This is a genomic window from uncultured Draconibacterium sp. (assembly GCF_913060805.1).
Taxonomy (GTDB): domain Bacteria; phylum Bacteroidota; class Bacteroidia; order Bacteroidales; family Prolixibacteraceae; genus Draconibacterium.
Genome location: NZ_CAJXTC010000036.1, coordinates 1 through 52,852, shown reverse-complemented (window position 1 = coordinate 52,852; position 52,852 = coordinate 1). Strand labels below are relative to the sequence as shown.

At 41.9% G+C, this 52,852-nt stretch carries 53 protein-coding genes; 25 read left to right on the top strand and 28 right to left on the bottom strand.

The window, feature by feature from the left end; all coding sequences use genetic code 11:
* The first annotated feature begins 27 nt into the window (after positions 1-27).
* The 10 genes from panD to QZ576_RS18295 all read left to right on the top strand — a co-directional run bounded on the left by panD (position 28) and on the right by QZ576_RS18295 (position 7,981).
* Positions 28-378, top strand: a complete 351-nt coding sequence (gene panD, locus QZ576_RS18340) for an aspartate 1-decarboxylase (protein ID WP_038556664.1) — start codon at positions 28-30, stop codon at positions 376-378.
* A gap of 134 nt (positions 379-512) precedes the next feature.
* On the top strand, positions 513-992 hold the full coding sequence (gene rfaE2 / locus QZ576_RS18335; protein WP_297099730.1) for a D-glycero-beta-D-manno-heptose 1-phosphate adenylyltransferase: 480 nt from the start codon (positions 513-515) through the stop codon (positions 990-992).
* 63 nt (positions 993-1,055) lie between these two features.
* Complete coding sequence (locus QZ576_RS18330) at positions 1,056-1,430, top strand: endonuclease domain-containing protein (protein WP_297099728.1); 375 nt, start codon at positions 1,056-1,058, stop codon at positions 1,428-1,430.
* 159 nt (positions 1,431-1,589) lie between these two features.
* Positions 1,590-2,948, top strand: a complete 1,359-nt coding sequence (gene radA / locus QZ576_RS18325) for a DNA repair protein RadA (protein ID WP_297099726.1) — start codon at positions 1,590-1,592, stop codon at positions 2,946-2,948.
* A gap of 250 nt (positions 2,949-3,198) precedes the next feature.
* A complete protein-coding gene (locus tag QZ576_RS18320) occupies positions 3,199-3,582 on the top strand; it encodes a DUF4296 domain-containing protein (protein ID WP_297099724.1) in 384 nt (127 codons plus the stop codon).
* A gap of 11 nt (positions 3,583-3,593) precedes the next feature.
* Complete coding sequence (locus QZ576_RS18315; protein WP_297099722.1) at positions 3,594-4,784, top strand: TatD family hydrolase; 1,191 nt, start codon at positions 3,594-3,596, stop codon at positions 4,782-4,784.
* Between the two features lie 53 nt (positions 4,785-4,837).
* Positions 4,838-5,854, top strand: coding sequence for a tRNA dihydrouridine synthase DusB (dusB, locus tag QZ576_RS18310; protein ID WP_297099720.1), 1,017 nt, complete (start codon positions 4,838-4,840; stop codon positions 5,852-5,854).
* 5 nt (positions 5,855-5,859) lie between these two features.
* Positions 5,860-6,240, top strand: a complete 381-nt coding sequence (locus QZ576_RS18305) for a DUF1232 domain-containing protein (RefSeq protein WP_297099718.1) — start codon at positions 5,860-5,862, stop codon at positions 6,238-6,240.
* Positions 6,241-6,527: 287 nt separating this feature from the next.
* Complete coding sequence (locus QZ576_RS18300; protein WP_297099716.1) at positions 6,528-7,274, top strand: sulfite exporter TauE/SafE family protein; 747 nt, start codon at positions 6,528-6,530, stop codon at positions 7,272-7,274.
* The gene (locus QZ576_RS18295; RefSeq protein ID WP_297099715.1) at positions 7,274-7,981 is read left to right on the top strand and encodes a class I SAM-dependent methyltransferase; all 708 of its coding nucleotides are present in this window, start codon (positions 7,274-7,276) and stop codon (positions 7,979-7,981) included. The genes QZ576_RS18300 and QZ576_RS18295 overlap by 1 nt, the downstream gene beginning before the upstream one ends.
* Before the next feature lie 83 nt (positions 7,982-8,064).
* Here QZ576_RS18295 and QZ576_RS18290 read toward each other — a convergent pair whose 3' ends face one another.
* Positions 8,065-9,354 (bottom strand): hypothetical protein, encoded by a 1,290-nt coding sequence (locus tag QZ576_RS18290; RefSeq protein ID WP_297099714.1) that lies wholly within the window; start codon positions 9,352-9,354, stop codon positions 8,065-8,067.
* A 146-nt stretch (positions 9,355-9,500) separates the two neighbouring features.
* On the opposite strand from QZ576_RS18290, the gene QZ576_RS18285 reads away from it, so the two are divergent.
* Positions 9,501-9,932, top strand: a complete 432-nt coding sequence (locus QZ576_RS18285; protein WP_297099711.1) for an FKBP-type peptidyl-prolyl cis-trans isomerase — start codon at positions 9,501-9,503, stop codon at positions 9,930-9,932.
* Positions 9,933-9,934: 2 nt separating this feature from the next.
* On the opposite strand, the gene QZ576_RS18280 is transcribed toward QZ576_RS18285, so the two are convergent.
* The 4 genes from QZ576_RS18280 to QZ576_RS18265 all read right to left on the bottom strand — a co-directional run bounded on the left by QZ576_RS18280 (position 9,935) and on the right by QZ576_RS18265 (position 12,804).
* Positions 9,935-10,552 (bottom strand): MarC family protein, encoded by a 618-nt coding sequence (locus QZ576_RS18280; RefSeq protein ID WP_297099709.1) that lies wholly within the window; start codon positions 10,550-10,552, stop codon positions 9,935-9,937.
* Positions 10,553-10,777: 225 nt separating this feature from the next.
* A complete protein-coding gene (locus QZ576_RS18275; RefSeq protein WP_297099707.1) occupies positions 10,778-11,248 on the bottom strand; it encodes a hypothetical protein in 471 nt (156 codons plus the stop codon).
* Between the two features lie 163 nt (positions 11,249-11,411).
* Positions 11,412-12,041: a DUF4145 domain-containing protein gene (locus QZ576_RS18270; RefSeq protein ID WP_297099705.1), complete on the bottom strand. Its 630-nt coding sequence runs from the start codon at positions 12,039-12,041 to the stop codon at positions 11,412-11,414.
* A 10-nt stretch (positions 12,042-12,051) separates the two neighbouring features.
* Positions 12,052-12,804 carry a DUF6602 domain-containing protein gene (locus QZ576_RS18265; RefSeq protein WP_297099704.1) on the bottom strand — a complete coding sequence of 251 codons (753 nt, stop codon included), beginning with the start codon at positions 12,802-12,804 and terminating at the stop codon, positions 12,052-12,054.
* Between the two features lie 666 nt (positions 12,805-13,470).
* Here QZ576_RS18265 and QZ576_RS18260 point away from each other — a divergent pair.
* Positions 13,471-14,211, top strand: a complete 741-nt coding sequence (locus tag QZ576_RS18260; protein ID WP_297099702.1) for a DUF6261 family protein — start codon at positions 13,471-13,473, stop codon at positions 14,209-14,211.
* Positions 14,212-14,441: 230 nt separating this feature from the next.
* On the opposite strand, the gene QZ576_RS18255 is transcribed toward QZ576_RS18260, so the two are convergent.
* The 10 genes from QZ576_RS18255 to QZ576_RS18210 all read right to left on the bottom strand — a co-directional run bounded on the left by QZ576_RS18255 (position 14,442) and on the right by QZ576_RS18210 (position 27,195).
* On the bottom strand, positions 14,442-15,722 hold the full coding sequence (locus QZ576_RS18255; RefSeq protein ID WP_297099701.1) for a cytidylate kinase family protein: 1,281 nt from the start codon (positions 15,720-15,722) through the stop codon (positions 14,442-14,444).
* A 647-nt stretch (positions 15,723-16,369) separates the two neighbouring features.
* The gene (locus tag QZ576_RS18250; protein ID WP_297099700.1) at positions 16,370-18,493 is read right to left on the bottom strand and encodes a peptidylprolyl isomerase; all 2,124 of its coding nucleotides are present in this window, start codon (positions 18,491-18,493) and stop codon (positions 16,370-16,372) included.
* Positions 18,494-18,657: 164 nt separating this feature from the next.
* On the bottom strand, positions 18,658-19,923 hold the full coding sequence (locus QZ576_RS18245; protein WP_297099699.1) for a hemolysin family protein: 1,266 nt from the start codon (positions 19,921-19,923) through the stop codon (positions 18,658-18,660).
* Positions 19,924-19,929: 6 nt separating this feature from the next.
* On the bottom strand, positions 19,930-20,598 hold the full coding sequence (lptC, locus tag QZ576_RS18240; RefSeq protein WP_297099697.1) for an LPS export ABC transporter periplasmic protein LptC: 669 nt from the start codon (positions 20,596-20,598) through the stop codon (positions 19,930-19,932).
* 4 nt (positions 20,599-20,602) lie between these two features.
* Positions 20,603-22,249, bottom strand: coding sequence for a hypothetical protein (locus tag QZ576_RS18235; RefSeq protein ID WP_297099696.1), 1,647 nt, complete (start codon positions 22,247-22,249; stop codon positions 20,603-20,605).
* A gap of 33 nt (positions 22,250-22,282) precedes the next feature.
* Positions 22,283-23,563, bottom strand: a complete 1,281-nt coding sequence (locus tag QZ576_RS18230) for a hypothetical protein (protein ID WP_297099693.1) — start codon at positions 23,561-23,563, stop codon at positions 22,283-22,285.
* The gene (locus tag QZ576_RS18225; protein WP_297099691.1) at positions 23,547-24,281 is read right to left on the bottom strand and encodes a type III pantothenate kinase; all 735 of its coding nucleotides are present in this window, start codon (positions 24,279-24,281) and stop codon (positions 23,547-23,549) included. Before QZ576_RS18225 ends, QZ576_RS18230 begins: the two co-directional genes overlap by 17 nt.
* Positions 24,281-25,126 carry a carboxylating nicotinate-nucleotide diphosphorylase gene (gene nadC, locus QZ576_RS18220; protein WP_297099689.1) on the bottom strand — a complete coding sequence of 282 codons (846 nt, stop codon included), beginning with the start codon at positions 25,124-25,126 and terminating at the stop codon, positions 24,281-24,283. Before nadC ends, QZ576_RS18225 begins: the two co-directional genes overlap by 1 nt.
* Before the next feature lie 4 nt (positions 25,127-25,130).
* The gene (gene nadB / locus QZ576_RS18215) at positions 25,131-26,702 is read right to left on the bottom strand and encodes an L-aspartate oxidase (protein WP_297099686.1); all 1,572 of its coding nucleotides are present in this window, start codon (positions 26,700-26,702) and stop codon (positions 25,131-25,133) included.
* A gap of 154 nt (positions 26,703-26,856) precedes the next feature.
* On the bottom strand, positions 26,857-27,195 hold the full coding sequence (locus QZ576_RS18210) for a cupin domain-containing protein (RefSeq protein ID WP_297099684.1): 339 nt from the start codon (positions 27,193-27,195) through the stop codon (positions 26,857-26,859).
* A gap of 226 nt (positions 27,196-27,421) precedes the next feature.
* On the opposite strand from QZ576_RS18210, the gene QZ576_RS18205 reads away from it, so the two are divergent.
* From QZ576_RS18205 to QZ576_RS18190, 4 genes are all read left to right on the top strand, one after another.
* On the top strand, positions 27,422-28,600 hold the full coding sequence (locus QZ576_RS18205) for an efflux RND transporter periplasmic adaptor subunit (RefSeq protein ID WP_297099682.1): 1,179 nt from the start codon (positions 27,422-27,424) through the stop codon (positions 28,598-28,600).
* Positions 28,601-28,617: 17 nt separating this feature from the next.
* A complete protein-coding gene (locus QZ576_RS18200; RefSeq protein WP_297099680.1) occupies positions 28,618-31,827 on the top strand; it encodes an efflux RND transporter permease subunit in 3,210 nt (1,069 codons plus the stop codon).
* Positions 31,820-33,109, top strand: coding sequence for a TolC family protein (locus QZ576_RS18195; protein WP_297099678.1), 1,290 nt, complete (start codon positions 31,820-31,822; stop codon positions 33,107-33,109). Before QZ576_RS18200 ends, QZ576_RS18195 begins: the two co-directional genes overlap by 8 nt.
* A gap of 271 nt (positions 33,110-33,380) precedes the next feature.
* Positions 33,381-34,703, top strand: coding sequence for an ATP-dependent 6-phosphofructokinase (locus tag QZ576_RS18190; protein ID WP_297099675.1), 1,323 nt, complete (start codon positions 33,381-33,383; stop codon positions 34,701-34,703).
* Positions 34,704-34,718: 15 nt separating this feature from the next.
* Here QZ576_RS18190 and QZ576_RS18185 read toward each other — a convergent pair whose 3' ends face one another.
* The 4 genes from QZ576_RS18185 to QZ576_RS18170 all read right to left on the bottom strand — a co-directional run bounded on the left by QZ576_RS18185 (position 34,719) and on the right by QZ576_RS18170 (position 38,429).
* Positions 34,719-35,042 (bottom strand): MazG nucleotide pyrophosphohydrolase domain-containing protein, encoded by a 324-nt coding sequence (locus tag QZ576_RS18185; RefSeq protein WP_297099673.1) that lies wholly within the window; start codon positions 35,040-35,042, stop codon positions 34,719-34,721.
* Positions 35,043-35,047: 5 nt separating this feature from the next.
* Positions 35,048-35,749 (bottom strand): SDR family oxidoreductase, encoded by a 702-nt coding sequence (locus QZ576_RS18180; RefSeq protein ID WP_297099671.1) that lies wholly within the window; start codon positions 35,747-35,749, stop codon positions 35,048-35,050.
* A 115-nt stretch (positions 35,750-35,864) separates the two neighbouring features.
* The gene (locus tag QZ576_RS18175) at positions 35,865-36,557 is read right to left on the bottom strand and encodes a response regulator transcription factor (protein ID WP_297099669.1); all 693 of its coding nucleotides are present in this window, start codon (positions 36,555-36,557) and stop codon (positions 35,865-35,867) included.
* 120 nt (positions 36,558-36,677) lie between these two features.
* Positions 36,678-38,429 carry a sensor histidine kinase KdpD gene (locus QZ576_RS18170; protein WP_297099667.1) on the bottom strand — a complete coding sequence of 584 codons (1,752 nt, stop codon included), beginning with the start codon at positions 38,427-38,429 and terminating at the stop codon, positions 36,678-36,680.
* A 181-nt stretch (positions 38,430-38,610) separates the two neighbouring features.
* Between QZ576_RS18170 and QZ576_RS18165 the strand changes: the two genes are divergently transcribed.
* Complete coding sequence (locus tag QZ576_RS18165; protein ID WP_297099665.1) at positions 38,611-39,519, top strand: hypothetical protein; 909 nt, start codon at positions 38,611-38,613, stop codon at positions 39,517-39,519.
* Positions 39,520-39,933: 414 nt separating this feature from the next.
* Here the strand turns inward: QZ576_RS18165 and QZ576_RS18160 are convergent, their stop codons facing one another.
* The 3 genes from QZ576_RS18160 to mtnA all read right to left on the bottom strand — a co-directional run bounded on the left by QZ576_RS18160 (position 39,934) and on the right by mtnA (position 42,258).
* Positions 39,934-40,221, bottom strand: coding sequence for a hypothetical protein (locus QZ576_RS18160; RefSeq protein ID WP_297099663.1), 288 nt, complete (start codon positions 40,219-40,221; stop codon positions 39,934-39,936).
* Positions 40,222-40,291: 70 nt separating this feature from the next.
* Complete coding sequence (mtnP, locus tag QZ576_RS18155; protein ID WP_297099661.1) at positions 40,292-41,044, bottom strand: S-methyl-5'-thioadenosine phosphorylase; 753 nt, start codon at positions 41,042-41,044, stop codon at positions 40,292-40,294.
* Between the two features lie 107 nt (positions 41,045-41,151).
* Positions 41,152-42,258 (bottom strand): S-methyl-5-thioribose-1-phosphate isomerase, encoded by a 1,107-nt coding sequence (gene mtnA, locus QZ576_RS18150; protein WP_297099659.1) that lies wholly within the window; start codon positions 42,256-42,258, stop codon positions 41,152-41,154.
* A gap of 92 nt (positions 42,259-42,350) precedes the next feature.
* On the opposite strand from mtnA, the gene QZ576_RS18145 reads away from it, so the two are divergent.
* Complete coding sequence (locus tag QZ576_RS18145) at positions 42,351-42,974, top strand: HAD family phosphatase (protein WP_297099657.1); 624 nt, start codon at positions 42,351-42,353, stop codon at positions 42,972-42,974.
* On the opposite strand, the gene QZ576_RS18140 is transcribed toward QZ576_RS18145, so the two are convergent.
* From QZ576_RS18140 to QZ576_RS18130, 3 genes are read right to left on the bottom strand one after another with little or no spacing between them, the layout of a single operon-like run.
* Positions 42,966-44,303, bottom strand: coding sequence for a peptidylprolyl isomerase (locus tag QZ576_RS18140; protein ID WP_297099656.1), 1,338 nt, complete (start codon positions 44,301-44,303; stop codon positions 42,966-42,968). The two genes, QZ576_RS18145 and QZ576_RS18140, sit on opposite strands and share 9 nt — an antisense overlap.
* 4 nt (positions 44,304-44,307) lie before the next feature.
* Positions 44,308-45,117, bottom strand: coding sequence for a peptidylprolyl isomerase (locus QZ576_RS18135; protein WP_297099654.1), 810 nt, complete (start codon positions 45,115-45,117; stop codon positions 44,308-44,310).
* Positions 45,118-45,120: 3 nt separating this feature from the next.
* Positions 45,121-45,939 carry a peptidylprolyl isomerase gene (locus QZ576_RS18130; RefSeq protein ID WP_297099652.1) on the bottom strand — a complete coding sequence of 273 codons (819 nt, stop codon included), beginning with the start codon at positions 45,937-45,939 and terminating at the stop codon, positions 45,121-45,123.
* Positions 45,940-46,085: 146 nt separating this feature from the next.
* Here QZ576_RS18130 and QZ576_RS18125 point away from each other — a divergent pair, with 146 nt between their 5' ends.
* From QZ576_RS18125 to QZ576_RS18100, 6 genes are all read left to right on the top strand, one after another.
* Positions 46,086-46,988 carry a hypothetical protein gene (locus QZ576_RS18125; RefSeq protein WP_297099650.1) on the top strand — a complete coding sequence of 301 codons (903 nt, stop codon included), beginning with the start codon at positions 46,086-46,088 and terminating at the stop codon, positions 46,986-46,988.
* Entirely contained in the window at positions 46,975-47,514 is a 540-nt protein-coding gene (locus tag QZ576_RS18120; RefSeq protein ID WP_297099648.1) for a GNAT family N-acetyltransferase, read from the top strand. The genes QZ576_RS18125 and QZ576_RS18120 overlap by 14 nt, the downstream gene beginning before the upstream one ends.
* Positions 47,515-47,659: 145 nt before the next feature.
* Complete coding sequence (locus QZ576_RS18115) at positions 47,660-47,926, top strand: acyl carrier protein (RefSeq protein ID WP_297099646.1); 267 nt, start codon at positions 47,660-47,662, stop codon at positions 47,924-47,926.
* 113 nt (positions 47,927-48,039) lie between these two features.
* Positions 48,040-48,855 carry a mechanosensitive ion channel domain-containing protein gene (locus QZ576_RS18110; protein WP_297099644.1) on the top strand — a complete coding sequence of 272 codons (816 nt, stop codon included), beginning with the start codon at positions 48,040-48,042 and terminating at the stop codon, positions 48,853-48,855.
* Between the two features lie 83 nt (positions 48,856-48,938).
* Positions 48,939-50,048 carry a glycosyltransferase family 1 protein gene (locus QZ576_RS18105; protein WP_297099642.1) on the top strand — a complete coding sequence of 370 codons (1,110 nt, stop codon included), beginning with the start codon at positions 48,939-48,941 and terminating at the stop codon, positions 50,046-50,048.
* Between the two features lie 5 nt (positions 50,049-50,053).
* Entirely contained in the window at positions 50,054-50,617 is a 564-nt protein-coding gene (locus QZ576_RS18100; RefSeq protein WP_297099640.1) for an L-threonylcarbamoyladenylate synthase, read from the top strand.
* A 50-nt stretch (positions 50,618-50,667) separates the two neighbouring features.
* Here the strand turns inward: QZ576_RS18100 and QZ576_RS18095 are convergent, their stop codons facing one another.
* Positions 50,668-51,372 (bottom strand): head GIN domain-containing protein, encoded by a 705-nt coding sequence (locus QZ576_RS18095; RefSeq protein ID WP_297099638.1) that lies wholly within the window; start codon positions 51,370-51,372, stop codon positions 50,668-50,670.
* A 187-nt stretch (positions 51,373-51,559) separates the two neighbouring features.
* On the opposite strand from QZ576_RS18095, the gene QZ576_RS18090 reads away from it, so the two are divergent.
* The gene (locus tag QZ576_RS18090; RefSeq protein ID WP_297099636.1) at positions 51,560-51,994 is read left to right on the top strand and encodes a thioesterase family protein; all 435 of its coding nucleotides are present in this window, start codon (positions 51,560-51,562) and stop codon (positions 51,992-51,994) included.
* Here the strand turns inward: QZ576_RS18090 and QZ576_RS18085 are convergent.
* Both QZ576_RS18085 and QZ576_RS18080 read right to left on the bottom strand, forming a co-directional pair.
* Positions 51,968-52,495 (bottom strand): hypothetical protein, encoded by a 528-nt coding sequence (locus QZ576_RS18085; protein ID WP_297099634.1) that lies wholly within the window; start codon positions 52,493-52,495, stop codon positions 51,968-51,970. The two genes, QZ576_RS18090 and QZ576_RS18085, sit on opposite strands and share 27 nt — an antisense overlap.
* 165 nt (positions 52,496-52,660) lie before the next feature.
* A partial coding sequence (locus tag QZ576_RS18080; protein WP_297099632.1) for a hypothetical protein occupies positions 52,661-52,852 on the bottom strand: 192 nt, incomplete at its 5' end.

Sequence of the window (52,852 nt, the reverse complement as noted above, 5' to 3'; positions counted from 1 at the left end):
TTTTTTAAGACCGAAATAAGCATAGTTATGCAAATTGAAGTTTGTAAATCGAAAATACACAAGGTTACCGTTACCGAGGCGAACCTACAATATGTTGGAAGTATTACCATCGACGAAGATTTGATGGATGCGGCAAACCTTATCGAGAACGAAAAAGTTCAGGTTGTTAATATTAACAACGGCGAGCGCCTGGAGACTTATGTAATCAGGGGCGAGCGCGGAACGGGTACAATCTGTTTGAACGGCCCGGCTGCACGTAAAGTAGCTGTTGGCGATGTGGTAATTATCATTTCGTACGCTTTAATGGATTTCGAGGAAGCCAAAACATTTAAGCCAAGTTTGATCTTCCCTGATATCGAAACGAATACTGTAGTATAAAATACATTTCTATAGATATGTAAACCTCGTAGTTTTAACTGCGAGGTTTTTTTTATGCGCTACCGTTTCAAAGCCATCGCGATTTCGTACCGATAAACAGGAATTATTCACTATTTTTAGCCTTTATGAATCTCATGTTTAAATCAAAGATTTTTAAGGATTTTGAATCGCTTCGTCCCTTGCTTGAAATCTGGAAAGGAAGCAACAACACTATCGTTTTTACCAACGGTTGTTTCGATCTTATTCATAACGGGCACGTTGATTCGCTGCACAAATCGGCAGCATTTGGCACCAAACTGATCGTTGGACTTAACTCCGATACGTCGGTGAAATTATTAAAAGGCGATAAACGCCCCATTATAAACGAGCAGGCTCGCGCCGAAGTGTTGGCTGCTTTCGGCTGTGTTGACGCAGTAATTCTTTTTGATGAAGAAACGCCGGCCGAAATCATTGCAAAAATCATCCCCGATGTTTTGGTAAAAGGTGCGCAATACGAAATTCATGAAATTGCGGGCCACGATACCGTCCTGAACAACGGCGGAAAGGTGGAAACACTGGAGTTAATTGAAGGAATTTCTACCAGCGAAATTATTGAACGAATTAAAAAGCTTTGAGAAATTATAGGCGCTCCTTAAACTTTAGATTAAAGTAACCACGGCGAAATATAAAAGCTAACGATGTCTGACAAACCCAATGCAAGAGAACGGGCAAGAATTTTACGACGTAACATGACCAGGGAAGAAACCAAACTTTGGCAGAAATTACGTGGAAGAAAGTTTTTTGGACTTAAGTTTCTACGACAGCATCCCATAACATACGATGTTGTAAACAACGAACGCAAATATTTCATTCCTGATTTTTATTGTGCAGAAAAAGCCGTAATAATTGAAATTGATGGAATAATTCATCAGTTTCAAAAAGAAAAGGATAGGCGTAGAGACGAAATATTAGAGGAAATGGGATTTAGGATTCTAAGGATTCGTAATGAAGAATTTATTGATATTTTTAACGTTTTAGAAAAGATTGAGAATTTTATATTTTACTCACCCTGATTGTAACAAGTTACAATCTATCCCTCTCTGCAAGCAAAGAGGGAATGAGCCGGTGGTTTGATGACAATTCGTACTGATTAAGAGCAGACTATCGTCCCTCTTTTTGTTAAGAGAGGGACAAGAGGGTGAGTCCCAAAATTAATTCAAAAATAATTCCGAATGGCAAAAACAAAAACCATATACACCTGTCAGAATTGCGGTGCACAATCGCCCAAATGGCTGGGTAAATGTTCCGCCTGCAACGAGTGGAACACTTATGTTGAGGAGATTGTAGAAAAGAAACAATCTACCGGAAAACTTTCGGTGCAGATTTCGGGGAACCAACCCATTACGCTCGAAAATATCGAAATGGCCAGAACCCAGCGTATTTCTGTGGGGATTGAAGAATTTAACCGTGTCTTGGGCGGCGGAATCGTTCCCGGTTCGCTGATACTTTTAGGTGGCGATCCCGGAATTGGAAAATCAACACTGGCGCTTCAACTGGCATTGGGGTTAAATGGGAAAAAGATCCTGTACATTTCGGGCGAAGAAAGTTTGCAGCAGATAAAACTGCGCGCCGAGCGTTTAAGCAATGCACAAAGCAACTGTCTGTTTTTAAGTGAAACATCGCTGGAACATATTATCGCCCAAGGCGAACAGGCAAAACCGGAGTTGCTGATCATCGATTCTATTCAAACCATTTCAACCGAACTCATTGAGTCATCACCAGGTTCAGTTGGGCAGGTTCGCGAGTGTACATCCGCTATTTTGAAATTTGCGAAGAAAAATCATATTGCCGTTGTGCTGATCGGGCACATTACAAAAGAAGGTAGCCTTGCCGGACCAAAAGTTCTGGAACACATGGTCGACACCGTTTTGCAGTTTGAAGGCGACACCAATTACATGTACCGCATTTTGCGCTCCAACAAAAACCGTTTTGGCTCTACCAACGAGCTTGGCATTTTTGAAATGCGCAGCGATGGTTTACGCGAGATCACCAATCCATCGGAGCAATTGATATCAAAAGTAAGCGACGATGTGAGCGGTACTGCCATTGCTGCAACCATCGAAGGTGTGCGGCCTTTCCTGATCGAGATTCAGGCACTGGTAAGTTCGGCAGCTTATGGAACTCCACAGCGTTCGTCAACCGGTTTTGACTTACGACGTTTGAACATGCTTTTGGCCGTTCTGGAAAAACGCGCCGGTTTTAAACTCATTGCAAAAGACGTTTTCCTGAATATTGCCGGCGGACTAAAAATCAATGATCCGGCAACCGATTTGGCGGTTATTTGCTCCATTCTTTCGTCGAATATCGACATTGCCATAAACCACAAAATATGTTTTGCCGGCGAGGTTGGATTAACCGGAGAAATACGTGCCGTAAGCCGCATCGAGCAACGTATTGCCGAAGCTGCCAAACTGGGATTCTCGCGCATTTATGTACCAACACTGAACAAAGGTTTCGATGCCTCGAAATTTAAAATCGATATTGTAAAAGTAAGCCGGGTAGAAGAAGTATTTAAAACTATTTTCGCATAAAAGTAATTTCTCGCAGATGGCGCAGAATTACGCAGAAAAATATTTCAGCTCGCTATTAAATCAGCGAAATTGTTGAGGAACGATCGTCACCCTGAACTTGATTCAGGGTCTATATTGTTAGATGCTGAATCCGTCAGCTGACGGACAGCATGACATTCTAAAGGCAATAAAATTAAAACGTCACACAAATAAGCTTTTTTAACGACCTTTTTTTGATAATCGATTTAACTATTTATAATTTGGCAGCCAAATGAAAAATGCCTTTCTGATACTAATTATTGCTGTATTCGCATTCAGTGCGTGCGAAAACGAGATTATGCCCAAACCCGAGCATTTGATCAAGGAAAAGAAAATGATCAACATGCTGGTTGACGTGCACCTGGCCGATGCAACTTTTAACCATTTAAGGTACGATTCGGCGATGCAGCATAGCCGCACAGAAAATTTTTACTATTCGGTTTTGGACAAATACGAAGTTCCTGATTCGGTATTTGAGCAATCACTGGTTTACTACGAAAGTTTCCCTAAAGATTTCGAGAAAATGTACCGCAAAGTGATGAGCCGCCTGAGTGAATTGGAGCAGGAACGTTCAGGTCGGAAAGAGGAATTGCTGAAATTTGAAGAAGAGGAATAATTAACTGCAAGGTGAGAAAAATCGCCGCCACATACGTCTTCCCCGGAACAACTTCGCCAATAAAAAACGGAATTTTAGTTTGCGACGATGAAGGAACAGTTATCGACATTTTGGATCGTGGTGATTCATTTCGCGAAGAAGCCGGAGTGGAATTTTACAGCGGCATTTTAACGCCCGGATTTGTAAACGCCCATTGCCATTTAGAATTTTCGCACCTCCACAACAAAATAGAAAAACACGCTGGTTTTAGCGGATTTCTGGAAAAAATCAATCGCTTAAGAGATGAGCCTGCAAACAAGGAAAAGGCCATGCAAATTGCCGACCGAAAAATGTGGGCAGCAGGAATTGCGGCTGTTGGCGATGTTTCCAACTCCGATCTTTCGCTTTCGGTAAAACAAAAAAGCAGAAACTACTACCATACTTTTGTTGAGGCTTTTGGATTTCATCCGTCGCGCGCGGAGCGGGCTTTTAACAAAGCTGCAGAAGTGCTTGAATCGTTTCAAAAAGCTGATCTTTCTGCCTCCATCGTTCCGCATTCGCCGTATTCGGTATCTCAGGATTTGTTTGAAAAGGTGCTAAATGAAGCTCGGAAAAACGGAGGGCCATTCTCCATTCACAACCAGGAAAGCAGAGCGGAAACAGAACTATTTTTATCGGGAGAAGGAGATATTGCCAGGCATTTCACCAATAATTTAAAGCTGGATGCGACACACTTTAAACCCACCGGAAAATCGTCGCTGCAGTCCATTCTTCCATTTCTGCCAAAAGAAAATCAACTTTTGCTGATACATAACACACAAACAAAAAAGCAGGATATCGAAGTATTAAAACAGTATCGCGATCTTGCAAAAACCTATTTTGTATTGTGTCCAAACTCCAACCTTTACATTGAAAACGAACTGCCTCCTATCGATCTTTTCAGGGATGAAAAGCTGCAGATCTGTTTGGGAACCGACAGCCTGGCATCGAATACCGAACTTTCTATTCTGCAGGAGATGCTTACCGTTCAGCAAAATTTCCCGGAAACTTCTCTCGAAGAATTACTTTCGTGGGCCTGCCTAAACGGAGCAAAAGCATTAAATATCGATGACACTTTTGGAACATTTGAAAAAGGCAAAAAACCCGGTGTAAACCTGATTACCGGCATCGATTTCAAAACAATGAAATTGACCTCGAATGCAAAAGTTAAACGACTGATTTAAACCAAATTCGATCCCAAATATTTTTGGTTATTTTTGCAGCAATTTTCAGAGGAATGATGAGGATTGGAAATATAGAATTGGAGGGCACTCCCCTTTTTCTGGCACCGATGGAAGATGTCACCTACAAGTCGTTTAGGATGATGTGCAAAAAATTTGGTGCCGATGTAATGTACACCGAATTTGTATCGTCGGAGGCACTGGTGCGCGATATAGAGAAGACCAAACAAAAAATGCACTTGTTTGAATTCGATCGCCCGGTAGCCATTCAGATCTATGGACACAATATCGATTCGATGGTGCGTGCAGCACAGGTTGCCGAAGAATTTGAGCCTGATTTTATCGACATCAATTATGGTTGCCCCATGAAAAAGATCGTGCGACACGGTGCGGGGTCGGCAATGTTGAAAGACGTGGACAAAATGCAGAAAATGACTGCCGAAATTGTGAAAGCAGTCAAAACTCCGGTTACTGCAAAAACACGACTGGGCTGGTCGGCCGGGAATCTCCCCATTGTTGAAGTGGCCGAACGATTGCAGGATGCCGGGATTCAGGCGCTGGCCATCCACGGACGTACACGCGAACAGCTGTACACCGGTGAAGCCGACTGGACCTTGATTGGCGAAGTAAAAAACAATCCTAAAATACAGATTCCCATCATTGGAAACGGCGACATCAACAGCGGTAAAAAAGCCAAACAATTGCTTGATGAAACGGGTGTTGATGCCTTGATGATCGGTCGTGGAGCCATTGGCCGGCCGTGGTTATTCCGCGAGGTAAAACATTACCTGCAAACCGGGGAAGAACTTCCACAACCAACCGTAAACGAAGTGGTAGAAGTTTTAAAGGAACAATTGCGGCTAAACCTCGAGTGGCGCGACAATGAACGCTCGGGTATTTTGATGATGCGCCGTCATTTTGCCAAATATTTCCCGGGATTACCGAATTTCAGGGAACTTAAAATTCAATTACTTCGTGCCGAAACAAACGACGATGTGCACGCCATCCTTGAAAAAATTACCGAACAATACGGTGCATTTCAGCTCGATTTTTCAACTGCCAGCTTAAAATAGAAACTATGTACGACAAGTATTCAAAATATTTCTCCGAACAATCGCTGTGGGACAAGCTCAAAAAGTTTGGCAAAACTGCCGGAGCCAAGGTTGTTTATGCCGTTTTGCTATTGTACTACACTTTCGAAGACAAAGGCGTTGGCTTAAAAACCAAACTCAGCATCGCAGCCGCATTGGGTTATTTTATTCTACCCACCGACGCCATAGTTGACCTGACCCCCATCATTGGTTTCAGCGACGACCTGGGCGTTTTGCTTTTTACACTATCGGCAGTTGCAGGCAGTATCACCCCCGAAATTAAAGCCAAAGCACGCGAAAAACTCAACGAATGGTTTGGCGAAATCGACCCCAAAGAACTTCAGGACATCGATAAAAAGACTTTTTAAGACTTTTTTACAAGCACGTTAACAGAGGTTAAACTACTGCTTTTATGAAAGTTATGGCATGCGCTTTGCATATATCTAAAAAGCTACATATTTAATAAGTAGCATGTTTTTAAATTGAGTGATTGAAAGTGAGGCTTAGGCCTTGAACATGGTTTTTGTTTTTTGTTTTTTGAGGAGGTACGATCTACCTTCGAATTGTTAGCTAGACTGGTCCCGCTCCCGCGGGACCTTTTCTTTTCTGCCCTGTTCCATATTTATTATTACATTAGCAACTTATCTTTTTTGCTATGCTCGAACTTGACTTCTCTACGCTTCAGTGGATTTTATTAGCGGTGTGTGGCATGCTGATTGGCATGTCGAAAGTTGGCGTTCCCGGCGTTTCAATGCTGGTTGTTCCTGCGCTGGCACTCATTTTTGGAGGAAAAGCCTCCACCGGAATTTTACTACCAATGTTAATGATGGCCGATCTTTTTGGCGTTGGTTATTACCACCGTCATGCCGAATGGAAATACCTGTGGAAACTACTTCCGTGGGCTTTTGTAGGAATTGGCATTGCGCTGTGGGTTGGCGAAGTGGTAAACGATACCTGGTTTAAAAATATAATCGCCATTTTGGTATTTCTGTGTATTGGCCTTATGCTTTGGCGCGACCGCAAAAAAGGACAAAACCTGTTCCCCGACACCTGGTGGTTCTCTGCAATGATGGGTATTTTAGGAGGTTTCGCTACAATGATCGGTAATGTGGCCGGTCCTATTTTTGCCATTTACCTGCTGGCCATGCATTTGCCAAAAAACAGTTTCATTGGTACCGGAGCCTGGTTCTTCCTGATCGTTAATTTTTCGAAATTTCCCTTGCATATTTTCGTGTGGAAAACCATTAACTGGAATACACTCACGCTCGACCTGATGCTTTTACCGGCCATCGCGATCGGTGCTTTTGCCGGAATAAAACTGGTACAAAAAATATCAGATAAACTCTACCGAACCGCTGTAATAATCGTAACCGCCCTGTCGGCATTTTTACTCTTGATCTGATGGAACAACTACACCAATTTTTTCAGGACAAAACAGTCAGCACCCTTTTGGATGTTGGCACCGGAACCGGGAGTTTTATTTCGGTTTTAAAGGAGACGTTCAGTGATACGAAATTCACCGGAATCGATCCGGACAAAACATCGCTTGAAGAGGCTACAAAAATGCATCCCGATGTGCAATGTATGAAAATGACCGGCGAAAAACTGGATTTTCCGGATTCCACTTTCGATGCTGCAAGTATTTCGATGGCGATGCACCACTTGCCGGATGTTCAGCAAACTTTCAACGAAATGAAACGTGTGGTAAAACCGGGTGGTTGGATTATTGTAAACGAGCTTTTTAGCGATAACCTGAATCCGGCACAGGAAGTGCACAAAAGCATGCATCATTTTCGTAGTACAGTTGATCGCCTGAAAGGAGTTTGCCACAAAGAAACATTCACCCGCGCCGAAATTCTGGAGCAGGTTGAAAAAGCAGGATTGGAAATTTGCGTAGCCTTTAACAATGAAAAAGATCGCGTAGAACCAACGCCTGAAGAAATTGCTGAGCGAAAAGAAAAGCTAACCGAAATGCTCGGCCAAATTGAAGACAAGCCGGAATACCACGATATGAAAAAGCAAATTCCTGAAATAGAAAAAGCCTTGAAACAACATGGATTTCAAATGGCAACACGCGTGGTTGTAATTGCGACAGTGAAGAAAGATTGATGCAGATTGAATGAGATTGATGTAGATTTTCGACTTCAAAAACAATCAGCCCGCAACTCGAATCTCGAATCTCGTAGCTAACTCTACAGCCTGTTATTCACAATATTATTATAGATTGAACCAAACTGCACACGGATTCCCACGTTAGCTCCTACTTCGAAAGCTGAAGGCAGCTGCACCTTATTCAGCAACAAATCTTCCAACGAAATTTCACCTTTAGGCAGATAAATCTGGTCGTGTACATTCTCAACCGTAAAACCCATTCGCACCGAAAGCCCGCGAATAATACGAACCGACAAATCGGTATCGAAAGTAATCCGGTTTTTGGTCCAGTCGTGCATATAATTTGTAGCATTTAATCCGGCTTTTACTTCGCCCCAGGTTTGCACAATCTGCAAATCCAATCGCAACGACTGCTCCCAAAGGCTTTCTTCCATTTTGTCGTATATCGATTCCTCGTAATATTTCATCCACTCGGGACCAATATAATAGGCAATGGTAAACACTTTTCGGTCCGATACGTCCCATGGAAAAATATTATACTCCACTGCAGGTTTTACCGACATCGAGTATTTGGTATTGCGGTAATTGCTGTTGGAAAAACTTCCGAACAAACCTGTCGACCAACGCGATGTTAAACTTTTTACCGCACTCGACGAGGCATACGTTGAAGTGTTATCCGAACGGTACTCTTCTCCGTCGGAAGTGTATTTCTGTGTATTTACCGAGCGACGTGCGTTATTCCTTATCCTGATTTCTTCGGTAACCTTATCAGCACGCGCATTAAACGAATAGTTATAATTCTTTTTGCTTTCTTCGAGATTCACACGGCCGCTAACATCACCTCTAAAAGTCCAGTTGTGCCACGGATCTTCCACAAGCTCTACTTGTCCGGGTTCTGCGTCGCCACGGTAACGGAAACTCAGCTGATCCGATGCTTTTGTCTGGCTTACAAAAGGCATTAATCCTAACGAAAGTGCATCTTTCAGTTTCTGACGTTCCTCTTCGTTTGTATCGTCGGCAAGTGTAGTGCAGGTTATGGTAAAATCGCTAAAATTCTCGAACGTAAGGTTGTTGTACATCAGCGAATAAACCATACCACCCGAACCGCTCACCCGGTTATTTATAATGATGTGTACATCGGCAACGGCCGGATCGTTCACAAAATCGGCAAAACGCATATTGCGGCGCATGTAGTCCATGTCGAGCCGAACGCCTTCGATGTAAACCTTAATTTTGGAATCGCGTTTGTTGTACGACAACGATCCACGACTTTTTATCCGAACGTCTTTCTCCGGATTATCGGCAGCCGAAACGCTACTAAATGCAAAACAAATTAAAAGTGAAAAAATGGTGAGACAGCGCAGTATCATTTTAGTCCTCCTTATCGGGTTCAAGTTGGTTTAAAAGTAAATATGTATTAAAAGCAGCCCAAATATAGAACTTCAGCCGCAAAATTTAAAACTTACTTTCTGATTTTCATTTACTTTGTATTAGTTCTTAATAATGAAAGAGTAACATGGCACGCAGAGAGAAAAAAGCACGTAGTAAAGGATCGGCCGGAAACAACCGGAAATCGGGTGAAGATTTTTTGCAAAACAACAAACAAAAAACCGGTGTTTTAGAAACCGCCAGTGGTTTGCAATATTCAATTGTTGATGAACAGCAAGGACCAAAACCCGGGCTTTTTGATACGGTTAAAATACATCAGCGCGCCTTACTGCTCGACGGCAAAATACTGGAAGATACCTACCGCCAAAACCAGCCCGACGAAGTTAAAATAGAAGAACTTATCGAGGGACTACAGGAAGGATTACCCATGATGAGCGTGGGGAGCCGTTATAAATTCTGGGTGCCTGCCGACCTGGCCTGGGGACGAAAAGGAACGGGTAATAAAATTCCGCCAAATGCAGTTTTGAGTTTTGATATTCGTTTGGTGGAGATTTGCTGAGATTAACTCCAATGCAAATTCAACCACGATTTTACACCGGCCATAATCATTTCAATGGCTACCGAACCAACAAAAAGGGCGGTAATACGTCCGGCTAAATCAAAGTAGCGCTCAATTAGTTCTTCGCGTTTTTGACGGATTACATCGTGCAGAAATTTCAAAAACACCAAAACCAGAATACACAGCATAACCGCTACAATAATAGATGCGCACGAGATTAAAATATCGTTACGTTTACCAATAACCACACTGGCACTAATGGTTCCCGGACCAATTAAAACCGGCATGGCAATGGCTCCGGCAATGTGTTTCGATTCGCCGCGTAATATCTCGATGGCAGTAGGCCCGCGAAAAACAAACTGCAGACCAATGAGCAGGAAAACAATACCTCCGAACAACTGGAACGAGGCAAAACGAATTTGAAATACATCGGAGAAAATCCGGTCGCCCAGCACAGCGAAACTGCAGAAAGCAACACACGAAATAAGTCCTGCACGAACTAATACCCGCCTGAACTGCTTATTATCGAGCTTTTGAACAATGTCGATTAAATAAACGATTACCAAAAACGGATTTAATAAAACGAGTAATAACAGTATCGATCTTGTAAATTCATTCATGATTTTCCCGGGTATTTTTGCGTTTTTTCAGTCTTTGCCTTTTCTGTTTTTATAGCTATCGCGATAAATATAAAAATACAAATCTGGAATGCAATAGCTTTCAAACATCAATTCCTGCGAATTGTTCTTTGGCGAGAATGATGCACAAAAAAGCGAAAGGGTGTGTGTTGTTTATAGTTCGATTATGGGTGCTCGCCCGGCAAGAAACACCTGTTCTATTACGCCTTACTGAGCACGGTAACTAATATTTTTGTCTTCCGACAGCTCAGCAAGTATTTTTTTAATCTCGCCTTGGGTATCAAACGCAAGGTCCGTCAGGTCAATTTTCAAATTGGTGTCGTCGGTTTTTTTGATTGTTAATTGGTGGTATTTAAAGTCGATAAATTGTATGTCGCTCAAATAAACGGTTTCTTCCTTTTTATTGAATTGGGCTTTTATCGAAATCAGCTCGTTGTTGATTAAAATAAAAGCTTTACCAAACAAAGCATTGATGTTGTATCCATAACCGCTATAGATATGAAATATTCCATTGAGCATAAAAACGATGGAATACCCCCAGTCGAACACTCTTATTTTTTCATCTTCAGCGATTCTTATAAAAAGCCATGCCCCTGCAAAAACGATAAATAGTATCCCGAGAACTATTCTAAAAGTTGTTTTCTTTTGTTTGGCTAACAGGTCTTTTTTTAATTCCATAATTTGATTTGGGTTTATTTTTATTCAACGGTGGTGGTATGAGGTCGTGGCGGTCAGACGAGAGTCTGACCAGTCCGACCGAAACTGAGGTTGGGACGAGATTCGACTTGTCGAATCCGCACGAACCCAGCCATGCCTTATACCACGTGTTAGCACCAGTTTTTTATTTCCCATCTCTGTCATTTATGCCTTTCATTTTATCTTTTGGCAATCCAGTATAGATGCCACTAACTTTTTTAGGTAAGGCTATCATGTATTCAATAATTATATTAACTAAATCAAAAAGTTGTCCAACAGTTTCTTGACTATCAGTATCAATCTGTCCAGGATGAACAGCATCATTTCCAGTCACTCTCACTATGTCAAGTGATTGCTGAACGATTTCCGGCAAACCTTTTTTCACGAGATTCCCAATATCTTTATTAATATTCTTTCCTTCTTCTCCAAGTTCTTTTGTTAACACTTGAATTGATAAACGAAGGAGTGCTGCCGCTCCTCTTGGAGACTTAATATGAATTGCAGAGGCTTCCATATATAATCTTAATACTGGTTCTGGCATTTCAGGATTAGGAAACGGAGCATTTCCGTTGTCTGGGTAAAACATCGTGTTTTTAACCCAAATAGTGTTTTTATTACAATGGTCACAAGTTCCAATTCGTAAAATGTGTTCTTCTGGATTGTGATTTACTTGATTGCCATCCCATCTACGATACCACCAATTTTGTTTTGATATTGTCCCACAATGTGGGCAAGTAAAGGACTTGGCATAAACAGTAGGTTGAATATATTTCATATGATTTAGTTTAAAATCGTTTTCTAACTTCAATTGACTTATCTATAGGAAACCAAAGATTACTATTTTCGATTACAGACGTTCCTCCAATCCAGTCCATTAGGTTGGAAATAAAAAATGAAAATGAAAGCTCTTTAATTTTATAAAGGTAATGCGGTGGATTGCCATCAATATGTTCATGTTCCCAAAATTTGTAAAACCAATCTTGATTAAGGGAAATATGATTAACTCCGAAATATTGTCTATTTGATTCTGTTTCTAACTCATCCCAAGGATTTTTAATATTATTTGAAATTGTATCAACATTACCAATAGTCGATTCGTAAGAAAAAATTCCATTAAATAGTGACTTTGTCTTATCTGTTCTTGCATCAAAAATGAACTTGCCATTTTCATTTGCTTTTTTTACAATTTGTTCTAGTCCTTGATTTGTGGCATTTGCTTTTACCTCGATTATACCTAAAACAGAGTCGGCGGTAAGAATAACAAAATCATTGTCCCTAAATAGTATAGGAAATGAAGTATCATATATTATTAAATCAATTTGTTTTGAAGGTTGGTGATTACCTCTTTGTCTGGTTTGCCTAACAATAAAGCCAGTCCCTATTTTAAATTTCTCAGGAAGAAATCTTTGAATCATCGTTTTGATTACAGCTTCTTGATGTCGACCATCTTCACCCCAATGATTTACTAAGTTTCTAACCCTGTCTTTAATTGCTAGAAGTTCTTTTGTTGTAGATTTATGAAATTCGATTGTATCCATTTTAGTTCTGTTAAAATTGGTGCTAACTAGTTTATATGTAAGGAAAAACCGTACAATACACCCAAATACCGGAATTATTATCAGGTTTAGGCCTACAATATCTAATTTTATAAATGTTACTTGCAGTTGTTATTTCAGGGCGCGTATTCACGGTTTAAATCTTTGGTGCAATAAATCTAATTATAATTTTTAGTTTTCAGGGAGTTAGGTGGTAAAAACTATTAACATAAAATGTTTCCCGCCAAATGTAGGCAAGAAAAAAAACGTTGAGATGGAGCTCTACAGCTGTCAAGACCCAAAAAAAGTTTCAAAATTTAACCTGACAGCTGTCGGCAAGTAAATAAAATTTCAAAATAGATAATTTCTGCTGTCGACATGCAAAGAAACTTCTGATTTTCAACTCGACAGCCATCGACATGCAAATACGCTTTCAGGATACACCTCGACAACCGTCGAGGTAAAAATTAACTTTCAAAAAGAAGCTCGACAGCTGTCGGGATAAAAACCAATTATCAGGATGATTGTCGACGGCCGTCGGAAAAAGAAAAATCAGCAAACTCTTATATCGACAATGTTTATAATAAAAAAATTATGCCAACCATTGACTTTTTGAACCAATGACCGTAAATTGCATACTTATTCTCTTAACCTTTAAATAGTTTAATCATGTTAGAAAAAATTCGTTACTCCTATTTCACATTGGCAGCATTAACTGCTTTGGTTCAAAAAATCGTTACACTAATAAGTACAAAACTTCCCGAAAGCCAGATGATTATTGCTCTGCTTGCCCGTTTTCAGCCCCAGGTTGAAACCGCTCTGCAGGCCATTGGCAGCACTACCAAACAACCACTTACCGAAATTGTAACAGCAGCCGATTTGCGCCGCGATAACACCTATCGCTCGTTGCGCGACCACATTAAAGCCGGACTTCAACGCCAAAACGAAGCCTACCGCACTGCCTGCGAAACGCTTTGGTCTGAGTTTGTGAAAAATGATCTGAAATTATATAATATGGCCCGCGATAAACAAACCGCAGCCACCGAAAGTTTGCTCGCCGATTTGCGCAAACCAGAAAATGCCCCCCACCTAATAACAACTAACACTAACGATTGGGTTACCGAGTTAGATACCGACAACCAGGCTTATGTGGCCGCAGCCACACAACGCAGTGCTGCCCGCTCGGTTGACGACACCGTACACGATGCAGAGGCCTTTAAAGACCTGAAAACATCGCTAGACCTGCTGGAAAATATTCTGAATACCATGACGGTAATGGACGATCAGCGCGGTATCGACGAGGTAGTGGCCGAAGTATCGCAATACATTAGCGAAGCCAATGCTGCGGCTAAACAAAGCCAAAGTAACGGCGGCGATAACGAAGAAGAAAATAACGACGACACGGAATAAACAAAAATATTTTGCTTGCCGGCAAATAATTGTGAGGTTAACCGGTCTGCCCTATTTGGGTGGGTCGGTTTTTTTATTGATGCCGGCGACATCGCGTATCTATAGCCCAATCATTCGTATATCCTATTCGACTCCGACGGAGTCGTATTCTTTTCATAACATGTTTCTTATAAATGTTTGAATCCTCCTAATTCTCCTCTGCCCCTCTTTGCAACCAGGGGCAGCTGTGTCTATTTGCTTTTCCGCTCAATAGCCGATACAATGGTATCAACAATTGTATCGGTATCCATTAACGAGCTGTTTACCGTAAGATCGTAGTTGGCAGCGTCGCGCCAGTTTTTACCGGTAAAATGTAAACAGTAATTGCCGCGCTCGCGATCTGTTTTCTCCAACTCGTGATCGGTTACATCGGCATGAACACCGTATTCTTCCGTAATTTTATTTTTCCGATAGTCCTTATCGGCATGAATAAAAACGTTAAAACACTTCCGGTTTTCCTTTAATATAAAGTTGGCACAGCGGCCCACAATTACACACGGTTCTTTTGCGGCAATATCGCGTATAATTTTACTCTGCACCAGGAACAAACTGTCGAGCGGTGGTTGTTTTTCGTTTACATAGGCATAATTCTGCTCGTACAATTCGAACAAAAGCGAGTGAGCCAATTTCTGCTCATTCCGGCTGATGTATTCGCTGGTAAAACCACTTTGTTCGGCGGTGAGGGCAATCAGGTTTTTATCATAAAAAGCAATACCAAGCCGCTCTGCCAGTCGTTTTCCAATTTCGTGTCCGCCACTACCGTATTCGCGCGAGATAGTTATAACCAGATTCTCTTTTGTATGCTCGCCCACTTCTGCTTTAGTTTCTTTTACGCTTAACCAATCATCGATAAACTGCAGTTTCCGGCTATAGAATTTAGCAATAAAACCTACCAAAATGGCAGCTACAACTGTTCCCTCGCGAATTCCCAGCAGCTGATGCAGAAAAACGAAAGAACTAATAATTCCGAGAACAACCATGGCACTGTCGACACCGATTTTTGCTTTCCCAAATTCCTTTTTAAACGTATCGGCTATTGCCATTGCCAGTCCTTCGCCCGGCAGGTAAGTAATTTTGGCTTTCACCTCAAGAAAAACACCAAAAGCTAAAATCACACAACTCAACAAACACCAAAATGCTTTTAAAACGTAATTGGTGGCAGTTAAAAACGAAAGCATGTTCATGGCCAAATCGATAAACAAGCCAAAGGCAAACACAACCGGCAACTGAACCAGCTGGAATAAACGGTAGTTTTTGCGCAAAACAACCATTTGCAGCAGCATAATGAAAATATTAAAAACAATGGTTAGCTGGCCGAGGGTATAAGGCATTTTAATACTGTAAACGTAGGGGATACATGAGATTGGAGATACGCCCAAATCGGCTTTAACCGATAAGGCAACGCCAAAAGCCATTACAAAAAGACCAATACCGAATGTAATGATCCGGATTAAGAGTTTATTTTTTATCATTTCAAATTATTTAACGGAGAGGCAGGGGCTTAATATGGCTAACAAAATTAGCAAACTTTGGGGGTGGTTGTCCTCAACACCAGCTAATGTTAACTTGAAATAATATCGCAAAAGATTGCTCTTCCCGATTTGTTTTACTCTTGAGATTTACGCCATTTCGTAATCGGATACTTTGGTTCTGTTTCGTCCGGGAAAACGACTTCGCGTTGAATAACTTTCTTCGCCGGACGATTAACATTCTGCCATCATTGCCCGGGGCGTCGTAATTCAAGGAATTACTTTGCCCCGGGCTAAATTACGACGCACTTTCAGCGCTATTAGTATTTAAAAAATCCAGCCTAAAAGGGGCGCTATCCAATAACCACTGCGATGCGCCGGGTTAAGACGAAAGGCAGATCTCGGCCAGCAATAAAAATTCATCTAAGCACGATCAAACCCGTACCGGGTTTTTATCCGGTATTTTCCGCCGTTGTTACTACAATCTAATCCGTACCGGATTAGCTGGCATGGATTAAAGAACGCAGTAGGCGTTCGATTATAATAGCAATGTTGCAAACATTGCAGACAACCCGGTACGGGTTGGATAAATTCCAACAAAAAAGCCGCTCCAAATGGAACGGCTTTTAATATCGTTGTGCGATAATCTACTAATAGAATTTCGCTCTTTTGTCTTCAATTTCTACCGAGTTGCGGTATACATTAAATACTTCCGAACCTACGCGGTAAGTATTTGTTTGTGCCAAACGCATTTTCTCAGCAGCTACGTCGACACCGGCACCTTCGTTTACCGAAGTTGGCATTACAACGTAAACACCGTTGTTTCCGGCAATTGGAGCTGATACCTGGTCAACTGCAAGTGCACCAACAGTACCAATTACTGCAGGCTCTAAACCGATTCCGGGAACCGAGAAAGAGTTAAAGTTAATGGCATTTGCTGTTTTAACTTCAGTATCAAGAGTGGCAGCAGCGGCAGCTAAATCAGCGCCGTTTAAGGCAGCTTTTGCTTTCTCTACCAACACTTCAGCTTTTTTCTCTTTAGTTACTGCTAACTCAACACGTGCTTTTACGTTATCGAAAGGAGCAATTCCTTTTGGAGTTTCGCTTGCTAAAATGGCAACCACAAAGTTGTCGCCAAGTTCAAAAATACGCGAATCCTGGTTGTTGGTCAGAATATCGTTAACGTCGGCTTCGTAAGCAGCTCTTACCAGCGGACGAGCATCTTCCAATCCAACGATTGTACGTTGATTTTCGCTAACATTTGCCACACGTTTTGTAAGACCTTGTTCGCTTACGGCAGTGTTAAATGCTTCGGCAGTTGGATTTTCACCTACAAACTGACTGGCTTTTGCATATACATTCTGGTAAGTTCTTGTGCTTGGCTCAACGTTGCGGGTAAGGTAAGCAACCTGTACCTGACGAGTCAATTTTCCGCGCTTGGTAGTTTGTACCAGGTGCAATCCGAATTGCGATGCAACAATTGTTACACTGTCAGTAGTGTTGTTAAATGCTGCATTTTCGAAAGGTTTCACCATTTGACCACGCTGGAACCAACCTAAATCTCCACCGTTGATTGCAGAACCCTGATCAGAAGAATTGGTACGTGCCAGCTCAGCGAAATCAGCTCCGTTTTCAATCATTGTTTTCAAGCTGTCGGCCAATTGCTGTGCAGCAATCAACTCGGCTTGAGTAGTTACCTGTAACAAAATATGACGAGCCTCAACCGAGTCGGGCATCATTTCCGATTTGTACAATTTTACCAAAGTGAAAGTTTCGGCTTCTTTGTACGGACCGTAAACAGAACCAACTTCAGCACCTTCGTCGTAAATCCAGTTACCAACAGCTTCCGGAAGGTCGTCTTTTTTGTCCCAAACATCGTTAAAGCTAATGTCTGAGTTGGTATCAACAAACTGAATAGTGTTTTCAGTTTCTTCAAAATCCGATTTAATATCAGTGATCCACTCTTCAGCTTCAGCAAAATCTCTTTCCGATGGTTCTACCGGATAAGCGATGTATTCAATTCTTCTGCTGGCTTCCGATTCGTAATCTTCTTTGTGAGCGTTATAATAATCTCTCAGATCAGTTTCAGTAACAGTAACTTCATCGTCGGCAACAGTGCTGTGTGGCAAAGCGATGTAATCGAAATTAACCGATTTGTTTCCGGCAGTTGCGCTTGCTTCAGCCTGTTCGCTGGTAATGTACATACCTTTTGCTACCATATTGGTGTATTTGCCCTGAGTGCGCTCTTCAACAATTTGTTGCTCGATGTTTAACCACGATGCGCGGTCTTCAGGAGATACAGCACCGGTTTCCATACCTTTAAGGAAACGAACCACTGCAGTACGATCGAACTGACCGGTTTGCGGGTTGCTGAATATCTGGCGAACAATTTGGTGTGGGTTTGATCCCTGGAGCATGTCGAATAACTCGTCTGAACTAACTTCAATTCCAAGATCGTCGTAAGCTTCGCCCATTACGATCTCGGCAATTTTACGTTGCCAGGCTTGCTCGCGTACTTGTGCCCAGGTATTATCATCTAACTGATTTTGCCCGTAGTTTTGTTTGAAAATCTCCCCTAATTCTTCTACCTCTTGCTGAAATTCAGGATATTGAATTGACTCACCGTCAATTACTCCAACTTCTAAGCGGTTTCTCTGAAACATCGACGAACCTCCTTGTAACAAATCGCCAAGGATGAATGCTGCCAATGATAAACCGATTACAATTGCTACCAACAATCCTGCTTTCGTTCTAATGTTTTGTAACGTTGCCATTGATTTACAGTTATTTTTTGTCTAAAATCGTTTGAATTTTTCGAGCTACGAAGATAATAATTTTAACTGTTTTACCTCCAATATCGAATATTTTTTGCCCACGCGGGTAAGAACCTGAGAAATATCAGATTTTCAGCACATTAACTACAACGTGTTTTATGAATTTAATCCTCGAGAAGCTTGAGTTTTACCAATTCGATTTTCGTATTGGTTGCCTTTAGGATTTTAAACTGGAATTTTTCGATTTTTATCACCGAGTTCACTTTCGGAATACTTTCGTAGTTGTAAAGAATAAATCCGGCAAGTGTCTCAAACTCTTCATTCTCCGGCAGATCGAGAAAATACTTTTCATTTAGCATATCGATCTCGGCACGTGCAGAAAAAATAAACTCGGTGTCGCTTATTTTCTTCTCAACAATATCTTTTACGTCGTGCTCGTCTTCAATTTCGCCAAAAATTTCTTCCAGAATATCTTCGCTGGTTACCATTCCGGCTGTTCCGCCAAATTCGTCGACAACAATTGCAATGCTGCGATGCTCCTGAATAAAAGTACTCAGCAATTTATTTGCCGGCATGGTTTCGGGCACAATCAACACATTTTTTATAAACGGATCGATGGTTTGCGGATTTTTAAACAACATGGAAGAGTGCACATATCCAATTATATTATCGATGCTTTCGCTAAAAATCAGAATTCGTGAATAACCGGTTTCTACAAACTTTTGCCGCAGATCGGCAATCGATGTACCGATTTCCATCATTTCCATTTCGGTACGTGGAATCATTACCTCGCGCAATTTTATTTTCGAAAAATCGAGCGCATTTTTAAACAGCTTGATCTCGGTTTCAACCAGCTCGGTATGTTCGGTACTTGTTCGGTCGTTCTCTTTAATAAACTCGTCAAGGTCAATCCTGCGGAACACCTTGTTTTTATCTTCGTTGCCGGGTTCGGTATTAAAAACATTCCGCAACAGAAAATTGGTAATGCCCATCGAGAAACGTGTTATCGGGAAAAATACCACATAAAAAAAGGCCAGTGGCAAGGCAAAAACATTAAGCAACGAATTGGGGAAAATGCGAAATAATGTTTTGGGTAAAAACTCGGCCAACAGTAAAATTACAAACGTTGAGATTACTGTTTGCAGGAGTAAAACCACTGATTCGGACTGAATAGAACTGAGCAGAACCGGCTCGAGAACTGCAGCAAAAGCAATACCATAAACTACCAGCGCAATGTTGTTTCCAACCAACATTGTTGCAATGTACTGACCGCCATTTCGGGTTAAAAACTTGAGTAATTTTGAGCTAAACGGATCAGATTGTTTGTCGAGCTCGAGGCGCAGTTTATTCGCTGAAACAAAAGCAATCTCCATTCCTGAAAAAAAGGCCGAGAGAATGATCGTTATCAGAATCAGCAAATATGGGTTCATATGTAGCTAGTTAAAGTTTACAGCTTGTTTTGGTGGTGTTGTTGATATAACCGGATCGTTAGTTTCGGCTTTGGCCGGTTGAATGTTACTATCGGTTTGTTCGGGCCGGTTTTTATTATCTACCTCCACATAAATAACGCCTTTCGGATTTTTAATCTTCCAGTTTTGCATATTCTGGTCCGACGTTAATCCTGTTCCGGTAATAATTTTGTCAGCGCTAATAATCTTCACATATTCTTCGGTGAAGATCGTTTCGTTTTTTTCGTCCCAAATCAGGTGCTCGGTTTTTAGCGAGTCGCCTTTTTCGTTGGTAACGATTACATTATTTTTGGCTTCCCACTTTTCCTCTTTTATAAATTCCTTGGCGTAATCGGCCTCAATACTGGAGGTAATTTTGTGGTTCTCGTCGTATTTAATCAGTAATAAACCTTCGGGGAACTCGTGAAAAGTTTTGCCATCGTTTTCGAAGCGAAGTAATTTTGGGGCTTTAAGCGAAAAGCGAACCGTACCTGAATCGGTGGAGATAGTTTCGAAATTTGTTGCCTCTAAAATCGGCAAGTTTTCGGGGGAACTAAAAGCTTTTATCTTGTCAATGTCGTTTTTCTGACAAGCAAAGAAAAGTATTGCAGTTCCCAACACGGGAACTGCAATACGAGTCAATTTTATTAGTTGCAATATTTTAGAAGCGAACTTTTGTGTTTTCATTAATCCAACCTCCTACGTGATAGGTAGAACCTTCTTGCAAACCTTCCATAAATGCTTCTTCCTTGTTAGGGAAATAAGCCTGGTATTTTCTAAGGTCTGCTGCTGCATCAATTGAACAGTCTTCGCTGCGACGTGCTTTTGCGAAATAGTCGCATGCTAACCAGAATACAGCTGATTTTTCCATTGAAGATCCTTCAAATTTTTGTGAAGCTGCAACATAAATGTTTGCAATCAACATGTTTGCATCACATAAATCAGGATCTAATTGAAGTGCTCTTCTTGCATCGTTACGTGCACCTACATAGTTACCGTCTTTTGAAAAACGAACTAAACCGCGCTCGTAGTGGTAAGTGGCTTTCAATTTATCATCAGTTTCCTGATCGATAGCCATTTGGTAGTATTCTCTTGCTTTTTCAACATCGTCTTTTTTCAGGAAACGACGAGCCATATTAAATGCGGCCTCTGCTGAAGGATCAAGTTCGTACAAACGCTCGGTAGCAATACCAAAAAGTTCAGTTTCAGTACATCCGGCTCTTCCCAAACGACGTAACATTGATTTGATAAAATCAGCATCGTTTGAATTATCGTGGTATTGTGGTTCGTAGATATTTATTAAAGCTTCGCAATCAGCAGCACCCGATTTTCCGAATACATTTTCGATATAAGGCAATACTGTTTCCTGTGTTAGTTTTACTTTATCAGCATCTTCGTTGGCAGCAACAATTGCATTACCAATTGAAGTAGCTTCTTCGTAATTCTTAACAACCTGCTCTTTTGGAAGCTCACCCAATTTGAAAAGGGCAACGGTTGTTTGCATATATACTAAAAGAACAGGTGGTTCGGTTTGGTCGCCTTGCAGCTTAACCGATTCTGACAACCACTCGTAAGCCGACTTATGAATTGCTTTTAAAGCCTCACCTTCTGGTGCTTTATCACGGTCCTGGCTCAATTTATATTTTAACCACGATGTACCTTTACGACCCAATACATTACCACGGTCGCCAAAGTATTTAATTCGTTTGTCGTACAATTTCATGTACAAATCGATGTACTTATCGCGCTCAGCATCGGTTTTGGCAGTTTCAATCTGATGCTCATAAATCTTGGCTCCATGAATGTAAAGGTTCATGGTAGATTTAGGATACTTGTTATACAGTTTTTGCCAGTGTGGGATAGCTGATTTATAGTCTTGTTGCTTATAGAATTCACCGTACAAAGAAAGTTCATTTAAGAAATCTCTGTCCTGTGCTTTAATCAGTTCATCCAAAGTGCTCAGATTAACGTCTCCACTTTCTTCTTCTACATCTCCACCTTCTGATGGAAGACTTCCACTAAATGCAAAATCAAACACATCGCCGGTTTTGCCTTCGATGTCTAATCTTTTTCTTTCATCGATAAAAGTAAAGTTGATGTATTTTGTTTTGGCATCAGCTTCAACTTCATACTTACCATCAAAACTGGTCATCATTTCTCCACCCTTATGGGCTTCAACAGTAATTCCAGCTGCCGGTTCTCCGTCAATGTAAACAGTTCCTTTAATAACTCTTTGCGCCTGTGCAACTGTAATACCGACCATTACAACTGCCGCGATTAAAAGAGATATGCGTAAAATAGCTTTCATAATGAGTTTTATTTGTTTTTCTTTTTTTGAATTTTATTCAATCCTTCGCTGCATAAACCACAAGTCGTGTAAGCTAACACTTACGTTCACTTTGGCGTATTTTTCAAGTACTAAATTATACTCTTTTGTCCCTCTTTGTCCAAACTCGGCACTTACATTAAGTGTTGAGTTAGAGCGATACAGTGGTAAACCCACCCCAAAACTTATGCCAAAGTCATTTATATGCTGTCCGGCAAAGGTGTGGTAAGTTTGTTCGTATTTTACACCTGCGCGATATGCAACACGGTTAATAAAACTTCTGATCGAAAACTTATCAGGAATCCACTCAGCCCCAATCGCAAATTTATTTAAATCTGTTAAAAAATTGCTTTTGCCTCCTAAAAATTCGGCGCTGGCCCATCCTTCGTGGTAGTAATCTACATTTATTTCATACACATTTTGTTTCGCGAACGACAATCCTCCGCCCAGCATCATTGGGAAAGTCATCGTTCCCTCGTCTTCTTCGCGGTACAGTAAAGTGTCCTGATCCAGTGCACCTCCGTACGATAAGTTCTTTTGAATAATATCCGATACAAAGTCGGTATATTCGGGCGAGTTGGCGAACACAAGTCCAAATGTTAAACTTTTATCATTTTTCAGTGGCAGAGTTGCCTGCGCCCCCAAATCCAGTCCAAAGTCGCGGATACGAACTGTTGAATACCGTTGTACATTATAAAATGACGGATCGGCAAAAGTTACTTCGGTATTTCGGTTTAATTGCCCAAAACGGTAATTCAGGTTGGCACCTATCGATATATTTTTAATCGGTTCGATAGCGAGTCCCCAACGGGCATTCGAAATACTTCCGGCTCCGTAGTAGGTGTTGTAAACGTTACCCACATTTTCAATATCGGCAACAGAAGTTACATAGTAACCTACATCTGAATAAGGCGTTAAACTTAAGCTTGTTGCCATCCAGTTGGTTATTCTGAAACTCATGGCAAAATACTTGAAGTTGACATCGTTGGTCTTCATGCTTGTGGTTTCTGTTTGGTTATTGGCAAATTTGCCTTCCATACCAAACTCGAATATAAAGTTAAGCGAATCAAGCGATGTATAACTGGCGGGGTTGGCCGCATTTATTTGCATGTTGTACCTGCTTGCAAGGCTTGCTCCTCCCATTGCCGACGAGCGTCCGAGCGAATAGGGTTGCAAATCACCAAGACCATAACGCGAATATGGCGATGTGGTGTTATTATTAAATTGTGCAAACAATACAGCCGGGATAAATAGTAACCCGGCGATCAAAAAACTTACTCTACTTTGTCTCCCCATTATGTTGTAAAATGCGGTTTAAACCAATGCTGGTTAAATTAAAGGTTACAAAGAAAGAATTTTTTAATTTGTTATCAAAAAATTCGGCATCGCCCCCGGTCATAATAACTTTTAAATTATTATAATTTTCCTTAAATGAGGTGATTGCGTGGTCTACTTCGAACACCATCCCGTGTTGTACACCGGCTCTAATTGCCTGCTCGGTTGTTTTTCCGATTAGTTCTTTTATAACTCCCTTTTCTACTTTAGGAAGTTTTCCTGTAAACTGGTTTAATGCCTTAAAACGCATCTCTAAACCAGGTGAAATATTTCCGCCCAGGTATTTTCCTTCGGCGGTTAACAAATCGTAGGTAATTGCTGTTCCTGCATCAATAACCAAAACATTCGTTTCGGGATACAGCTCGAACGCTCCTACAATTGCCGCAATGCGGTCTTTTCCCAATGTCTCTTTCGACTCGTAACAGTTTTCAACAGGCAAAGGCGTTGTAGCGTCCAGTTCAATAAACAGTTTGAACTGCTCCGCCAGCGCAACTTTTAATTCATCGGGATAATCTTTTACCGACGAAAGAATTGCTCTATCCAGCCCCTCGTATTCTTGTTTTAATGTACCGATTAAAGAAGGTGAAAAGGTATCAACCGATACCGTTTTCACCACCTCGTTTTTAGTACAAACCGAATACTTTGTTCGTGTATTGCCTATATCTATTACAAGATTCATTAATCAATAATACGCTGACTGATGTCGAGTGCTTTTACCGAATGTGTCAATGCACCAATCGAAATATAGTCGACACCGGTATGTGCCACTTTGCGAATACGCTTGATGGTCATATTTCCCGATGCTTCAATTTTTGCACGACGATCGATAATATCAACACACTCTTTCATCATCGACGAGCGCATATTGTCGAGCATGATAATATCAACGTCGGCAGCCAGTGCTTCTTTTACCTGGTCGATAGTAGTGGTTTCCACTTCGATCTTAATACTTTTTGGAATTCGTTTGCGAATAGCTTCAACAGCTTTTGTAATGCTTCCGGCAACCTGAATGTGGTTGTCTTTAATCATTACCATGTCGTATAATCCAAAACGGTGATTCGAAGCACCTCCCATACGAACCGCGTACTTATCTAAGTAACGGTATCCCGGTAAGGTTTTTCGGGTGTCCAGAATCTCTACTTTTGTACCTTCAATTTCCTTCATACAAAGGTTGGCATAACTGGCAATTCCCGACAAACGCTGCAAAAAGTTAAGCGCTTTTCTTTCGCCGGTTAATAATCCACGGTAGGTACCTTTAAACTCGGCAATTACATCGCCAGGAACAACATGGCTTCCATCGCGCATAAATACCTTCCACTCAAGGTTTTTGTCGAATTTTCTGAAAACCATTTCTGCTACCTCTAAACCGGCAACAACACCTTCTTCTTTTGCTACAAACTGTGCAGTTTTTACATCGTTACTATCAATAAGGTTGTTGGTAGTTATGTCTCCGTCGCCGATATCTTCGGCGTAAGCCATGTCGAATAAAACTTCGGCCGACTTTAATGTTTTCTCATCCATCATAGCTTTACTTTCTTATGGGTTCAAACTCAATGTTTTTGTTTTTTTGTTGAATAATATGTGTTTTAAAATCAGGATTCTCCTTCTGAAAATCTTCCCGGATATGCCCGCCGCGGCTCTCTTCGCGAACCAGTGCCGATTGCGCAATGAGTTTACTGATGACCGACATGTTCCTGATCTTAATTAAATTATATTCGTTTTTAGTGTTGTCGAATTCTGAAACAATTTCAGAAAACCGGCTGAGTGCCATTTCAAGGTCCTCACGGTTTCTGACAATACCCAGTTTTTTCGACATAATTTGTGCCAACTCGTTCTGATAATCCAGAAATAGTTGCTCATTATTTTCATCCAGCGTAACTGGCTCAGGTGTTTCAATCAAATGCTCCGACGCTACCAATTTTGCTGCTTTTTCGCTGGCACGTTTCCCGAAAACCAAACACTCGAGCAATGAATTACTTGCCAAACGATTGGCGCCCATCACCCCGGTTGATGCGGCCTCGCCACAAACAAAAAGGCCCGAAATATTTGTTTCAGCATCGAGATTGGTACGAATTCCACCAACCATATAATGTGCAGCTGGCGCAATTGGCAAATTATCTGCAGTTAAATCGAAACCAAATTCTTTTAAATGCCTGTCGATATTTTTGAATCGGTTCCTGATCTTTTGCTTATCCAAATGTTTTAACGACAAAAAGATATGATCCTGATCCGATTTTTGTATTTGTCTGAAAATGCTGTAGGCAACTACGTCGCGCGGTGCCAGCTCGGCCAGCGGGTGAATGTCTTTCATAAAACGTTCGCCCTTTGCATTCAACAGCCACGCTCCTTCTCCACGAACTGCTTCGCTGATCAGGTAAGCTTCTTTTCCCGGCAGGTATAAAGCCGACGGGTGAAACTGAACAAACTCAAGATCGGCCAGTCGCGCACCGGCATCGTATGCCAGCGCAATTCCATCGCCGGTTGCGGTATGTGGATTTGTTGAGCGCGCAAAAACCCGCGACAAACCACCGGTTGCAACAATTACAGCTTTGGTTTTGAATATGATATTTTCGTTGGTTTTAAAATCGTAAGCCTGAATTCCGACAATGGCGTTATTGTGCTTCAGCAGTTTTACCGCTGCCACAAACTCAAAAGCCTCAACATTCTTTTTCTCCTGAATAAGGCGCAGTTTAAACAAAGTCAACTCTTTTCCGGTAGCATCGCCGCCGGCATGCAAAATACGACGTTTGGTATGTCCGCCTTCCAGACCCAGCACAAATTCGCCGTTCTCCTTGTCGAATTGCATGCCCAAATCGATTAATTCGTGCACGCGTTCGCGGCCTTCATTCACCAGCACTTCTACTGCATCGTGATCGCAAATGCCACGTCCGGTAACCAATGTATCGTGTGCATGTTGCTCGGGCGAATCCTCATCGGCCATAGCTGCCGCAATTCCACCCTGCGCATAATATGAATTACTAACATCAAGTTGCGACTTGGTAACTATCGCAACGCGTCCGTATTTTGAAGAGTGATAAGCGGCCGACAAACCGGCCAGCCCACTTCCTATTACAACCGTATCAAATTCAAGTATTTGCATCTGTTTTCTATGCTTCTCGCAAACAAGCCTGCAAAGTTAGCATTTCTTTTAAGCAAAACCCTAAATTTTATCACTTAGGTTTTTCCTTGCCCATATAAATCAATGCCTCCCTCAAAAAATCGATACGTATTGTTTAATGAGATTTTTTAGTTCTTCAGTCTACATTTTCATCCGGCAAATAATCGGGACGAATTGGAGTAAATGTCTCCAAAACTTTAGCCTCTTCAAGCACTTCAACCTGGTGCTCAACAGCTGAAGGAATACACCAGCTGTCGCCGGGCCCGGCAACAAACCATTCTTTGTCGATACGAAAATTTAATTTCCCGGAGACCAGGTAGCCGGTTTGTTCGTACGGATGGCTGTGCGACGGCAATTCGCTGCCTTTTTGCAGTATAAATTCACATAAAATCGATTGCTCTTCAAATGCCAGTGGCCGCATTTCTACACCGGGTAATAAAGTTTCAAACTCTCGGAAATTACTCTTTGTAAACATCTTACATTTTTTAGTGTTTCTGCTAATGTAAAAAAGTTATTATTCATATTAAACCATGCTTAAGCTGAAAGGTCTCTGTTATTACTTATTTGGGGTGTAAAGAAGTTAAATGTTAACCGTTCAAAGTGTAGTTTTCACAAAATAAAATTTGATACAAAAAAAAATTGATGATTTTTACGGTCCAAATAAACCTATGATTGAAAAATTCAAATAAAACAAAATAGCCATGAGTTGGAGAAAAATTACGTTTATTGTTGTTGCCCTGATTGTTCTTTTAGGAGGAGCGGCGGCATTATCAGAACTGTTCGTTTCAATGAAACCGGAGCAGCCAAAAAGGCCCGATATCGAGATGAAACGATCGGTTAGAGTAGAAACAGTTAACTACACAGAAATTACTTCGCCACTATCCCTTCCCGGTGGACGTGCCGTGTCGGGCAGCGAAGTGTTGCTGGTTGCCGAAGCATCGGGAAAAATTGAACCGGGTGCTGTGGTACTTCGTAAAGGTACATCGTTTAAAAAAGGCCAGTTGCTTGCCGAAATTTACAAAGACGAAGTGGAGTTGGCGTTGAAAGCACGCAAAGCTCAGTTTTTAACAACAATGACATCGTTGTTACCCGACATGAAAGTTGATTTTCCCAATCAGCTAAATGCTTACGAAACATTTTTCAGAGCTATCGATTTGGATCAGGACCTGCCTGAAATGCCGGTTGTAAAAGACGAAAAACTAAAAGTGTTTTTAGCCAGCCAGGGCGTATTAACCGAATATTACGGTATTAAACAAGACGAAAAAAGATTAAAACGTCATACACTTTATGCACCTTTCGACGGAACATTTACTCAAGTAAATTACGAAACCGGATCGTATGTAAACACCGGCGGACAAATTGCACGAATGATCCGTACCGATCATGTTGAAATTGAAGTTCCGGTTCCGAACGAAGACAGCGAATGGATTAAAATTGGCGACAAAGTGTTTATTCATTCCAATCTCGACGATTCGCAAATTGCCGGCAAGGTTGTGCGTAAATCAAACTTTGTTGAAGCCGAAACACAGTCGCTAAGCATTTTTGTACAGGTGGGCCAGGCTGACTCCGACAAAGTTCTTCCGGGTCAGGTTTACGAGGTTACTTTCCCCGGACAAAAAATTGCCGATGCTATGGAGATTCCACGCGGTGCGGTTTTTAACTCAAGTACTGTTTATGCTGTTATCGACGGCGAACTGAAAAAACGTGAAATAAACGTGATAAAACGCAACGAAACAACGTTGATTTTTGATGGTCTGCCAGCCGGAACCAAAGTGGTTGCCGAGCCATTGATAAATGTAAAAGAAAATACTCCGGTTAATATTCTGGGCGAAGAAGGCAACAACAAGCCAAAACCAGGAAACCAGGCTAAACCACAATAGAAAAAGGAGACAGATCAATGAAGAAGATAGTTGAACTATTTGTAAAATTTCCGTTTTACGCGAATCTGATCCTGCTTTTCCTCATCGTGGTGGGTAGCATAAGTTTTCTTTCGATGAAGAAATCTTTCTTCCCCGAGCGCGAATCGCATATGATCACCGTTCGTGTGGCTTATCCCGGAGCATCGCCGGTTGAAATGGAAGAAGGGGTTACCTCGCGCGTTGAGGAAGCAGTGAGAGCCATTCCCGGTATTTACGAGATCAATTCGGTATCGGCCGAAAACAGCGCCAGCATACGTATTGAAATCCAGCCCGGATACGATATTGATGAAGCACTTATTGAAGTAAAAAACGCCGTTGATGGAATTTCGGCCTTGCCAACAGCAGCCGAACGACCAATTGTTGCGAAAACAAGAACTACATCGCCGGCCGCACGTTTGCTGGTTACCGGCGACGTTGATTTAATGACACTAAAATCGTACGCTCAGCAGGTAGAAGAAGATTTTCTGGGATCGGGAATTATGAGCCAGGTGACCATTTCTGGTTTCCCAAGTCTCGAAATTTCTGTTGAAGCCCAGGAAGAAGATTTGCTGCGCTACGGATTAACTTTCAACGATTTACAAAATGCCATTACCAACAACAACCGCGATGTTTCGGGCGGACAGCTGCGATCGAAAGAAGAAGAGCTGCTGATTCGTTTGCGCTCAAGAAGTGCTGATCCGAACAAAATTGGTAACATTATTTTGCGCGCCAATCCCGATGGAAGCGTGCTTCGCATAAACGATATTGCCACGGTAAAAATGAAATTCTCGGATGTGCCCAACAAAGCACTGGAAAGAGGAAATCCGCTGATCAACATTAATGTAATGAAACTGATTACGGAAGACCTTGACGAGATTGACCAATATGTAAAAAATTACGTTGCCGAATTCAACTCGGAAACACACGGCGTAAAACTGATTTATTCCCGTTCGTATCTCGATTTGTTAAAGTCGCGCCTCGACCTGTTATACAGCAACGGTGGAATGGGATTGATCCTGGTAGTCCTGATTCTTGGTATCATGCTCAGCACCCGCCTTTCGTTATGGGTGGCCTGGGGTATTCCGGCTTCGTTCCTTGGAATGTTTATTGTGGCCAACTTAATGGGAGTCACTATTAATATGATGTCGCTTTTCGGAATGATCCTGGTTATCGGTATCCTGGTTGACGATGGAATTGTGATCGGGGAAAATATCTTCCAGCATTTCGAACGTGGAAAAAGCCCGATGCGCGCTGCCGTTGACGGAACTGTGGAAGTTATCCCGGCCGTAACATCGTCGGTTTTAACTACGGTTATGGCTTTCTCTCCGCTTATTTTTATTACCGGCCGCATGGAAATGATGTACGAAATGGCAATAATTGTGATTGCCAGTTTGCTCATCTCCTTAGTTGAGGCATTCCTTGTTCTTCCGGCTCACCTCGGAAACGAAAAAGTATTAAACCGCAAAACCTTACACCGCAAGGCAAAAGGACTACGAAAATATACCGAACGCTTTTTTACCTGGTTGCGCGATTATGCCTACGACCGGGTGATAAAACTGGTTTTGGAGTGGCGTTACATTGTTATGGGAATTCCGGTGGCAATGATTGTAATTACGCTCGGATTAATTGGCGGACAGCTGATTAAAACAACTTTCTTCCCACGAATGGAGTTCGACTCGTTCAACATTAACATTGCTTTTACGCCAGGTTCCGGCGAACGCCAAACCATGGAATATCTGGAGCGTTTCGATAGCATTGTTTGGGTAGTAAACGAAGAGTTGATGGCCGAATACAACGACACGCTGCCGATTATTGAAAACAGCATTATCAATCTAGGTTCGGCATTTAGCCGCGACGAAAGTGGTGCACACTGCGGAAACATCGATGTATCGCCGCGGAATTCGGAAGAAACAGGCATCAGTTCGTTTGAAATTATCCGCCTTCTGAACCAAAAAATTGGTAAAGTTCCCGAAGCTGAAAAATTCACCATTGGCGCCAGTAACCGTTTTGGCGATCCGGTTTCTATCGGCTTGATGTCGAGAAATACCGAAGAGTTGGAAGCGGCACGCGATTACCTTATGGACAGGCTGTTACTGTATCCGCAGCTAAAAGACGTGGTGAATACAAATGCCTTGGGTAAACAGGAAATTCTTTTGGAGCTAAAACCAAAAGCTTACATGCTCGGCTTAAACGAAACTTACATTGCCGGACAGGTACGTCAAGCATTTTACGGCGGACAGGCACAACGCCTGCAGGTTGGTCGCGACGAACTTCGTATTTGGGTACGTTACCCGGCCGAAGGACGCGAGCGAATCGGTCAGCTGGAAAAAATGAAGGTTAAAACACCGCAAGGTGATTACCCCTTAATGGAACTGGTTGATTACGATATGAAACGTGGCCCGGTAAACATTAACCGTTTTAACGGAAAACGCGAAATCAGGGTAAATGCCGATATGGTTGATCCGGATGCTTCGGTTACTGAAACACTGGATTTGATTAAAGCCGAAGTAATTCCCGAACTTGAAATGCTTTACCCGGGAATTAGTGTAATTTTCCAGGGACAACAGCGCGAAAGTGAACGAAATATGAGCGACCTGGCGTTCCTTTTCCCAATGGCTTTCCTTGCAATTATCTTTATTCTGATGATCAGTTTCCGTTCGTTCGAGCAACCAATGATCATTATTATTATGATCCCAATCTCGATACTGGGAGCTGTTTGGGGACACGGTATTCACGGCAAACCGCTTTCGATTTTAAGTTTGTGGGGAATTGTGGCACTTACCGGTGTAATTGTTAACGACGCGGTGGTGCTGCTTGCCAAATACAACCTGCTAATCGAGGAAGGACTAAAAGTAAAAGACGCCATTGTTGAGGCCGGTAAATCACGACTTCGTCCGATTATTTTAACAACACTCACCACTGCTTTTGGTCTGTATCCGCTTATTCTTGAAAAGAGCTTCCAGGCGCAGTTCCTAATTCCAATGGCCATTTCGCTGGTTTACGGAGTAGCTTTCGGTACTATGTTTATCCTGCTGTTCTTCCCGGCACTTATTTTGGTATTGAACGATATCAGGAAATTTGTTCGCGAAACCTGGCACGGCAAAACATTTGAACGCGAGCACGTGGAAATTGCATGGCAAAATGCACAACGTAAAATCGATAACAGCATTTATCACGAAGAAGATGAGGAGGAGGACACCAATGAATAAGATAGTAACACTATTATTGATAATGGCTACGGGCTTGTTTGCGCAGGCCCAGCAGCCGCTTACACTTACCGACGCCATTACCAAAGCGCTGGAAAATAACTACGACATTGTTATTGCAAAACAAAACCAGCGCGTTGCTGAGATTGACAACAACTGGGGAACGGCCGGCCGCTATCCGTACATTAATCTTTCGCTGGGCGATAATAACTCGGTTCGCGTGGTTGATGGCGACAACACCACCTCAATTGGATTATCGGGCGGTGCATCGGTAAACTGGACAATTTTTGATGGTTTTTCGGTGAGCATTACCAAAACCCGTTTAGAGGAGTTGGAGAACCTTTCGAAAAACAATACGGCGGTTATGGTTGAAGGTACTATTCAATCAGTGATTCTTGCCTATTACGATGTTTTGCTGCAGAAAGAAATTCTGGCAACTTACAACGAGGTAATGGCACTTTCGCAAGATCGTTACGCAAGAACTGAGCAACAAAAAGAATACGGATCGGCAGTAACTTACGATGTTTTGCAGGCGCAAAATGCCTATTTGGCCGACCGGGCAAGTTATCTTTTGCAGGAAGTAGCTTACAAGAACTCGAAACGCAACCTGGCTTATTTAATGGCAGAAAAAGAAGCCATTGACTATGAATATACCGAGAAATTTGAAGCAATAACTGAGGATTACGCACTGGCTGATTTAAGAGGACAAATGGTTGAGAACAACAAAAGTTTGCAAAATCAGTACATCAATCAGCGCCTGCTCGACAATGCCATTGCATCGGCAAAAAGTTCGTTTTCACCATCCTTAGGATTTACCGGCGGAGTAACCGGATCACGCGCCGGAACGAAAATTGGCGACATGGATATGGACTGGGCTAACTCAGCCAACTTCTACGGAAACCTCACGCTTAGCTGGAATTTGTTTAGCGGAGGAAACCGTAAACGTGCATTACAAATTGCTGAGATTGACAGCGACATTGCTGAAATTCAGTTGACCGATATGCAACACGATCTGGACAATAGTTTGGCCAACCTGTTCGAGTTTTACCAGGTACGAAAAGAGTTGCTAACGATTGCCGACGAAAACCTGGCAGCGGCACAACTTAACCTGCAAATTTCGCGCGACAAGTTTGAAGCGGGTGCCATTAACTCCTTTAACTTCCGCGATGTACAGGAAATTTACCTGCGCGCTTCGCAAGGAAAACTGGAAGCGATTTATAATTTTATCAACGCACAAACATCCCTGTTACGCTTAACCGGCGTAATTGTACAGGAATACGAATAAACAAAAACAAGAGGCTATCTAAAAAGTAGTTAAGAACGTCATTCTGAATTCATTTCAGAATCTGTTAAAACTGATTATCAACAGGTTGAAGATCCTGAATCAAGTTCGGGATGACGTAACAGGGACCTTTTGGATAACCTCTTGTCTTTATCCTCCAACTTCTTTTTCAATTCTATTCCATACTTAACAAATCTGTTCTGCTACAGCAAGCATTATTGAACCATTATGGTTAAATTTGAAAAGTTTTAATGGCAACCACAAAAACATGGGTATGGCTGAAGAATTTTATGTTAGCAGATTAGGAAAATGCACCGTTAAATCACCGCTGAACCTCTCAACAGTTGAAGGAGACGGGATTTTCGATTTTATTCGTGATGATGATCGCATCCTTTACTACAACACAGTATCGAAAGTAAAAGAACAATTGGCAAAAGGCGAAGAACCGCTTTCGTTTGAGCGCGCCGGCCCAAGGGAACACCTTTATTTCGAGCCGGCCAAAACACGCGTTGCAATTGTTACCTGTGGTGGTTTGTGTCCCGGACTGAATAATGTAATCCGTGGTATTGTAAATAACCTGTGGGAACGATACGGGGTTAAGAAAATTTACGGAATAAAATACGGCTACTCCGGTTTTATTCCCGAATACAATTTTCCTTACATCGAGCTTGATCCGGATGTGGTTGACGACATTCATAAAGCAGGTGGCACAATGTTAGGTTCGTCGCGCGGAGTACAACCGGTTGAAACAATTGTTGACACGCTCGAGCGCCTGAATATTAATATACTTTTTACCATTGGTGGCGATGGTACACAGCGTGGAGCACATGCGATTGCCGAAGAGATTAAGAAACGGAATCTGAAGATTTCGATCGCCGGAATTCCAAAAACAATCGACAACGACATTAACATGATCGAGCGTTCGTTTGGTTTCGAAACCGCTTTTTCCATTGCAATGACTGTAATTCAGAATGCCCACTACGAAGCAAAAGGCGTGTACAACGGCATTGCGGTTATAAAACTTATGGGGCGCGATTCAGGATTTATTGCTGCGAACGCTGCACTGGCTTGTCCGGATGTAAATTTTGTACTTATCCCGGAAATGGATTTCGACCTGGATGGCGAAAAAGGCTTTCTCACTGTGCTGAAAAAAAGACTTGAGGAAAAGCAACACGCGGTTATTGTAGTTGCCGAAGGTGCCGGCCAGTTCTTTTTCGGTAAGGAGAACAAAAACACAGTTGAGAATAAAGTTTACGAAGATATCGGTTTATACATTCGTGATAAAATCGGAGAGGAATTAAAAGCTTCCGACATCCCTTTTTCATTAAAATACATTGACCCAAGTTATATTTTACGCAGCACACCGGCCAACGCAAACGACAGTAAATTTTGTTTTCAGCTGGCACAAAATGCGGTGCATGCTGCCATGGCCGGAAGAACTGATTTTGTAGTCGGTTACTGGCAGGGAGCTTTTACAGTGCTACCGATTCCGCTGGCAACTAAAGAGCGCAAAAAAGTGAACCTCGAAGGGAACTTGTGGGGAAGTGTTTTGGAAGCTACCGGGCAACCCGTTTGTATGCAAAACAACTGCCCCTGATTTTATATTACGGATTCAAACGCGAACCCATTTTCGCTGTTTATTCTTTTCCTCTTTGCTGCGAAAGGCCTCTTCCAAATCAATTCCTTTTCGGTTGGCAATGGCACACAGGTATATAAAAATGTCTGCCAGCTCATCAGCAATCTCGGAGAAGTCGGAATTTGAATCTATGAGTAATCCTTCTGATTTTCGGACGGCTTTAAACAGTTCGCCTACCTCTTCGCCCAGCAACAGGCATTTGTCGATTGTAGTTTGCGAGGCAAATCCTCGGTCTTGTTCCAATTCGGTAACATAGTTTTGAAAATCGGCGAGTTGTGGTTGATCTTTCAATGTGGGCATAGATTTTAACTTATACTGTTTGGTGACTCTAAAATTACTTCTTTTACACATGCTGCGGGAGAAAGTTGCAGCAACCATTCGATGGTTTTAAACAGGTCGTCGGGCTGAATCATTTGCTCACTTTCCAACGGTGTTCCGGCATCAAATGCCATTTCGGTGTTTACCCAGCCGGGGCACAAAGCGGTCACTTTTATTCCCAACGGATTCAACTCACGGTAAAGCGATTCACTCAAACCAACCAAGCCAAATTTCGAAGCACTGTAAGCTCCGCCGCCGGAAAAACCAACTTTCCCCGAACGCGATGCCACATTGAAAATATGACCAGATTTTTGCACTTTCATTACCGGAACAACTTCTTTTAAAACGCTGTACTGAGCTGTTAGATTCGTTTCCAGCATTTTCTCAAATTCATCTTCTGCAATATCTACCGATCCACTAAAATGAATCCCCGCATTATTCACCAAAATATCGATGCTTTCGTTTTCTGCAACGATTTTTGCAATGGCTTCTTTAACAGCTGACTTATCGGTGATATCAAGCTGCAAAACTTTTGAATTGCTTCCAATCTCTTGTGCTACCCGCTCAAGATTTTGCTGGTTTCGGCCCACCAAAATCGTTTGATAGCCCAACTTCGATAACCCTGTGACAATAGCTTTCCCAATTCCTTTTCCTGCTCCTGTTACAACAGCAGTTTTTCTTTGACTCATATTTTTGAATTTGAGTCCTAAAGATAGAAAGAGGAATTCTGAAAAAACAGCTATTTTGAGATTTTAATCGACCGATCTGCGCTAATCATTTTAGATCAACGTCGTCTGCATTCTATCAGGAATTTACTTCCAACAGGAATCCACTGCCATGAATATTCTTGATCTCGATGTTCGGGTCGTCTTTCAAATACTTGCGAAGTTTGGTAATAAAAACGTCCATACTGCGAGCGGTAAAATAACCATCTTCCCCCCAGATTTTGCGTAGTGCTGTTTCGCGCGAAAGCAGTTCGTTTTTATTTTGGCAAAGCAGTTTCAGCAAATCGGCTTCTTTTGGCGAGAGCTTTTGTTTTTCGCCGTCGCGGGAGATGGAACGCAACTTTGAATCAAATTCATACGAACCGATGGAAAACAGAAATTCATCAGTTATAGGCTGCGTTGACTGCCGTTTAATGATAGCTTGAATTTTACACAGCAAAACTTCGGTATCAAAAGGTTTGGTAATATAATCGTCGGCGCCCACGTTGTAGCCTTTCAGAATATCCTCTTTTAAGGTTTTTGCGGTAAGAAAAACCATCGGGATTTCCTTATCCAATTCACGTATTCCGGCGCCAATTGTAAAGCCATCAACATTGGGCAACATCACATCCAAAATACAAATTTGAAATGACCCGGCTTTGAATTTATCCACCGCATATTTCCCATCGTCAACCCATGTAACTTCAAAGTCGTTCAATTCGAGGTACGATTTTAACACCGCCCCAAAACTCAGGTCGTCTTCTACTAGAAATATGTGTTGTGCCTTGCTCATTTATTTGTTCCCATTCTCACCCCCTTAATCCTCCGAAGGGGGAAATCCCTCTCCGCCAACTGGCGGAAGGTCAGGAGGGATCGTTATTATTTGTTACTCCCTTGCAAAAAACTGTTGCCGTTATTCCCTCACAAAAGGTAAAAATACATCAAATTTGCTTCCCTTGCCCGGTTCGCTACTCACGGAAATGCTTCCACGATTTGCTTCCAACACGGCTTTTACGTAACTCAATCCCAGCCCAAAACCTTTAACGTTGTGGATATTACCACTGGTTTGGCGGTAAAAACGTTCGAATATTTTTGCCTGGACCGCCTTGTTCATACCAATTCCTTTATCGGCCACCGAAACCACCACACCCTTTTGTTGATTGATTGTTGATACGGTAATCTCAGGCGCATCACCTGAATATTTATTGGCATTGTCGATCAGATTATAAACCACATTCGTACAATGAATCCGGTCGGTGGTCACCATTGAATTAATGGCTTTCAAATCCAGCTCAATCTTACCGCCGCGTTTTTCAACCTGCAATCTAATTCCCTGAACAGCATCGCTGATCAGGTCGTGCACATCGATGGTTTCCCAATGAAACTCAAAATCTTTTTTATCGAGACGTGCAATAGTGAGAATATCCTCTACCTGTCGGTTCATGCGGGTGTTTTCCTTTTTTATCATACCCGCGAAATATTTTATCCGCTCCGGATCGCCCAGCACTTTCTGATTGGTAATCGAATCTGTTGCCACCGAAATGGTTGCAATCGGCGTTTTAAACTCGTGCGTCATGTTATTGATGAAATCCGATTTCATCTCCGAGATTTTCTTTTGCCGAATAATGTAAAAGATACTGAGGGCAAAAGTCATTAAAATAATCAGTGAGAATAAAAATGATGCGATCAGCAACCAGTTTAGCGAGCGATAAATAAAACTGTCGCGCTCCGGAAATACAACAGCAAGTTTTATGTCTTTCTGGAAAATATCGTTGGGATAAAGCTGCGCCTGAAAAACGGTGTTAACCACTTCCAGCGAATCAGTTACCGGCTTTGGAAAACTCAACTCGTCGCCACGAAAAATACCATATTCAAAATCGAGTGGGATATTGTTCTCGTCAAGCTCTTTTTTAAGTACCTCGTAAATCAGCTTTTCATCCAACTGACGCACGTCCCACGTAGCAACTTCTGTAACAACTTTATTCGCCATTCGTTTCAGGCTGGTAGCTTTCAATTTCACACGTTTTGAGATATCGGGAGCCAGAATCTGAAAAGTATCCAGATCGGTAAGCAGCGAATCGATCTTAACCGTACTAATGGTATAAAGCGAGTCGGCACTTCTGATAATCGTGTCGCTTTTTACAAATACAACACTCCCCTGCTCCGGACTATCGCCGGCAATTACCACATGGTTTTGCCCCGTTGTTGAAGTACTTAAGTTGTAGGTGTACGATTGTACTTTCCGACTATCGGAATCATTGTCGATATGAATTTCAATGCGGGCCTCATCATTATCGGGTGCAAATTCGCGAATGATTCTTACCGGTCGTGTAGAGTCTGTCCGCTGCCGGAAAACACGAGTTTTACCGGGCGAAACATTCCAAGTCAACTCATTATCTGAGTCGGTATCAAATTCAACATCGAAGTCAAAATCCTGAAGCAAGTCGGCCGAATCACCGGCAAACACCATTTCGTTTACCACGCCAAGGTTGTGCAGATCTTCCAAACGACTTACGGTTTGCTGCATCGCCTGATTTACGCCACGTTCGAACATCTCATTTTTTACCCGGATCGCGTTGTTCATCCATACGAGCTGAACGGCAATGATCCCCAAAATGGAGATACCCATCAAAATGATCAATCCGGTAAAAAGCTTCTTGTTCATGCTTCAAATATAGGCATTTACACCCGCCAATTGTAGATTTTAACTTTTCCTTAACAGATTTTAACCGGCCTTTAACGGACTGTCTGACAAGCTTCAGCGTATATTTGTTTCGGGAATCAGAAATCGATTTCAGCGAACAGATTCAAACGAAAAACAAAATAAATTTTAATAAATTAACGACATGAAACAAGTACTATCACTTACAGGAATTTTAGCCCTTGCCTTATTTTTCACATCTGCCATTTCGATTAACGAAGCACCGCAGGATCCTCCAAAAACAAAAAAGGAGAAGAAGCATATTAAAATGGTGAAGATTGGCGACGACGGCAAGAAAATGGAAATTGATACTGTTATTGGTGCCGACCAGGTTTTTGTGTGGAATGGCGACACAATTGGCGGGAGCAAAGAGTTGAGTTGGATTTCGGAAGGGGATTTCGATTTTGATATGGACTTTGATTTTGACATGGAAGCAGATGAAAACGGGAATGTATTTATCCTGAAAGGAGACGGAGCCTCAAAGCCAATGATCTACGAATTTAAAACCGACGATGGCGACTCGGCAAAGCACATAATGATGAAAGTTATTTCAGATGATGTGTCGTCTGATGTGATGCAGTGGCACAGCAAAAATGGCAACGATATGTTTTTTGGTGCGCCGGGATCAGCCAGTCCGAAAGTTATTCGCATAGACAAACAAAAAAGCGGAAATGTGATCGACTTAAGTGATCCGGGCATTATTTCGTTCGAGAAAAAAGAACTGAAAAACGGAAAAGAGAAGATCGTAATCGTTCGTGAAAAACCAAGTGAAGAGGATGTTGAGGTGCACGAAGAAATTATAATGCACAACAGTGGCGCAGCGCCAATGATCATTCATGAAGGAATGCCGAATATGACCAAAAGAATTAAAGTAATTGCCGACGATGAAGGCCGCGTTGAAATTTTGGAAGATGGCAAAACATGGACCGTTGAAGAAAGCGATGAAGACACGCAGGTAATTGAAAAGGATGGCAAAAAAATCATCATCAAGAAAACGAAAAAAGATGGTGAGATGAAAGTTGATGTGGAGGTAGAAGAAGTGGAAGAAAACTAATTATATACAATCTCAGAAATAACAAAGCCAGTGTAATTAACAACATTGGCTTTGTTTTTTTAAGAATTAGTTACCAGCACTTAAATAATTTTAGTTTAGCCCTATCAGGCGGATTCTACTCTTTGGTTTAGCCCAAAGAGTAGACAGAAAACCCAAGGCTGCGCCCACTTCACTCGGAAAATCTACGCGATGCCAGCTAAAATTCCTGAAACTCGTCGTGCCTCCTCAAACATCTGTAATTTTTTACGCCGTCACCGCTTGTTTTCCGGTTCACCGGCCGAGGCCAAGCTGCGATGTAGCAGCGTCACATCTGTGGACGGCCTCTTTTGGTCGTTGCCCGGAATTGAAATGAAACCTTTAATGAGAGCGGGAAGCTCCGAGGGATCGAGGAGATCACCCGTCCGAATTTAGGTTTTATGAAAATGGAGGGTAAAGATCAAAAGAAGCCTTGACTTTTTTGTATCGTTTTTGTGTCAAGACAAAAATGATAGCCTCCGGCAGGAAAAGGCAATAGTCTTCAAGTGAGATATTATCAATCTTGCCTCCACCAAGATCAAATTTTAACTCACGTTTATAAGATCGGATTTTTATAAATAAAAAAGCGGCGCTCGCTAGAGTGCCGCTGGAAACTGAATAGCCAATTGTAGCAAGTTGGCTGAAATATTTAGTACTAACTGAACGGTTATAAAAACTGCGTTTCATGGCATTGAAGCAGTTGTGTTACGATTCACAAATGCTGTGCCAAAAATGCATTTTAACCATTCAATCTACACTATTTTTGCAACGACGCTATCGTGTTTTGCAAAAGCGCAATTACATGCTTAACGTTCTCGTTAAAAACTTTCAGTACCTCTTCCCAGGTAACAGGCGCCTCATCAACATTCCAGCAATCGTAATCGGTACTTAGCGCCACAGCTGCATATGGAATCTCTAGTTCGTTGGCCAGAGCACACTCAGGAGCGGTCGACATATTAATAACATCGGCGCCCCACGCACGAAACATATTCGACTCGGCACGTGTCGAAAACCGCGGTCCTTCAATCGTTATGACCGTTCCGCTTTTATGAAATCCAAGATCCAAAGCTTCGGCATTTTCAATCAAAGCGTGACGCAGCTTCCAGTTAAACGGATCCGACATTGCCGGGTGATTTAGCTGTCCGTCTTTAAATTCTTCAACAAAACTGTTTTTCCGGAACCGGGTAAAATCAATAAACTGATCGAGCATTACAATTTCTCCGCGGCCAATCTCCAAACGCAGACTTCCGCAGGCGGTGGTCGCTAAAATGTGGGTGCAGCCCAACTCTTTTATAGCCCAAATATTAGCTCGGTTATTCACTGACGAAGGCGGAATTGAATGATCTCGACCATGCCTCGATAAAATGACCACATCCACGCCGCCAATTTTGCCGCATTTAAACGACGATGAAGGCGCACCATAAGGCGTTTCAACACTTACCTCAGTTACCTCTTTCAGAATGGCAGGATCTTCCAGTCCGGAACCTCCGATTATTGCAATTTTTTTCATCTCATTAAAATTGTTTACTTCATTTGTATTCGATGTAACTCCCGATGAATTTTAATTCTTCTTACCTGTAAATTTGAAGAATAAAAATTCATGTTCGTTTCATAGCACTATTTATTTATTTTCTCTGGATACAATTTCAAAATACTCTCTTTATCTGCTTTACAAATGCCGCGTTCCGATATCAATCCGGTTACTAATCGTGCCGGAGTTACATCGAAACCATAGTTGGCAACCGAACTATTTTCAGGAATCAGTCGCACCGATTTTATCTGCTCATCGTGCCAGCCTTCAATCTCCGAAACTTCATCGGCCGCTCGTTGCTCGATGGGAATTTCTTTTACACCGTCATGCATTTCCCAGTCGAAAGTACTTGATGGCAAAGCCACATAAAAAGGCACATTATTATCATGTGCTGCCAGCGCTTTTAAATAAGTGCCTATTTTGTTGGCCACATCGCCGGTAACGGTTGTCCGGTCGCTGCCCACAATTACCATGTCAACCATTTGATGTTGCATTAAATGGCCACCGGCATTATCGGGAATAACGGTGTGCGGCACTCCTTGTTCGCCCAGTTCGTAGGCTGTTAATCGTGCTCCCTGATTTCGCGGGCGTGTTTCGTCAACCCAAACATGCACTGGAATTCCTTTTAAATGCGATTTGTAAATGGGCGCAGTTGCCGTTCCCCAATCAATACAAGCCAACCAGCCGGCATTGCAGTGGGTTAAAATATTCACCGCACTCCCCTTTTTTTGATAAATTTCCTCGATAATTTCCAGCCCGTACTCTCCTATTTTATCGCCAAAATCAATTTCCTGCTGTTTTAACTCGCCGGCTTTTTCAAGCACCTTTTCTTTCAACTCGGCATCATCCATATTCGCCAAAATAAAAGCCAGCATTTCATCTACCGCAAAAGCCAGATTTACAGCTGTTGGCCGCGACGATTTTAAATACTCAGCCATTCGTATCAATTCTTCTTCCCAATTTTCATTTTTCAGATGAAGAAGCCCCAGATACATCCCATAAGCAGCGGTTACTCCGATTAAAGGTGCTCCACGAACCACCATTTCTTTAATGGCAAAAAAAGCGTCGTCGGCCGAACGCATGGAAAAAGTTTCGAAAACAAACGGCAATTTCCGCTGATCGATCACCTGAATAATTGTTGGGTCGTCGGCGTCTACCCAAATTGTATGATAATGTTTTCCCTGAATTTGCATGAATAATGAACTTCGTGTAGTTTCTAAAGTTTAATATGAAGTTAAAAAAGATTTTCCCGAAATGCTTACTTTCGTGAAATAAATTTAGAGAAATGAAGGCAGACCTTGCGAACATAAAAAATATCATTTTCGATTTGGGGCGCGTACTATTAAACCTTGATTTTGATGCGTCGATAAAAGCGTTTCAAAAGCTTGGCAGCGACGGTGAAGTTTTAGACCACAAAAATGCGTATGCCGACCCGATTTTCTACAACCTCGAAGTTGGCAAAATTACGCCTGCCGAATTTAGAAATGGCGTAAGAAAACTACTTCAAAACAAAGAGCTTACTGACGAACAAATTGACGAAGCGTGGTATGCTATGATTCTGAATATTCCGGCACACCGCGTAAAAAAGGTGCAGGAACTCAGCAAAAATTACAACCTTTATTTGTTTAGCAATACCAATCAAATTCATATCGACCGGTTGCTCAAGGAATTTAAAGCGCTACACGGCATTGATTTCCCGTCGCTTTTTACAACGGTTTATTACTCGCACGAGATTCACGATCGAAAACCGGAAGTTAGCTCGTATGAAAAAGTGATTGCACTGTCGGGTGTAAATCCGGAAGAAACGCTGTTTATCGACGACTTGGAAAAGAACATTGATGCCGCTCAAAAAGCCGGATTAAAAACTTATTGGTTACAAAATGGCATGGAAATGACGGAGCTATTTTAAGATGCGAACCCGTTTTATCCGGATATCTTCGATTGGCCGCCAACGCCGGTCGGTTTCTACCTGAACGATTTTATCTACCACATCCATTCCCGAAGTTACCTGCCCAAAAATGGTGTAACTGCCATCGAGATGAGGCGCGCCACCAATGGTTTTATAGACCTGTCGCTGCTCGGCCGAAAACTTGTAATTATTGATTTCTTCCAACTCATCCAAACCTTTATCGAAATATTTTCGCCCTGAAACGATGTAAAACTGCGATCCGTCGGAACGTTGACGTTCATTCTCAGTATCCGGTTTTCGCGGCGAACCGATCATTCCGCGTTTATGATATAAACCGGGAACAACATGCGCCGGAATGGTGTAGCCCGGACCTTTCCACCCCACATTTGCACCGGGCACAGCATAACGGGTATCGGCAGCACCACTTTGTATCCCGAAGTCTGCAATCACGCGGTGAATTAGCAAACTATCGAAATAATGTTCTTTGGCCAGCCGGATAAAATTATCGCGGTACTCCGGTGTTTCGTTGAAGAGTTTTATCGTGATATCGCCGTAATCAGTTTCCAGAACAAGCCCTTTAATTTTGCGGTTTTCGGCAGCAATTTTTTCGTTCGATGTATTTTTCAGCATCTCCAAGGGTTCGGGTGTTTCGTTTTTCTTTCGGAGCATGTCGGTAATAAATTCGGCAGGGATGGCAAAACTCTGCAATTCGAAATTAACGGTTGCGGAATAAGCCACGCCAATCACTTTTCCGGTTGACACAAAAATTGGTGCGCCAAACTGCGATGACCGAATCTTGTTGGTAAGGCGGAACAAACGCGTCCCCCGAATATTGGCCAGGTTTAAAACTTTCCCGGTAAAAAGTTGGAGGGTTTTTCCGGTTTTTGGTGCCACATAAAATGATTTGGCAAAATTGGGCAAAGTGTCTTGTTGTAATGCAATGGGTTTGCGGCTGATGCTGTCCACTTTCAAAATGATCAGATCGTTTATACGATCGAAAGCTACGAAACTGCGTGCGGTATATTTTTTATCCTCATCGAACGGCTGCACCTTAACATTGGTGGCCTGATTGACTAACGAATATTTGGTTACCAACAAGTCTTCGCCAACAAAAAATCCCTGCCCCGTTTCCAAAATCCGATCGCCATCGTACGAATCGATTTTTGCGATCGAGCCCATCAACTGATTCCAAATATCCTGTTCTTCATCAGCAGCAGCGTTTTGTTTTGGTGCTGTTTCCTCTTGCTGTGTCTCCTGCTTTTTTTGTTTATTTCCGCAAGAACTTAAAAAAACAATAGCCAGTAATATGAAAAGAATTTGTTTCGCCATAACACTACTTAATCACAGTCACTTTGATTTTCACATCGTTATACGGCCGGTTATTGCTGTCGGTTTTTAGGGCTGCAATTTTATCAATTACATCGAAACCCGAAATGCATTCGCCAAAAATCGTGTATTTTCCATCCAACTCAGGATAACCGCCAACTGTTGTATAAGCTTCGCGCTGGGCATCAGAAAATTCAAGCGTATTGGGATTCAAATTGTAATCGGTTTCAATGTCGTCTTTTATTTCGCCAGCCAATTCCCGGAATTCTTTCACCTTTTTCTCTTCTTTCAGTTGCTTCAGCTGCTCGCGAACTTCGGGCGTCATATACTTCTCCACAATTTTTTTCCGGATGGGAACATTCACGGCCAACTCCATGGTATCCAAAGCTCCCTCGGTATGCACGCTTCCTTTTACAATAAAAAACTGCGAAATATCCGACTGCTTAAACGGGTTTACTTCATCGGGCTGGCGAGGGGCACAAAGCGATCCTTTTTTATGAAAATAGTGCTTCAGAATTTCGTCGTCAACCGTTTTGTCCGGATCGCCATAACCGATGCGTTTTCCCGGAGGCGCGTTTCGCGAACTTCTAGAACCGCCCTGAATCAAAAAATTCTCGATTACACGGTAAAACAAAGTGCCATCGTAATAACCTTCGTTGGCCAGTTCGATAAAAGCGTTTTGGTGTTTTGGCGTGTCGTCGTAAAGCTGGAAACGCATATCGCCATAATTCGTCAAAATCTCAACAATATGCGATTGCGCAGAAGCAGAAACACCTAATAACCAAACAAATACAATTAACAATCCGGTTTTAAACATAAACTATTTTGTGCGTTTTATTTCCATTTTCACATCCGTTTTCGGACGATCGTACTGATCCGTTTCAACGGCCGCGATCTTGTCCAAAACATCCAGTCCCTCAACAACCTCGCCAAAAACAGTGTACTCTCCATCTAACGACGGATAACCGCCAACGGTTGTGTATGCTTCGCGCTGCTCGTCGGTAAACGAAAACTTCGGTTGCTCAGTCCAGGCGCTATCGGCAGTGGCGCGCAGTTCAGACACAAAAATGTTAAAACCGTCCTGATCGTTATTTTTTCGGTATTCGTCTAACTTTGGTTTTGCCTCGGCAAATTTTTCCTGCAAAAATTCATTTTTAGCTCGGCTGTTCAGCATCATTTCCATGGTGTCGAGTTTTCCAGGCGTAAAAAGTTCGCCCTGCACAATGTAAAACTGCGATCCGCTTGATCGTTTTTCAGGATTCGACGGTCCGCCACGACGCGCTGCTGCCAAAGCTCCTTTTTTATGAAAATGCTGCGGAAGGATTTCTGCCGGAATGGTATAACCAGGATTTCCTCCTCCCAAACGCTGACCCGCTGCTGCGTTTTTCGAATCGGGGTCGCCGCCCTGAATCATAAAATTCTCCATTACACGATGAAAAAGCAAGCCTTCGTAATACCCTTCGTCAATTAGTTTTAGAAAATTCTGTTTGTGTTCGGGCGTATCGTCGTACAATTTTAATTTTATATCGCCAAAATCGGTTGAAATCACAACCAGGTCTTTCTCGCCTGGCTGTTTGGCATTGCTACACGAAATTCCTACCCCTACGAAAGCAATTAGTATTAAAACAATTAATTTCATTCGTTTATTATGGTTTATTTTCAATGGTAACTCATGGAACTCAGTTATAATCCTCCTCCATTGTGTATAATTCTTACCTGCTCGTTTCCTCATTCCTATATAATTTTCTTATTTTGACATTATAAAATTCCCGTAAAGATAAAAAGATGATAAACATTCACTCCTGCCTTCTTTTAATGTTCGTGTTTTTTTCATGTTCAAGTCCCGAAAAGGTGGAAGACAACACCATTGTACAATTGCAGGCGGAAAAATATATTCCTGAAGTTGCAGATAAACTGAATGAAAACTCGGGATTGATGATTTTCAATGATCATTTTTGGGGATTTAACGACAGCGGAGGCAAAAACGAACTGTATGGTTTTAATAAATCGGGCAAAATAAAATACGAAATTGAGCTCGAAGAGGCCAAAAACAAAGATTGGGAATCGATAACGCAAACCGACAAAAAGATTTTTATTGGCGACTTTGGAAACAACATGGGTAACCGCGATAACCTGCGTATTTACAAAATAGACAAAAAGGACATTTCCGACAAGGAAGAACAAAAAGTTGACTCCAAAGAAATTAAAATTAAATATGCCCGGCAGGACCGTTTTTCTTTTGCAGATAAAACCACTCCGTACGATTGTGAGGCGATGGTAGCTTTTAAAAACAAACTGTACCTTTTTAGCAAAAACTGGCGCGACGGAACTACGTGGCAGTACGAAGTGCCCACAAAAAAAGGCGATTACGAAATTACTCCCACCGATACTTTTAATGTAAAGTGCCTGGTAACCGGGGCCGACATCAGCCCCGATAATAAAACGCTGGCACTGGTTGGATACGAAAATTACCGCTCGTATATCTGGCTGTTTTCCGACTTCCCGGGCGATCGTTTTTTTGAAGGCAAAAGTCAGCATATTAAGCTGGAAGGGATTGACGGCGCACAAACCGAAGGCATTTGCTTTTTAAGCAACGACAGCATTTTGGTTTCGTGCGAAAAAACCCAAAGCCACGATCAGCAGGTTTTTCTGTTCGATTTAAATAAACTCAGCGATGGAACACATTAGGGTAAACCACAAAATCAGGCTCGAACTGATTAACTCGTCGATGGCCGATATTGTATATCAAACGATTGACCGCGATCGCGAATACCTGAAAAAATGGCTTCCGTTTGTGCAATACACCAGCAAAATCGAAGACACACAGTCTTTTATAGCCAGCATTACCCACAGCGGCAACAAAAGCGACCTGGTTTACACCATTTGGTACAACGAAGAATTTGCCGGACTGATTGGTTTTAAAGATACCGATTGGGTAAACCGCAAAACCGAACTCGGTTACTGGCTGGCCGAAAAAATGCAGGGAAAAGGTATTATAACTTCTTGCGTTGAAAAACTCATGCGTTTTGCTTTTCAGAAACAAAAAATGAACCGCATACAGATTAAAGTTGCGGAAGAAAATTTACAAAGCGAGAAAATTCCACTGAAACTGGGATTCGTTTACGAAGGCACTGAACGCCAGGGAGAACACCACAACACCGGCTATGTAAATCTTAAAATTTACAGCAAACTGAAACACGAAATTGTGGAATAGTTGCAACCTCAACCGGTTTTTCATGTCAATATAATTGTTAAGCATGGGTTATAATGCAGATTATTAGCCGTTCAGTAAGACGAACTCATTGAAAATTTATATATTTGACCCGTAAATTCATTTGTTCGAATTTTAAACAGATACAATGGAAACAGAAACAGTTACAGAAAAGTCGCTACGAAGAAACCTCTACCGGGTGTTGCGCAAAACAGGTGTTACCAGAGATAACATTTGTTTGACCGCCTCGTTTTATGAGGATCTGAATTTCGACAACATCGATTGGACAATTTTTATTCACTATTTAGAGCGCGTCTTTAACATTCGGATTAATGATGACGAGCTAAATAGTTTTTCGAATGTAAACGATACGCTCCTGTACTTACGTGGAGAATTGGTTTATTCGAGTAATTAGGCAGACGAAACAGAAATGAACGAAAAAGGGATTCAATAAATTTGATTCCCTTTTTTATTTGAACTTTTCGAATGAAAGTTTGTATCTTATATCAAATTTAAATGACCAAACAAATGGAAGAAGTAAACAATTTATCCGAAAAACTTTACGATTTAGTAATGACTTATGGTCCCAAATTAATTGGGGCAATCATCACACTGATAATTGGTTTGTGGGTTATCTCATTAATCAGAAGTGCAGTACGCAAACGTTTTGAGAAACAAGAAGTTGATCCTTCACTTCGGGGGTTTCTGAACAGCCTGATAGGAATTGGCTTAAAAGCCATGTTGTGGATTGCAGTAATTGGAATGATGGGTGTTGAAATGACCTCTTTCATTGCCATTCTTGGTGCTGCCGGTTTGGCCATTGGTATGGCTTTTTCGGGCACGCTATCGAATTTTGCAGGCGGTGTAATGATCCTGATTTTCAAACCATTTAAAGTGGGTAATTTTATTAGTGCACAGGGACACGCCGGAATTGTAAACGAAATCCAGATTTTTAATACGATACTTAAAACACCTGATAATAAAACGATTATTATTCCGAATGGCGGATTATCAACCGGGGCAATGACTAACTTTTCTACTGAAGCCAAACGCCGTGTTGATTTTACTTTTGGCATTGCATACGGCGATGATGTTGACAAAGCCAAAGAAGTTTTAATGAAGCTGATAAAAGCTGACGAAAGAATTATAAATGATCCGGCCGAACCGTTTATTGCAGTTAGCGAACTGGCCGACAGCTCGGTAAATTTAGTGGTTCGTGTTTGGGCAGAAGCAGCCAATTATTGGGGAATTTATTTCGATCTTCAAGAGAAAGTTTACAAAACATTCGAAAAAGAAGGTCTCAATATTCCTTTCCCACAAATGGATGTACACGTACAGAAATAGTAAAACGATACAACAAATTATTGAGGCCGGGCAACAAAACCCGGCCTTTTTTGTATTTTTAAAAGCACACTAAACAGAAGACGATGAAAATAGGATACGACGCAAAACGAGCTTTTTTGAACACCTCCGGACTAGGCAACTACAGCCGGAATACCTTGAATGCCCTTCAGAAATATTTCCCAGATCACGACTACACTTTGTTCACTCCTGAGATTAAAGCCGCCATGCTTGAGGAACAGGATAAGTTTGAGGTAGTTGCACCGGAAAATGCGCACTCCGGATTAAAACAAGCAATCTGGCGTTCGATGCAACTAAGCGACGAAATCCAGGACCACAACCTCGATCTTTTTCATGGATTGAGCAACGAACTGCCAAAGGGAATTCATAAAACCGGCATCCCAACTTTGGTAACGATTCACGACCTGATCTTTATTCGTTATCCCGAGTTTTACAAAACACTCGACCGCGCTATTTATTTCCGAAAAACCAAATATGCGTGCAATGCTGCTACTAAAATTTTAGCTATCAGCCAGCAAACCAAAGACGACATTATTGATTTTGTAGATGTTGATCCGGAAAAGATAGAAATACTTCACCAGGCAATCTCGCCACTGTTTTTTGAAAATGCCAACACCGGATTAATCAAGGAAAAATACAAACTGCCCAACGAATTTATTTTGGCGGTTGGAACGGTTGAGGAACGCAAGAATCAGCTTTCGATCATAAAAGCGCTGGTAGAAAAAAATATCAATATGCCACTGGTTTTGGTCGGAAATCCAACTTCGTATTGTAACGACATTCATAAATACATTGCCGAAAAGCAACTTCATAACCGGGTAATTTTCCTGAAAAATATTCCGGAAGAGGATTTGGCCGGCATTTATCAACTGGCACAATTATCCATTTACATTTCGGTATTCGAAGGTTTTGGATTGCCGGTAATTGAGTCGATGGCTTGCGGCTGCCCGGTAATTACATCAAACGCTTCGTGTTTACCGGAAACCGCCGGCGATGCTGCGGTGCTCTGTTCGCCACAAAATATTGAAGAGTTGGGTAACAAAATTGAAAAGATACTTAATGACACCAATTTTCGGAAAGAACTAATAATGAAAGGGCGTGTGAGAGCAAATGAATTTCAACCAAAAAAATATGTTGAAAAATTGATTTCTTTGTACGCTGAATTAATAGGATAAAATAGATGCACGACGATTTAAAAAAGGCAGTTGAGGTTTTGAAAAGCGGTGGGATAATTCTTTACCCCACCGACACCATTTGGGGCATTGGCTGCGACGCCACCAACGCAGAAGCAGTAAAACGCATTTACGATATAAAAAAACGCGAAGACTCGAAAAGCATGCTGGTTTTAATGGAAAATCCGGCTTTGCTCGATCGTTATGTTGATGAAGTTCCGGAAGTTGCGTGGGATTTAGTTGAGGTAAGTACAACTCCGCTAACCGTTATTTACCCGGGCGCAAAAAATCTGGCTGCCAATTTAATTGCCGAAGACGGGAGCATCGGTATTCGCTTTACCAAAGAAGAGTTTACGCGACAGTTGCTGCAACGTTTCCGCCGGCCAATCGTTTCTACTTCGGCAAATATAAGTGGTGAGAAATCGCCGGCTTTCTTCGATGAAATTTCGGAGGAGATTAAGGATGCTGTTGATTACATAGTGGAATACCGACAGGATGATCATACCGCTTCAAAACCATCGAGCATTATAAAACTGGGGCCGAGCGGACAAATCGATATTCTCAGAAAATAAAAAGGCCACCTGAAAATCAGACGGCCTGAACTATTTTAAATCCGGCTGGATTACATATTTTTCACCCTGCCCGAGCCGGCTACCGAAGCATCAACAGTTGGATTGCCTTTGTAATATACACTGCCTGATCCGGCGATTCGTGCTTTTACTGAACCGTTTGATCGAACCGTGCAATTGCCCGATCCCGATGTACTCACAGTAACATCTTCAGCTTCGAATTCTTCGGCTTTAAAGTTACCTGAGCCTGAGATTGAAACCGAAAGTTCGTTGGCAACGCCGTCGCCCTCAATTTGAATATTACCCGAACCGGAAATCGCTCCTTTTACTTTGTCTGATGTCAGGTCATCAATTTCAATATTTCCGCTGCCGCTAACGGCCAAATCGATAATTCGTGCTTTAATTTCGTCGGCTAAAATATCTCCCGAGCCCGAAACTCCAAGTCCGTTCACATCCGGCACAGTAATGTAAATATCTATTTTACCGGGTTTGTAATTGCGCTGAAAGATACTTTTCCCAGGAAAACGAATAATCAGTTTACTGCCGTTTACTTCGGTAATAATATCTTCAAGAGTTGACTGCTTGGCCTCAATCCGTACACTTTGTGGACTTCCTTGTTCAAGATGCACAGTTGCCGGAATTCGCAAACTTATCTCCGAAAAACTTGACACATCGCGGATTTCGTCTTCTGCCTGAACTGTTGAGGCCATAAATAAGCCCATTACCAAAAGGCTCAATACTAAAAATCTGGTTTTCATGATATACTATTTATATTTCCAATTTAATTTCTTTACTGTCAGGAATAATATTGGTGCTTAAAATCGGTTAAAACCAATGGTCGATCCGACCAATATTATTATTACGTTTTAATGACGTGACAATCGGAATAAAGTTGCACACGACACAAAAAAAATTGCACTTTTAAATGCATAAAGAAAGCATTTCATGAAACAGGAACACATTGTACCGGTGCAGATTCGGTTTAACGACATCGACCTGATGGGCCATGTTTACAACGCCAAATACCAGGAATTTTTCGATTTGGCACGCCTAAAATATTTCGGGACCGTTTTGGGTGATCTCATCAGCTGGACGCACAAAGGCTTGATCATTGCCTCGGTAAAAGTGGATTACATGCAACCAACCTTTTTGGAGGATACTATTCATGTGCAGACTTCGGTATCGTCGCTTGGCGAAAAAAGTCTTGAAATGAGGCAAGCTGTATACAAAGAAAATAGTTCGGAGCCGGTTGCAATTTGCAAGTCGGTAATGGTTTGCTTTGATATGAAAGCAAGAGTTTCGGAACCCATTCCGGAAGTTTGGAGAAAGAAATTTGCGGATTTTGAGCCTGACTTAAGCGTCGATCAGCCCTTCGGGTAAATTAAGAGTTAGCGAACTTTCATTTTCGCTGTACGAAACCAACATCTCTTCGTGAAACGGAATTAACAATTCCTCGCCCCGGTACGAAACCGTAAAAACAATATTCCCGGAATAATCATCAACGTGATCGATTACTCCAATTTCGCCCAGTTTACTATCAATTAACATCAATCCTTCAAAGGTCGATTCGCCTTCTTCCTGCTCATCAATAATTTCGGAATGAAATAAATAGGCACTGGCACCAATTAGTCGTTTGGCGTATTTTTCGTCATCTACCCAATCGAACTTTACGATAGCCGATTTGGATGAACGGAAACGGAAACCGTCTTTCTCCACAAAAAAAGGAACGAGCAAACCATCCAGTTCTACAAAAAAGCGGTCGCATTCTTCCACTGAATATTCAAACTGTTCGTCAAACTCAAGGACTACTTCTCCGTGTACGCCATGCGTCTTTCTGAAGAATCCAACTTTTTGGCAATCGGTTTTTGGTATCGTTTCCATACTTCAAAAGTAAGGCATTTTCACATGAAACGGTAGTTATAAGTAGAAAGTTCCAAAAAATTGCAACATAATTTTTGTACCAAGAGGCTAAACGAAGTGTATAAACACAAAAAAACCACCTGCCTAAAGGCAAGTGGTTTTCTATAATAAGATGAGTTGTCTTTCTTAAGATTCCGCACCTTTTTCTTCTTCCGAAGCTTCCTCTTCAGCAGCAGGTGCTTCAGCTTCAGGAGTTTCTTCAACTTCAGCAGTTGCCTCTTCTTCTGCTTCTTCAGCAGCAGCTTCAGCTTCAGCTTCTTTTGCAGCAGCTTCGGCTTCGGCAGCTAATTCTGCTTCTCTTGCAGCAATAGCGGCAGC

Excerpts from the sequence above, each read along its gene's own strand:
- QZ576_RS18105 (WP_297099642.1), top strand. The coding sequence starts at position 48,939 with ATGAAAATAGGATACGACGCAAAACGAGCTTTTTTGAACACCTCCGGA.
- mtnP (WP_297099661.1), bottom strand. The coding sequence starts at position 41,044 with ATGAAAAAAATTGCAATAATCGGAGGTTCCGGACTGGAAGATCCTGCC.
- QZ576_RS18115 (WP_297099646.1), top strand. The coding sequence starts at position 47,660 with ATGGAAACAGAAACAGTTACAGAAAAGTCGCTACGAAGAAACCTCTAC.
- QZ576_RS18330 (WP_297099728.1), top strand. The coding sequence starts at position 1,056 with ATGTCTGACAAACCCAATGCAAGAGAACGGGCAAGAATTTTACGACGT.
- mtnA (WP_297099659.1), bottom strand. The coding sequence starts at position 42,258 with ATGCAAATTCAGGGAAAACATTATCATACAATTTGGGTAGACGCCGAC.
- QZ576_RS18320 (WP_297099724.1), top strand. The coding sequence starts at position 3,199 with ATGAAAAATGCCTTTCTGATACTAATTATTGCTGTATTCGCATTCAGT.
- QZ576_RS18280 (WP_297099709.1), bottom strand. The coding sequence starts at position 10,552 with ATGAATGAATTTACAAGATCGATACTGTTATTACTCGTTTTATTAAAT.
- QZ576_RS18275 (WP_297099707.1), bottom strand. The coding sequence starts at position 11,248 with ATGGAATTAAAAAAAGACCTGTTAGCCAAACAAAAGAAAACAACTTTT.
- QZ576_RS18285 (WP_297099711.1), top strand. The coding sequence starts at position 9,501 with ATGGCACGCAGAGAGAAAAAAGCACGTAGTAAAGGATCGGCCGGAAAC.
- QZ576_RS18305 (WP_297099718.1), top strand. The coding sequence starts at position 5,860 with ATGTACGACAAGTATTCAAAATATTTCTCCGAACAATCGCTGTGGGAC.
- QZ576_RS18160 (WP_297099663.1), bottom strand. The coding sequence starts at position 40,221 with ATGAAACGCAGTTTTTATAACCGTTCAGTTAGTACTAAATATTTCAGC.
- QZ576_RS18260 (WP_297099702.1), top strand. The coding sequence starts at position 13,471 with ATGTTAGAAAAAATTCGTTACTCCTATTTCACATTGGCAGCATTAACT.
- QZ576_RS18090 (WP_297099636.1), top strand. The coding sequence starts at position 51,560 with ATGAAACAGGAACACATTGTACCGGTGCAGATTCGGTTTAACGACATC.
- QZ576_RS18135 (WP_297099654.1), bottom strand. The coding sequence starts at position 45,117 with ATGTTTAAAACCGGATTGTTAATTGTATTTGTTTGGTTATTAGGTGTT.
- QZ576_RS18125 (WP_297099650.1), top strand. The coding sequence starts at position 46,086 with ATGATAAACATTCACTCCTGCCTTCTTTTAATGTTCGTGTTTTTTTCA.
- QZ576_RS18205 (WP_297099682.1), top strand. The coding sequence starts at position 27,422 with ATGAGTTGGAGAAAAATTACGTTTATTGTTGTTGCCCTGATTGTTCTT.
- radA (WP_297099726.1), top strand. The coding sequence starts at position 1,590 with ATGGCAAAAACAAAAACCATATACACCTGTCAGAATTGCGGTGCACAA.
- QZ576_RS18095 (WP_297099638.1), bottom strand. The coding sequence starts at position 51,372 with ATGAAAACCAGATTTTTAGTATTGAGCCTTTTGGTAATGGGCTTATTT.
- nadB (WP_297099686.1), bottom strand. The coding sequence starts at position 26,702 with ATGCAAATACTTGAATTTGATACGGTTGTAATAGGAAGTGGGCTGGCC.
- QZ576_RS18210 (WP_297099684.1), bottom strand. The coding sequence starts at position 27,195 with ATGTTTACAAAGAGTAATTTCCGAGAGTTTGAAACTTTATTACCCGGT.
- QZ576_RS18290 (WP_297099714.1), bottom strand. The coding sequence starts at position 9,354 with ATGATACTGCGCTGTCTCACCATTTTTTCACTTTTAATTTGTTTTGCA.
- QZ576_RS18120 (WP_297099648.1), top strand. The coding sequence starts at position 46,975 with ATGGAACACATTAGGGTAAACCACAAAATCAGGCTCGAACTGATTAAC.
- dusB (WP_297099720.1), top strand. The coding sequence starts at position 4,838 with ATGATGAGGATTGGAAATATAGAATTGGAGGGCACTCCCCTTTTTCTG.
- QZ576_RS18175 (WP_297099669.1), bottom strand. The coding sequence starts at position 36,557 with ATGAGCAAGGCACAACACATATTTCTAGTAGAAGACGACCTGAGTTTT.
- QZ576_RS18180 (WP_297099671.1), bottom strand. The coding sequence starts at position 35,749 with ATGAGTCAAAGAAAAACTGCTGTTGTAACAGGAGCAGGAAAAGGAATT.
- nadC (WP_297099689.1), bottom strand. The coding sequence starts at position 25,126 with ATGATGGATGAGAAAACATTAAAGTCGGCCGAAGTTTTATTCGACATG.
- QZ576_RS18085 (WP_297099634.1), bottom strand. The coding sequence starts at position 52,495 with ATGGAAACGATACCAAAAACCGATTGCCAAAAAGTTGGATTCTTCAGA.
- QZ576_RS18195 (WP_297099678.1), top strand. The coding sequence starts at position 31,820 with ATGAATAAGATAGTAACACTATTATTGATAATGGCTACGGGCTTGTTT.
- QZ576_RS18190 (WP_297099675.1), top strand. The coding sequence starts at position 33,381 with ATGGCTGAAGAATTTTATGTTAGCAGATTAGGAAAATGCACCGTTAAA.
- QZ576_RS18130 (WP_297099652.1), bottom strand. The coding sequence starts at position 45,939 with ATGAAATTAATTGTTTTAATACTAATTGCTTTCGTAGGGGTAGGAATT.
- QZ576_RS18245 (WP_297099699.1), bottom strand. The coding sequence starts at position 19,923 with ATGAACCCATATTTGCTGATTCTGATAACGATCATTCTCTCGGCCTTT.
- QZ576_RS18230 (WP_297099693.1), bottom strand. The coding sequence starts at position 23,563 with ATGGGGAGACAAAGTAGAGTAAGTTTTTTGATCGCCGGGTTACTATTT.
- QZ576_RS18225 (WP_297099691.1), bottom strand. The coding sequence starts at position 24,281 with ATGAATCTTGTAATAGATATAGGCAATACACGAACAAAGTATTCGGTT.
- QZ576_RS18110 (WP_297099644.1), top strand. The coding sequence starts at position 48,040 with ATGGAAGAAGTAAACAATTTATCCGAAAAACTTTACGATTTAGTAATG.
- QZ576_RS18255 (WP_297099701.1), bottom strand. The coding sequence starts at position 15,722 with ATGATAAAAAATAAACTCTTAATCCGGATCATTACATTCGGTATTGGT.
- QZ576_RS18165 (WP_297099665.1), top strand. The coding sequence starts at position 38,611 with ATGAAACAAGTACTATCACTTACAGGAATTTTAGCCCTTGCCTTATTT.
- rfaE2 (WP_297099730.1), top strand. The coding sequence starts at position 513 with ATGTTTAAATCAAAGATTTTTAAGGATTTTGAATCGCTTCGTCCCTTG.
- QZ576_RS18170 (WP_297099667.1), bottom strand. The coding sequence starts at position 38,429 with ATGAACAAGAAGCTTTTTACCGGATTGATCATTTTGATGGGTATCTCC.
- QZ576_RS18140 (WP_297099656.1), bottom strand. The coding sequence starts at position 44,303 with ATGGCGAAACAAATTCTTTTCATATTACTGGCTATTGTTTTTTTAAGT.
- QZ576_RS18100 (WP_297099640.1), top strand. The coding sequence starts at position 50,054 with ATGCACGACGATTTAAAAAAGGCAGTTGAGGTTTTGAAAAGCGGTGGG.
- QZ576_RS18145 (WP_297099657.1), top strand. The coding sequence starts at position 42,351 with ATGAAGGCAGACCTTGCGAACATAAAAAATATCATTTTCGATTTGGGG.
- QZ576_RS18265 (WP_297099704.1), bottom strand. The coding sequence starts at position 12,804 with ATGGATACAATCGAATTTCATAAATCTACAACAAAAGAACTTCTAGCA.
- QZ576_RS18235 (WP_297099696.1), bottom strand. The coding sequence starts at position 22,249 with ATGAAAGCTATTTTACGCATATCTCTTTTAATCGCGGCAGTTGTAATG.
- QZ576_RS18185 (WP_297099673.1), bottom strand. The coding sequence starts at position 35,042 with ATGCCCACATTGAAAGATCAACCACAACTCGCCGATTTTCAAAACTAT.
- panD (WP_038556664.1), top strand. The coding sequence starts at position 28 with ATGCAAATTGAAGTTTGTAAATCGAAAATACACAAGGTTACCGTTACC.
- QZ576_RS18250 (WP_297099700.1), bottom strand. The coding sequence starts at position 18,493 with ATGGCAACGTTACAAAACATTAGAACGAAAGCAGGATTGTTGGTAGCA.
- QZ576_RS18300 (WP_297099716.1), top strand. The coding sequence starts at position 6,528 with ATGCTCGAACTTGACTTCTCTACGCTTCAGTGGATTTTATTAGCGGTG.
- QZ576_RS18295 (WP_297099715.1), top strand. The coding sequence starts at position 7,274 with ATGGAACAACTACACCAATTTTTTCAGGACAAAACAGTCAGCACCCTT.
- QZ576_RS18270 (WP_297099705.1), bottom strand. The coding sequence starts at position 12,041 with ATGAAATATATTCAACCTACTGTTTATGCCAAGTCCTTTACTTGCCCA.
- QZ576_RS18200 (WP_297099680.1), top strand. The coding sequence starts at position 28,618 with ATGAAGAAGATAGTTGAACTATTTGTAAAATTTCCGTTTTACGCGAAT.